The following is a 57,671-nucleotide window of genomic DNA, read 5'->3' on the forward strand; positions in this document are numbered from 1 at the left end:
CAAAATTCTCGACGATCCAGGCCGGTTTATTGGTTCATCACGGAGCTATGGCTCTGTTCTCTAATGGGAATTATGCCGTTACCGTAAAGGACAATTCCATCAGTGGCGTGCTTCCTGAGCGTGTTAAAATCATTAATTCGGCGGGGCAGACCATTCACGAGTCCACCTTGGCGGTGCAGGGCATTCATGGAAATGCCTCTGACGGTACTTACGCCGTGTTTGGATCGGCTAGCGGGGTATTCGTCGTAGAACAAGATGGAACACAGAGGTTAATTGAGTACCCATCCAGTTTTGAGACGGCCTGGTTTGGAACCATCCTAGAAACATCGATTGCGGGAAAATTTATCGGCTATACGGCTGCTAAAGGGGCTTACCTAATCGACGTCACCGCCAATACCCTTACCCCAATTATCGAGAACACCGATATTATGCAATGCAAAACCAGTTACGATCTATCGAAGCTTGGCGTGTTACTTCATTCGGGTGTTTTCAAATGGTATGACCTAGCCACCCTCAGCTTACAAAATGAGGGTTCCATCCTGGCGGCAACCGCTAAGGATGCCAGCCAAAAACCACAACTGGTCCTATCTCAACGATTTGCCTATATCACGCTTCCTACTTCCGGAGAGTTGCTTCAGGTGCGACTCCAAGATTTAGCCTCTCAGAGTAAGCATTCCATGGGGGGAACTCCTTATCAAATCACCCTATTAGGTTATGAAAGCAGTGTGGGGCATTGACCCACGCCTTTACCTATTAATAGGCCCCACTATACCTTCTATTCAAGGGTCTGTAGCCTTCCTGCTGCACCGATCCTATAACGCTTGCTAAATAGCGCCTATACCGTAAAACTGCTCTCATTATTAGAGCGGTTTTACGGTGTGGCTAATACCTTCTCTAATACTTGTAGGGGCCCATCCCAAGCACTTTCGGCAATTCGGGCATAACCACGGGGCTATAGACCTGAGCGAATTATTTTAGTTCAGCGATGTATTTCTGCCCCCCTAGGTAGCGCATTTGCCGTACAATCTGTTGTGTACGTTTGTTAACATAAGCTGATGGGTTCTTAATAGACAATCGAATCGGATTGGGCAATACTGCAGCGATACGGGCGGCTTCCGCACGGGTAAGCCCCTTGGCAGCTTTTTTATAGTAGCGTTGCGAGGCAGCTTCGGCACCAAATGTTAAGCGACCCATTTCGGCCACATTAAGGTATACTTCCAGGATCCTTTCCTTGCCCCATATCAGTTCGATCAGGACGGTAAAATAGGCCTCTAATGCCTTGCGCACATAACTTCGGCCGTGCCATAAAAAGACATTTTTAGCCACTTGTTGGGATATGGTACTGGCGCCCCTGACCCTTTTTTTCTCGGCCGTCATGGCATTATAAATCTCATCGAAATCGAACCCCCAATGTGTTGGGAAATTCTGATCCTCGGACGCTACCACGGCTAAGGCAAGCTCCTTAGATATATGCTCATAGGGCTCCCAATCTTTATATAACTTGGCATCGCCGTCTGAGGCCATGGCTTCCAGCTTGGTGCTGATCATATAAGGAGTAAACCATACCGGTACATATTTTAAAGTAATCACCCATACCAGGGAGATGATCACAGAATAAACCAAAAGTCTAAGTATTATAAATAAAAAGCGACTGAGCATATAAATATTTAGGGTATAACTACGAAACTTAGCGGGTCAAATCACCTACAAATAACCGAAACTATTCAGGTTTCGCCAACGTTTCTAGTTTAAATCGGTTTTTAATTTTCACGAAACACCGACCTTCATGAACGAAGAGATTCTAAGCTTTATTTGGCAATTTCAATACTTTGAAAAAAAAGAGCTCTTAACCGATGAAGGTCAGGCCATCACCGTTCATCAAATAGGCCAACGAAACAGGACTTCGGGTCCCGATTTTTCTGGAGCCCGCTTAGCCTTAGACCAACTCCTATGGGTCGGCGACGTAGAAATACACGTAAACGCCTCGGATTGGCACCGCCACCAACATGGTCCCGACCATGCCTATGAGTCGGTAATCCTGCATGTAGTATGGAATAATGACCAGCCTGTTGCCAGGAGGGACGGAACCCTGATCCCCACCCTAACACTCAACGGATTGGTACGGCAGTCGGTCATCACCCAATACCACCAGCTCGTGGACTCCCCCTTGCCCATCCCCTGCGCCGACCAGTTTGAGGCGGTGTCGAGCCTCGAAAAACTCGTCATGCTCGACCGGGTATTATTGGAGCGGCTTCAAAAAAAAGCGGACAAAATCCTGGAAATATGGACAGAAAATTTATCGGATTGGGAGGAAACGGTTTACCAGCTCCTCGGTCAACATTTCGGTTTCAAACTCAATGAAGCCCCATTTGCTCGGCTGTGTAGCCTTTTGCCTTGGAGGCTGATCCGACAACAAAAAGACAGAATACTTCCCCTAGAGGCCCTTCTGTTTGGCACGGCGGGGCTCATCCCCGAGCACCCATCCGACGACTATGGGCTATCTCTACAGACGGAGTATGCCTTTTTATCAAAGAAGTACCAGCTGCATACCCAAATGGTCCCTACCGAATGGAAACTTCTAAGGCTACGACCCGTCGGATTTCCCACCATTCGGATCGCCCAATTTGCCCAGTACCTAGCTCAAAGTGAATCCTTATTCACGCATTTTGTAAACACCCCCAGTCTTTCAAAAATACAACAGATGTTTCATTTAAAACAGTCGCCCTATTGGGTGACCCATCATCAATTTGAAAAAACGAGTACCCGCCCCATCTCCTTCATGGGCAAGGAATCCACAAACACCCTAATTATTAATGTAGTAGCTCCCTTGCTGGTAGCCTACGGCACTACCCGCAAGCTTCCCGAGCTCATAGACAGGGCCTTGCTTTTCTTAGTATCCTTACCAGCCGAAAATAATCGAATCACCCGACTCTGGAAAACCTTAGACATGAACGTTGGGACGGCCGCCGACTCCCAAGCCCTGTTGGAGTGGCATGCTCAATATTGCAGTCAAAAAAAATGCCTGCAGTGCACCGTAGGGGCCAAGCTGATAGAGCGAACTTAGCTCCTGCTAATCAGGTTAACGCCGGTCACCAAAAATACGGTCCCCAATAAAAATGGAACTACCGAATTCCATTTGCTGACCGTTAGCCCCAATACGGGCTTATCGGATAAGTATGCTACGCAGGCGAAGAGCAATACCGATATCCCTAAAATTGTCAATAATGCCCCAAAGAAGCGTTTAAAGCGTGTACTTTCCATGTTCAGGTACTATAAAATCATTTACATTATATAAAAAAATCCGTCAATCCAATCCGAATTAAAACATCCCCAATCAAAAGAATTCAGCGGGCTAAGCTATGGGTTTTATTCCCATTTCGGCCCCAATTTTGAGCATATAAGCATAAGCTGGCTCTAGCTCATTGGGAATAAGTCCCTCCAAAATCGCCTCTCTAACGGCCTCTTTGATCTCCCCAACTTCCCGTGTGGGCTTAAGACCAAAGGCTTCCATAATTTGAGCTCCAGTAATGACAGGCTGAAAATTACGCAGTTTGTCTCTTTCTTCAAGGTCCTTTAATTTCTGTTCTACCAAATCGAAATTCTGAACATATTTTTTAACCTTCAAAGGGTTTTTGGAGGTAATATCGGCCCTACAGAGTTTCATTAGGTCTTCGATATCCTCCCCCGCCTCTACCAAAAGCCGCCGCATAGCCGCATCAGTAATATTATCCTTGGTGAGCACGATCGGTCTTAAATGCAAACGGACGAGCTTCTTTACAAAACGCATCTTTTCATTTAATGGGAGCTTCATTCTCCTAAAGATGGTAGGCACCATTCTAGCCCCTACTTCTTCATGATTATGAAAAGTCCAGCCCACTTTTTTATCGAATTTCTTGGTAGCAGGCTTGGCGATATCGTGAAGGATGGCCGCCCAGCGTAGCCAAAGGTCGTCGGTAGTTTCCGAAACATTATCCAGCACCTGAAGGGTGTGGTAAAAATTATCTTTATGTCCTTTTCCCTCTATATTCTCTACACCTTGCAGCTCGATCATCTCCGGAAAAATGATGCCCAACAATCCCGAATGATACAAGAGTTTAAAACCGTAGGAAGGGGTTTTGGCCAAAATAATCTTATTGAGCTCATCGGAAATACGTTCCATAGAAACGATCGAGATCCGATCTTTCATGGCCATGATCGCCTCAAAGGTATCGGGTTCTATATCAAAATTGAGCTGGGTAGCGAACCTGATGGCCCGCATCATGCGCAATGGATCGTCCGAAAAAGTAATTCCGGGTTCTAGTGGAGTCCTTATAATCCTTTTGCGCAAGTCACGCAATCCATCAAAAGGATCTACTAGCTCTCCGAAGTCCTTTTTGTTAAGACTTATCCCCATGGCATTGATGGTAAAATCGCGACGGTTCTGATCGTCCTGCAGGCTTCCATCCTCCACGGCAGGTTTTCGGGAATCGGACTGATAGGACTCCCGGCGAGCTCCTACAAATTCGAGCTCCAAGTCGCCTTGCTTGATTTGAGCGGTGCCAAAATTCTTAAATATATGCACCTGCACCTGCGGGCCAAGCAGGGCTGCAACCCTTTCAGCTAGGGCTATACCACTACCCACCGTCACGATGTCGATGTCTTTACTGGGACGTTTGAGTATCAAATCTCTAACAAAACCACCTATCAAATATACCTGCTCCCCTAGCCCTTCCGAAGCTTCCAAAACACTGGAAAGAATAGGGTACTCTGTTAATTCTTCTTTAAAATTCATACTGCAAAGGTAATGTATCCTTATAATGAATGTACATGCGTTGATTCAATGGCCAGAAAATTATTTATTCTAAAACCCCGTGCCGACTCTAAAAGAAAGCCGCTATACGTCATGAATTTTTATTCACCATAAAAAATGCTGTCTTTGGAAAACGGCTAAAGAGCTCTTCCTTTAAGGGTTCCGATAGGGGGAGCTCACCGATGGCCTCAGCCATACAGCGAAGCCATGCTACTGCGTCCTCTTCAGTAATGGCATGAGGCATATGCCTGGCGCGCATCATAGGATGGCCATGAATATCGGAGTACAACTGGGGGCCGCCCAGAAACTGTGTTAAAAACAACCGCTGTTTTTCTTTGATTTCCTCTTTATTATTCTTAAATAGATGAGAAATCTGTTCATGCTCAAAAACCAGATCATAAAACCGATCGGTAAGGGCGCGAAGGGTGGTATCCCCTCCAATACGTTCATATAAGCTTATGTGGTCCATGACCAAAATTCGCATTATTTATGATCCGCTGCAAATTCCATAGCACGTCAACTCCATATCCACTGCTTTCCATACAAAATTACAGTGGCCATGCCCGCCTGTTTTACCCCTACCATAGGAGGGAATTAGCATCATCGGAGGATGTACCTACCAAGCCTGTCTACTTTTTTAGTGGTCATCCCTACTGTCTCGGATCGCTCCCGGCGGCCTGAGACCTAGAAAAACGAGGAATGAACCTATGGATTGTAACAGGTGCACTCGAGGAAATGCGCCATCAGTAACCATTTAACGGTCTATTTTAAAAATCAAATTTATGGAAAATCAAGAATCGAAAGACCAACCCAAACCCACCATCACCGTATCCATCCTGGTGGAAGCCCCCCTTAGTACCGTATGGGATTACTGGACCCAGCCCAAGCATATACAAGGGTGGAACTTCGCTTCACCCGACTGGCATTGCCCTAAGGCCAGCAACGAATTGCAGGAGGGCGGCCACTTTTCCTATACCATGGCGTCAAAAAATGGGCCCGAACAATTCGACTTTTCGGGCCGGTACACCGCTGTGGTCCCCTTAAAAAGCATAGCCTATACCATGGACGATGACAGAAACGCAACGGTGACTTTCACGGAGTTAGAAGCAGGCATAGAAGTCATAGAAACCTTTGAGGCCGAAAACCAAAACACGCTCGAACTTCAGGAAATGGGCTGGCAGAGTATCCTTAAGCATTTTAAGGCTTACGTAGAATCGCAAGCGACGGCAGTGTAACCTGCCGTATTCCAAGGCGCCTGCAGGCCCATAGTCACACAAAAAATTATGGCTAGCTATACTATTAAAGGCTTCTATTTAGTTTTCTAAGGGTAACATAAATACTATAATGGAAACCACAGACACCCCCCAAAAAGATTATAAAACGGTCGTTCAATTAACCTCTGACGAGCCTAGGGTATTTAAGAGCATGATCCGTCAAATCGGAAACCTCCTCGATTATTTGGATGGAAGAGTATCAGTAGAAATCATATGTCATGGTGCATCAGCGGCTTTTTGCAGGAAAGACGACAACCCCTTCCAGGCAGAGCTCCAGGCGCTTCAGGCACGAGGAGTCCTCATAATGGCCTGTATCAAGATGTTGGATTCCGCTTCTTTGAATCAGGATCAGCTCTTAGAGAAAACGATCATTATCCCTTCGGGGATAGGCCGGCTGGTGCTGCGGCAGCATGAGGGCTGGAGCTATATTAGAGCCGGGATATAATCTAAAAATAGAACCCGTACTAGCAAATAATAGGAAAAACAATTGTGTAAACGGTATTCTTTTGCAATATTATTTGATTATATTGTACTATCAAGACAGGACAACAAATCGTTTCACAACTAACACGATCTATCCTATGAAAGCGCAAGAATCCCCTAAAAAAAAGGATGGTACGACATCGTCGTACTGTAAGCTTATGTCCGTCCCTCCGAGGCCGTTAGCACCCGATGTGGTGGGCATGAGGGCTAGCATGATCTTAATGTCTCGAAACAAATGGGCGAATGGCACCAAATTGAAATACTATTTTTTCAATGGAAGCAACGATGGAAGTCCGTCCACTTGGAAAGGCACTAAGGCCCAGATGGATGTGGTTCGCGCCGCCTTTGCCGCCTGGAAAAATGTTGGGATAGGCCTAGAATTCACCGAAACTTCGGATAAAAACGAGGCAGAAATCCGGATCGGTTTTATGCGGGGAGATGGCTCCTGGTCGTACCTGGGTCGCGACATCATCGACTTTGTCCCATCGCCTGACGAACGTACGATGAATTTCGGATGGGATATCAGCAATGAGATTGACACCGCCATCCATGAGATAGGACATACCTTAGGTGCTCCACATGAACATCAAAATCCATTTGCTGGCATTGTCTGGGACGAAGAGGCCGTATATGCCGCCTTGGCCGCCCCACCCAATAACTGGTCAAGAGAGACTACCTTCCACAACATTATTAGGAAGCTGAACCCCCAGGAGGTAGAAGGATCCACCCATGACCCCAATTCGGTGATGCATTACCCTTTCGGACCTGGACTGATTTTGGAGCCAGAAGGATTCCGTAACGGTATATTTCCTGCCGGTGGACTATCGGCCAAGGACAAAGAATTTGTGGCTAAGTTTTACCCCCCCTTTCCTAAAAATGATGAAGTAGAAATGACACTGGGAAAATCGGAAATACTGAATATTGAGGCTGGGGGCCAAAAGAATTTTATTTTTAAACCCAAAATCTCAAAACGATACAAAATAGAGACATTTGGCCAAATGGATACGGTCATGGTACTACTGGAACGTACCGCTACCGACGACATCTATATGGCTGGCGATGATGACAGTGGCACCTGGTTTAACTCAAAACTACATATACGCCTCATTAAAGGACGTGAATATGTGATCCGACTCCGATTATACTATGCCGAAAGTCATGGATCTGGCTCCATTATGGTTTATTAATCGAGATCCAAGAGCGAAATGGAGCGTTTTATAAACAAAAAAACCTCTGAAAGGAACATTTTCAAAGCAAATATTAGAAAGAACTAATCTTTTTTCTAATATTTGCTCGAATTATTTTACACTATTTATCAATATTTATGCCATTTTTTTTATTTTGAACCTCCAAACACTTGACTAAAATTCAAGCCATGTTACAAAAGATCTTGAAGGTAGGTCCTTTATAGTTCTAAGCACTGCTGTAGGTTTTAAACAAACACATTATAATCCTTTATTCAGAGAGCAATTCATTGTAAAATGTCCCTTGAGTTGACAAATTGGTAGTTGCAACAAAAGATCTAGTTTAAAACGGATCGTCATGAATCGCCTCAAAAGTACAGAATCAAATGAAAACCATTGTCTTGCTGTCACTTACGATACTAGGGGCATGCTCCCAAAAGAAGGAGAACCGCCCGTTAAGCCAACTGCAAATGGCTGAAAACATTCCTGTAACCCAGCAATATACTTATAATAAAACGACCCAAGACGGAAAGAAAATCAAGATCGTTGAAACAAGAATCAAGGACATTCGATTCGCCGAATTAACCATCTACACCGAAGGATATCGTCGCAATATCCCCTTAGAAATTGGAGCCATCGACCCGGTCGATCGGGTGGAGCTGGCCGACATCGATCAAAATGGAGAGGAAGAGCTCATTATATTCACCAAAGAACTTGAAGGGAATCGTAAGGGCGATTTTATGATATTGGCCAATTCAACGGAAGGGGAGCTTACAAAAATTGAAACCGAACCGCTAGATCCCAAGGAATATTTAAGGGATGGAATGTTGGAAGGGTACTTGGGTTTCGACCGCTTTAGCATAGAAGAAGACCGGCTGGTAAGAACCTACCCGTATTTTGACGTTAATCAGTATAATAGCAAGAATAACGGAAAAACAAGGCAGGTAATCTATAAATTACATGATTTACAAATCCTGATGAAGGCTCCATAGCTACCGCAAAGATCAGAAGATCGACATCATAAATCCTAATCAACTCCTATCCCCAGGGCAGTACTACGATTTTTTGTAAACAATGTCCCCACTCGAACCTACTATACAAACTATCTATCGATAATCTACCTCGTACCGCGCGTGATGAACATAAAAATAGATACTTAATAGCACGCCTTATGGTATTGAGTTCACCGCCCTCATCCAGTTACTATAGATAGTTTTAAAAACCAGCGTTTCATCAGGCGATTCAACTTTTGACAAAGGGTAGTTTGTGTAAGAAATGCATGGATCGGTTTCTGGGTAGTTTAGTAATTTATATTGATTATAAATTAGGCAGGTTCTAAATTTAAAATTACCCTAATTATTCTTATTTTTCTTCTTTGACCCCATGTAACCGAATTAAAATAGATTGAACCTTGTACGGTTTCCAGCAAACAGGTATTTATAAGTTACCCTTATTAACATTAAGATTAGTAATTGAAATCCTATAGAAATATGACTATACGGATTGCCAATTCATTTTAAAACTTTGATATTTCGGCCCGAAATATAGGCTAAATATATTCTATATGCTTTCAATTAGGGCCATATTCAAATTTGACTCCAGTATCAAAGCAAGTGATTATTATATTACAATAGGTCACTTGGAATCCTTTGTAAAATATAGAAACTTCTATTAATCCATATTAAAACAATACCAACACCTACGTGTACAGGTAAACGTTATTCTATTTACCCCTGACAAAGAACTTGTACACGGTAAATAAGGCTGTTGGTCAACGGTATACCGACTGTTTAAGATACCTTAAGATATTTCTATAAGGTGGATTAGTACCTACCCAACAGACGACCCAGCTTCTCTAACAAACCTACTTCTCGAACTATTACGAAACAATCGATTTTAAACTACCCATAAAACATTCATAACAAGCAGGTTATAAAGACTTGCAACTATTCATTCGGTCACTATATTTGCATCAAAACAGAAAAAAAATTCGAGACTAACCCCTGGAATTAAAGGGAAGCAATTTCTATAAAAAACAAAATTTATTACGACTGCACAATCGGTAGTCACTCGCTTCATTAGCAGGTATATAACATACTATTGGCAGCATTTTCTAGGTACAAAGTTCAAATGGACTTTGATATTCCTATAGTGCTATTCTTATAGCCTTACTCTATTGAAAACCATAAAAATCTAGTCAACAACCGAGTTCAAATAGAATACTGCAGTATACTACCAAATTAACCTCGGCGACACCAATTACCAATTTACAAGTAAATATCTAAAACCTCTATCTCTCAAAATTTAATACCATCATGAAAAAAAAAACCAGTATACCTCAAAGGCCTCCCCTTATCCACTGGACAAACACCTTGTTTATTATGATCGGTCTAGGATGGTTTTCAATATCAATGGCCACTGCAGCGAACGAAACGTTTCCTGCCGGAGCCTTTATCGTCAATATGGGTGTAGTTCCACAAACTGAAGGTAACGGACTTAAACCATATGGTATGGTTTATGATCTTCTAAAAAACTATGGTGTAAATGTTAGGTGGGTGATCAATGAGTCGAAAGATAAGGACGGGACCGATTTTATTCATGAGGGAGTGACCTACCGGGGCGGGACCTTTATAATCCCGGCTAACCTTCGCACTACAGCGGTAAACTCGGCCATCAACTCCTGGAAAAGCCAAGGTGTGGTGGGCAACACGACTAACACTCCTTTGACTATCGACGTAGATTACGTCCTTAAAGTAGCACCCAAATGGGTTCTCGACCATAAAAATGGGAGTATCGCAGCAGGTTTTTTCGAATCTGCAGGTATACCAGCTACAGCTCACGGTGGGAGTAGCGATAAAAATTGGAAGGAACCTTCCGAACTAAATAGCTGCGACGACATATTTGTAATGCCGCACGCTGACCCAACTTGGACTACACATAGTAATCTTTATGATTGGAATAAGGACCATAAAGGGGCCATTTGGGCGGGATGTCATGCCGTAAGTGTATTGGAAAACCTAAAGAACCCTGCCAATACCATTCAAATGAACTTCCTCACTTCTGGTGCACCCAATGGTGCTACATCAGGACTAATTCCTTATGGAGACCACGATGACCCTGAATTGCCCTTTACACATGTTTTGCCTGGCGATCCTGCTTCACAATATATGGGCATTACCGATGAGGCTCACACCAATGGCTCTGAGCGCGTATTCCTACCGAAGGTAGGTGGTAGCTGGTTACCTTCCACCAAAATGATTACCTACGCCTCGATCGTCAAGAAAACTACCTATGCCCCAGGTACGGCCGCCATCAATGTGTATGGCCGCGCCTTTGGCGACAACACCCGTGGACAAGTCATGTACCAGGCTGGGCATGATATAGGAGGCAATAAAGCCGAAAACGTTGGTGCCCAAAGAATCTTCTTTAACTGGAGCTTTTTAGCCATTATTGACAAGGCTCCTCAACTGGCCCTGTCGCTGCCTCCAGGCTCTAGTGAGTTCGTTGGCGCCAGTGCTCAAATCCAGCTAGGGGCCGTCAGCGTTACACCAGGTGTTACTTACAAATGGACCAATAGTTGCGGCGGGACTTTTAGCAACGCCAACATTGCCAATCCGATATTTACCGCTCCCAATGCTATAACAAATACCCCTTGCTTAATTACCTGTACGGTCACCGATGCCTGTGGCCGCGAAACAGTAGAAAGTAAATCCATCACCGTCGTTGGACCAATTACCCTCTCAGGGTCGGTCTTCAATGATGCAAATGGCTTGAGCGATCTTACAGTTAATGGCACTAAGATAGGTCAACTCTCAAGCTCTCCTAGCATTCCTTTGTTCGTCAACATCAGTGATGCCGCCGGAACTACCGTAGCCTCCGTGGCTGTAGACCCAGCAGGCAACTACCAATGGACTACTGCCAATTATAATAATGAAGAATATACTTTTAGTCTGAACACGATTCAGGCTACCGTTGGGCAACCCAAGCTACCCACCCCTTCCAGTTTAACGGGAAAAGATGGGGCTGTATGGGCCAACATAGGCGAAAACATGGGTACTGGAACCGGAAGTGATGGGACTCCCAATGGAGAAGTGAAAGCAACGATTGCCAATGCAGGCATTGCCAATATTAATTTTGGTATTGAAATGGCCCCGATAGCAGGCAAAGGAAACTTTACGGCAACAAATGCAAAAGGAAGTGCATTCATAGACGTGCCGTTGGCTACCTTCACCAATTTGGCCCATAGCTCAGATGACACTCCTGGTAACGTAGCCAAAATTATCATTACCAGTATCCCAGCAAACGCCACGGCCATTAAAATAAATGGGGTAACCTACGACTCGGGTAATCCCATGCCTATTAACGGGGTAGAAATCAGTACCGATGCAAATGGTCTACCAGTTTCGGGAACTACCATTTCCATAAATCCAGATTCCGACGGGGCAACAACTGTTGTTATCCCTTTTATGGCAGTGGACAACGCAGGAGTAAAATCCGTAAATAAAGCTACTGAGGGCCAAGCAACCGTAGCACTCTCCGATCCATTACAAACTATATCAGGATCCGTATTCAATGACACCAACGGCCTAAGCGACCTTACAGTCAATGGAACCAAAATAGGCAATTTGGGCACCACTGGAACACCTATAGCACTTTTTGTAAACATTACTGATGCCACCGACATCATCGTGGCCACAATTCCTGTCGACCTCAATACCGGGGTATACGCTTGGACGTAGGCTCCTGATGGAAAACATGATTATATCCTTAGCCTCAGCATTGTTTCGGCCACTATCGGTCAACCCCGCCCTGCGAACCCTACTCTAATTGTAGGAAAATCGGGCGATTCCTGGAAAAATACCGGTGAAACTATCGGTTCCGGTGCAGGAAACGATGGCAATCCGAATGGAGAGCTCGCGATTTCGACTACTGGCTCCGGGATTACCAATGCCAATTTTGGTATCGAATTAGCTCCAACTGCCGGACAAGGAACCGCAAATGCAGCTAATGTTGCTGGAAATGCCTTTATTGATGTCCCACTAACCGCCTTTCACAATACTGCTAGCAGCACTGATCCTAGTCCTGGGACTGTCACCAAAATTGTCATTACGGCCATACCGTCTCACGCCAGTGCCATCAAAATAAATGGGGTAACCTATGATTCAGGTAATCCTATCCCGGCCGAAGGTATTGAAATAGTAACGGATGCCAATGGAGTACCCGTGGCAGGAACAACTGTGGCCATCGACCCTGCCGTAAATGGCGCCATCGCAGTTATCATTCCCTTCGTTGCCAAAGACAATGCCGATATAAAATCCGTAAACAAAGGCACTGAAGGCCAGGCCATACTAAATCTTACAGCGGCTCCAGTTACCGTAAACGGGCTCGTCTGGAGTGACAATAACGGTAACGGCGTACAAGATGAAGGAGAAACGGGTACCAACGCTGGAGGACTATTCGTAAATTTGCTCGATGGTACTGATAAAATTGTTACCTCTAGCCCAGTAGAAATCGACGGACTTTATAGCCTGCCCGATGTTCCTGCCCATGCCACGGGATATATGCTGGTATTGGCCGCCACCAATAGCGCCAAAGCACCTTCATTACCAAATAGGGATTGGGTCAATACCGGTGACCACATTGGAGTCGGTAACAAAGCCAACCAGGGTAGTACCTTAGGAATGATAGAATTGGCCACTTCGGCAGAAAATGTGGACAACCAGAATTTTGGCATTCAGAATATCAACCCTCTACCCGTTAAGCTGATTTCGTTTAAAGCTCACGCCTCAGAAAATAAAGTCGAGTTAGATTGGACTACTACCGAAGAAGAAAACTTCTCGCATTTTGAAGTACAACGAAGTGCCAACGGCCAATCATTCACCACCTTCCATCAGGAATCGAACACTGGACTGTATCGCTACCACACATCGGACTCTCAGCCCTTAGGTGGAGACAATTATTACCGTCTCAAAATGGTGGACTACGATGGTAGTTATGCATTTTCTAGAACAGAAGTGGTAAAATGGATGACTGCCACTACCTGGGCCATCTACCCCAACCCCGCCTTCGATGAATTAACCTTGACCCATACCGACAAGACGATAGAGTCGACCAAGGTATTGGACGTATCTGGACGTATTTTAAAGTATAGCCTAGGGCAGGCACCTATCCAGGTTACCGACCTCCCCGCAGGAACCTATATTTTACAAGCACTATTTAGCGATCGGACCGTTCAAACTAAGAAGTTCGTAGTTACCCGATAAATTCTAGATGACGTAAAACCCTAATTCTATTGTGAAAAGAGGCCGTTGCATTCAGTTGCAATGGCCTCTTCCTTATTTGGCCCATCCCCATTTGTATCGGAATGATAGCACCCTGAAACATCGTATTTTGAACCATAAAACCTTAAAATAGAAAGCGAACTCGACTACTTATTCGTAAATATCTCTGTCAATAGTTCCTTTCCCGACAAATTTTTTCTCAAATTGTAGTTTTTCTAAGCCTAGCCGCCTGACCATGATTCACAGGATCAATATTGTCGATTTGTTGGAACCCAGCTTTTCTGTCCCACTGGTAGACGTCCGGACTCCCGCCGAACATAGCCACGGACATATACCCGGTGCCTTCAATATCCCTCTATTTAGCAATGAAGAGCGGGTGCGGGTAGGAACCACCTACAAGCAGCAAAGCAGAGAAAAGGCTATTTTATTAGGATTTGACCTTACCGGCTCCAAATGGTCGGGCTTTATCAGAGAGGCCTTGGCCATCAGCCTTGACAAAAAAATTGCCCTGCATTGTTGGCGTGGTGGGATGCGCAGTGGAGCCATGGCCTGGGCCCTAGACCTCTATGGATTCGAGGTCTACCTGCTAGAGGGAGGTTATAAAAGCTACCGCAGATGGTGCCATAGCCAATTCGAATTGGACTATAACCTACGGGTAATCGGGGGAAAGACTGGCTCAGGTAAGACCCGTATTCTACAGCAAATGCGGGAGATGGGTCATCAAATGATCGACCTTGAAGACTTGGCACAGCACCAGGGATCCGCCTTTGGCAGCATGAACCGACTGGTGCAACCTAGCCAAGAGCAGTTCGAAAACAATATGGCATGGCAGTTAAAAGAGGTGGATAGACAGACAGTACTTTGGGTAGAAGATGAAAGTATTAATATCGGCAAACGCACCATTCCACGTAGCTTTTACAACCAAATGCAGCTTGCACCACTGATTGACCTGCAGGTAAGCACCCAACAGCGCGTCGAAGCATTAACGATCGAATACGGACTATTGGAGAAACCATTTTTGGTAGCAGGCACCGAACGAATTCGTAAGCGACTAGGCCCTTTAAGGACCAAACAAGCCCTGGAAGCCATCGTAGAGGACCATATGGAAGAATTTATCCGAATCGCACTGGGTTATTATGACAAAACCTATGAAAAGAGCCTTTCGAAGAAAAATAAAGACAATATCATCCCACTGACCATAGACCGGCAGAATCTTCACGAAGCAGTGGGTCTCATTCTGGATCTTGAACTTGGTCGGCATTTATAATCCTTTTATACCTTTCTATGAACTTAGAAGAACCCATAAAACTCACCCAATTTTCGCATGGGGCCGGCTGCGGCTGCAAAATTAGCCCTGCGATTCTAGATAAAATCCTTCATTCAGGAATTCATCACCCCGCCGACCCCCATTTGTTGGTGGGCAACGACAAGAGAGACGATGCAGCCGTCCTTGACTTGGGCAACGGCACCGCCCTGATAAGCACCACCGATTTCTTTATGCCAATCGTCGACGATCCCTATGACTTTGGCCGTATCGCCTCGGCCAATGCCATAAGCGACGTGTACGCCATGGGCGGAAAGCCAGTACTAGCCATAGCCATATTGGGATGGCCCATAGACAAGCTCGCCCCCGAAATAGCTCAAAAAGTACTGGAAGGTTCCCGGGCCATCTGTGCCGAAGCCGGTATTAGCTTGGCGGGTGGGCACAGCATCGACTGCCCCGAACCCGTCTTTGGCCTTTCTGTCAACGGAATGGTCACGATCGCTCAGCTAAAACAAAATGCCACGGCTACGGTAGGCTGTCGCCTATATCTTACCAAACCCTTGGGAGTAGGCATTCTTTCTACTGCTCAAAAACGAGGCCTATTAACACCCGACGATGCAGCCATCGCGCTAACGAGCATGGTGACTTTGAACAAGCTAGGGGAAACTTTCGCTCAGATGGACTATGTAACGGCCATGACCGACGTAACAGGCTTTGGCCTGCTAGGCCACCTTACTGAAATGTGCGAAGGCAGTGGCGTAGCCGCCGAAATTGATTTCAGCCAAGTGCCTGTCATTCCCTCCCTCCCTTATTACCTCGATCAACGATGCTTTCCCGGAGGCACACAACGCAATTGGGCTAGCTATGGTCATAAAATTGGCCCGCTAACCGACCGCCAAAAATATATCCTGGCCGACCCACAAACCAGTGGAGGATTACTGGTAGCCGTCAAGGAAGAGGCAGTAGGCCAATTTGAGCAAACCATGAAAGAAATGGGTAAGCCCTTAACTAGTTTTGGAAGACTGATACCCGTCCAAGATAAAAACACCATCCGCCTCATAAACCAGTAATATCGGATTTTGCTGAGACGCACACCTCTCCACTGATATAACCCTGTAGCAATATTGGAGCGTAGAACCCATTAAAGCCGAATCCCTGGGGACCATCCCTAGGGATCATTTCGTATATCCTTGAACATAAAGCGAGGCCTTCCATCAATAGGTCGCCCCGCCAGCACCCATTATTTCCACTGGTTTGATCGGCTTGGCATCATTTTTACGCAAAATGATGCCAAGCCGATCAATTAAATCCATGATCATAAGCCCACCTTCGTTCGTCCAAGAGGAAGTGGGCCCAACCCTAAAACGATATCTAAACAATGGCCAAATCTCCTATCGACCACATCGTACGCCCCGTAAGTAAGTTTATTCATCAAGAATTTACCGGAGGAATCATCCTGTTCATTCAGGTGGTTGTGGCCATTATTTGGGTAAATTCTGCATTTTCAGAAAGCTATCATCATCTATGGGCTAACGAATTAGGAGTTGAACTGGGTCCATATACGTTTAAACAGTCCCTGCATGTTTGGATCAACGACGGACTTATGGCGCTGTTCTTTTTCGTAATAGGCCTTGAACTTAAAAGGGAGTTCTCCTCCGGCGAACTTTCTACCCTACAAAAAGCCTCCCTGCCTATGATGGCCGCCCTGGGAGGCATGGTGGTACCCGCCGCTGTTTATATCCTGATCAATATCAATACCCCCTCCGTTCATGGATGGGGAATACCCATGGCCACCGATATCGCCTTCGCCTTGGCGATACTCTCCCTGGCGGGGAAAAACATCCCCAATGCTGTAAAAGTTTTCCTATCGGCCCTGGCCGTAGCCGACGACCTCGGTGCGGTTTTGGTTATCGCATTTTTCTATACCCCTCAAATCACCTTTTTCCCCCTAGCCCTGGCCGCTGGCTTTTTGCTTGTCCTAATGGCCGGTAACCTTCTAGGAATAAGAACCACTTTTTTCTATCTTATTGTTGGCATTGCGGTATGGGCTTGCTTCCTATTCTCGGGAGTTCATGCAACCATTGCTGGGGTGCTTGTGGCCTTTACGATTCCAGCCCGCACCAAAATTAATGAAGAGGAGTATCTTCTAAAGATCCGAAAAAACACCCAGGATTTCGAAACGGCTATCCCTCAGAATGGTAGCTTAACCACACCCGAGCAACACCAAATTATCGAAAATATTAAGGAAATAAGCTTAGATGCAGAGACTCCATTGCAAAAAATAGAGAATAACCTTCATCCATGGGTGGCGTTTGTGATCATGCCGCTCTTTGCCCTTTCCAATGCAGGTATCCTGATAGGAAGCAATTTTTTTAGTACTCTCATCAATCCAGTAAGCCTTGGGGTAACCACGGGGCTGGTGGTGGGGAAGCTTGTCGGGATCCTATTCTTTGCCTGGCTAATGGTCCGACTCGGGTTCTCCAAACTACCCCAAGGGGCCAATTGGGGACATATAACCGGGGTTGCCTTACTCGCTGGGGTCGGCTTCACCATGTCGCTATTCATTACCGAGCTCGCCTTTACCCACCCACTGATGGTTACCGAAGCCAAATATGGCATCTTACTAGCATCGCTGGTATCCGGTATATTGGGGTATATGATCTTAACCCGTCAAAAGCCAGAAAACACCCTTTAGCCTCCCTTTAAGGAAATAACAAATCCTATTTATGCCCAGAAAAGGACAATAAGAGAGCCATTAGTAGAATTCTGGTTGCTTCTTATTGTGCATATTTTGACCCGAACTCCTTCGTTCTCACCATCAAAAATAGGAATAAGTCAATAAATTAACCTTCAATTAATATTTATTTTAATTGTCGTATTGACATATTACATTTTTTCCCTAGCTTTGTTCCATTCAATGAATAATTTGATTTTTTAACGGAAAAATACCGTTAAAAATGACCCTATTCAGTCATTTCAGTTGGGTCTGTAGAATTTCAATAGTTTATCATTCATCAAATCAAGTTTACCATGAAGAGACAAGTACGTCAAATTTTTAAAGTGTCACTAATACAGTTAATGACACTTTCAACCCTGTCTGCTCCTTTATGGGCTGCTCCCGAGCCGGAGGTCTTAGAGACAGGTAAAAGCCTTAAAAGGGCTACCGAAAAGAAAATAACTGGAACCGTAAAGGATGAGCAAGGCAACTTACTTCCTGGGGTGAATGTTACCATTAAAGGGACTACTAGAGGGACCTCAACGGATGTAAATGGGGTATTCAATCTGGATGTAGAGAATGAAAATGCCACCATTGTATTCTCATTTGTGGGCTACATGCCCAAGGAGATGCCGGTGGGCAACGCCTCCAAAATAGACGTCCAGCTCGAGCCTGACACCAAAGCCCTTTCGGAGATCGTGGTAGTAGGGTATGGTACCCAGAAAAAAGCCACCGTTACGGGTTCGATTAGTGCCATTAAAGGAGATGCGATCGCCCAGGTTCCTGCCCCTAACATTTCACAATCTCTAGCGGGTAGAGTAGCTGGTGTAAGTATGCGGCCCAATGGGGGGCAACCCGGTAAGGACGATCCGGATATTCATATTCGAGGCATCGTAACCACCGGAAACAACAAGCCTTTGGTGGTAGTAGATGGGGTAAGACGGGACAATATTCGCCAGATAGACCCAGCGAGTATCGAAACCATCACCATTCTAAAAGATGCGGCAGCGGTAGCCCCCTATGGGATCGGAGGAGCCAACGGGGTAATACTGATTACCACTAAAAAAGGAAAATCGGGCAAGCCTCAATTGCGCGTGAGCAGTTCCTATGGATTTCAGAACCCTACCTATTTACCTAAAGTATTGGGAGCCAAGGACTATATGACCTTGCAGAACGAGGCGTATTTGAATCAGACTCCTGGCGGGACCGCCTTGCCCAACGATCCAGACCTAATTGCCAATTATGAGCAGCTACATCAAGAAGATCCCTGGAAATACCCCAATGCTAACTTCCTGGATGTATTCAATAAAAACGTTCCTGTACAGAACCACAATTTAGAGCTTAGCGGTGGAAATGAAAACGTCACCTACCATGCAGGAATAGGCTACTTTGGCCAACAGGGTATCTTTGACCCAGTAAGCTATGACCGTTATAATTATAACCTCAGCTTAGAAATGGCGGCTACCAAAACCACCAAAGTGGGGATGACCCTCTTTGGAAGTATTGAAAATACCAAGGACATCGATGCCGACGAATCTACTTCTGGGCACCTTTTCCGGAGTTTTTATAAATTCTTACCCACTCAGAGTCTCATATATCCCGAAGGCGATAAATGGGGAGAATCCTCGGCTAACACGCCGGTCGGTGTACTGAACTCGAATGGTTATAAAAGAACCAATGGTAACACCTTGCTTGGAAGCCTTTTTATTGAGCAACAAATAGCCAAGGGATTAAGCGTCAAAGGAGTATTTAGTTATGACCCTTCTCAAACCAACATTAAGTCATGGCATGAACCCTTTATCTACCATAAAATAGACCTATCGCAAAAACCATATACTTACACCGAAGCGGTTTCCTTACAAGAAGGAAATGGAAAGCCATACCGCTGGTTGGCATTGGAGAATAACCGTAGAACCAACTATACCTACCAAGGGTACTTGAACTACAACCGTACCTTTGGGCACCATGCCATTACCGGTTTGGCTGTAATGGAAGTGCGCCAAACCAAAGGCGATACGATGTGGACTCGCCGTAATAACTTTGCCATCGGAATCGATGAAATTAGTTTTGGTAGCTCAGATAAGCTAGACTATGATAACTCAGGAAGTTCTTACACGGGAAGTGAAATGGGCTATGTATACCGACTTGGCTACACCTATAAAGACAAGTATATCGTAGAAGCAGCAGGACGTTACGATGGCCACTATTACTTCGCTCCTGGTAAGCGTTGGGGGTATTTCCCCGCTTTCTCTGCCGCTTGGCGCCTGTCTGAAGAGGATTTCATGAAGAATATTCATGCTGTAGACGAACTAAAGCTACGTGGTTCCTGGGGAAAGGCCGGTATGCTAGCTGGGGGTGCCTTTCAATACCAATCGGGGTATAATCTCCGTGGAGGTGCCTATGCCTTTGGCAACGGAACCTTGGTTCAGGCCTCACGGGTTCCTCGCGAAGCCAACCCCAATATCACTTGGGAGATATCGACCAAAACCGATATCGGTTTCGACTTAAGTATGCTTAACTCATTGCTGACGGCCGAATTTGACTTCTTCTACGAAAATCGTACTGGAATGCTCTTGGCCCCACAAGTAACTTTACCTGTAGAATATGGCCTTTCCCTTTCTCAGGAAAACAAAGGAAGAATGACCAACCGTGGATTCGAGCTTAACCTGGGCACTCGGAAGCGAATTTCAAATGATTTCGATTTTTCTGTTAACGCCAATGTGAGTTATGCCAAAAACAGGATGTTAGAAGTGTTCCAAACCGATGCGGAAAAAAACAACCCTAATCGTACCAAGTTAAATCGCTCATTTGGAACGCCTTATGGCTTCCAATCCCTGGGACTGTTCCAGACCTCTGACGATGTAAACGGAGATGGAGTAATCGATACCAACGACGGCTATAACGTAACTCAGTTTGGGGTATTACACCCAGGTGATGTGAAGTATGCCGATTTGAGTGGTCCAGACGGGGTCCCCGATGGCATCATCAATAACGATGACCTTACCGTAATCGGCCACCCGGTATATCCTGCGCTTACTTATGGACTTACTCCTAGCGTAAACTGGAAAGGGTTCGATCTTACCGTATTTATGCAAGGTGCTGGCAAATCGAGCATCAACATACGTCAGTTTCAAACAGTTCCTTTCGAAAATAACGGCTCCAACACGGGATACGAGTACTTCAACAACAGGTGGACTCCCGAGAACCAAAATGCCAAATACCCTCGTGCTACTCCTGCACCCTATGCCAACAACACCAAGGATTCCGATTTTTGGTGGGCTAATTCGGGTTACCTACGTGTGAAGACCGTTAGCCTAGGCTATACCATCCCCAAGAACATCCTAAACAAGCTAAAAATGAGCTCTGCCCGGGTATATATGGTCACTCAAAACTTATTTACAATCAGCAGTTTAAAGCATGTTGATCCAGAAATGGGGTATTCTGATCGTGAGACGGCCTACCCTGTGATGAAAGCCACGACTTTTGGCATCGACCTTACTTTTTAAAAGCGAAAAATATTTAGATCATGAAATTAAAATTTAAGACCTATACAGCCACCGCGATGAGCCTGATGTTGCTCTTCGCCTCGGCCTCCTGCAATACCGACGACTTTTTAGAGAACATCAATAAGTCGAACTTGACGGATCAAACCCAATGGCAGTCAGAAACTAATGCCGATGTATTTCTGAATGATATATATAGTGAGATTCCTAATAAATTAAACCAGTCAGAAACCCTGGATTATTATACGGACGACTATAATATTAGCCACTACTATACGGCCTCCAACTGGCGGCAAGGGGTATGTATTGTACCAGGTTCCAGCAACGACAGTCCATGGGGAGGCACCTACGGCCCCACTTATGGGTATACCTGGGAAAAGTTGTTTGTAAAGGTGCGGAAGTGCAATACTTTCATTCAGAAGATTACTGAAAACAAAGCCAATTATTCGGAGGCTTATTTCAATAAACGCCTCGATGAAGCCCGTTTCCTTAGAGCGTTTTTCTATAGCGAATTTTTCGTTCATGTGGGTGGGCTACCGATCATTACCCAACCCCTCGACCGCTCCACCATGTCTGAAACGGAACTCCAAACGCCTCGGGCTACCTTTCAGCAGACCTTCGACTTCATCGTAGGCGAACTGGAGGAAATTGTTAATAACGCCGCCGTGCCAGTAAAGTACAACGCCTCCGACAAAGATGCTGGAAGAGCAACCCTTGGAGCTGCCTTGGCACTTAAGGGATCGATAGAGCTGTTTGGTGCAAGCCCATTATTCAATACCGCTACACCCTACCTACCAGATCCAGGCAAATTCGTTCATTTTGGAAATGAAGACGCCACCCGTTGGACCAAAGCGGCCGCTACCAATAAGAAGTTTATAGATCTTTACGGAAATGGTCAAGCTTATAGTCTTTTCGAGGACTTGGCCAATTTTTGGAGGGTCAGCAACGAATACAACTCGGAGGTAATCTGGGACAGACAAGTGGTAGCCAACGTATCGGGAATGGGCGGCAGCTATGAACGTCGCGGAGGCCCCACCTATGTTTTGGGCGAATACCAAACCTGGGGGAATTATAACCCTACGCAGGAGCTAGTCGATCAGTTTGCCATGGCCAATGGAAAACCCATCACCGACCCTACTTCGGGATACGATCCGCAGAATCCTTACAAAAACCGGGAACAGCGCTTTTATGATTTCATCGTGTACGATGGAGCACCCTACAAACTGGACTGGATGCCACGTGCCGACACCATTTATACCCGTATCGACCTAACCTACCCAAATCCTGACCGTACCAACCAGATAGACCTGGCCGGTAAGACGGATGTAGGTGACTCAGGATACTACCAGCGCAAAAGGTTAAATCCCGACGCGGCACCAGGCAACGACGCCAGCGGCCAGAACTATGTGTTTTATCGCTATGCAGAGATATTGCTCAATTATGCCGAAGCACAAAACGAAGCGTCAGGACCCGATGCTACCGTATATGAGGCGATTAACAAGATCCGTAAGCGTTCGAAATTGCCCGACCTTACTACCGGTCTGACCAAAGCTCAGATGCGGGAGGCCATCCGGCGTGAAAGAAGGGTAGAACTGTGCTTCGAGGACAAACGATTCCTCGACAGCAAGAGATGGGCTATTATGCCAGAAACCATGGGCAAGCCTCGTCATAATATGGTGATCCGCAATACAGTACCCGCCAACAATTCGGGCAAATGGGTGTATAGCGTTGAAGAGGAGGTAAAATACAACGTTAGCTTCCTTCCAAAACAATATATGAATCCAATTCCTCAGAACGTGATCGACCAAAATCCGAATATTACACAAAACCCTGGCTATTAATAAATAAACCCTGGTATGTTACAAAACACCCCGTCCGAATGATGGATGGGGTGTTTTTTTCTTTTGGAGTAAATCAGGCACTAAAACATACGACTAGCAGAGCTATTATGGCGGGCAAAGCCTGAACGAAGAATATTTTTTTACTGGCCGTCAACGATCCATATACACCCGCCACCACCACACAGGCCAAAAAGAATTGAGCGATATAAATGCGCCATTGTGGATCCTCAATTAGAAGTGACCAGAGTAGGCCCGCAGCCAAAAAACCATTGTATACGCCTTGGTTGGCCGCCATAGACTTAGTAGGACCAAAAAGTGCGTCCGGCAACGCCCCCTTAAAGGTCTTCTTCCCCAGGGTTTCCCAGGCAAACATTTCCATATACATGATATACAGATGTTCTAGGGCAATAAGCCCTACCAAAATCTTAGCAAGAATGATCATATTATTTTTTCGTAAATGAATATTAATAGGCCCTTACCTGCTGGTGCCAGGGTCTTTTATCTGAAAAGGTACCATTTCCTTTTTATCCAAACAACTTATCCTACTTCCGAGCACCTATCCGCCTGACGAATCGTATTATGGACCCTTCCGCTATCCTGGTTCAACACGTGATAGGGCCTATCCAAATGCATTTTAGGTACAGCCAGTGTCCGGTATTCAACCGACCGGAATACAGCCCAACGGTGCCCCATACTTTTTTGACGGCTCTAACCCATTCGCTCAATCACTTATTTTGGGATATACCTGCCTTTTATGGTTCTGGTAGTCGCTCATGACCACGGTCTTAATCCTGCTGGTATCCACCACAATTTTTCGAGTAGCTTGGGAGAGATACCCCGAGCCATATCCTAGTTCATGATAGGTAACCTTACCTGCTTTATCTACCTGGGTATAGGCCCTATCATCGGTACTAGGCATCAAAGTTATTGTTCGGCTGCCATCCGAAACCTTATAGGTCTTTAACCATTCTTTATTTTGAGCGACCAACAAAAGCCTATCGGATGTTCCAAGGGTCACCAAGGCCATTCCCTTCACATCGCCCGGAAGGTATAATCCACTTTTTGCCCTACTGACAATATCAAAATTACCCTTCCCGTCGCCCAGGAGCAGCATGCCGTTCAGAGCGTCCATATACCCCCCTATCGATTCGGTAGCACGGCTGTTGCCGGCTAACACGATATCCATATGACCATCCAGGTTCAGGTCGGCCACCGATAGGCCGTACACCGGGGCTATTTGGGCGTGGCGAGGAAGCGGAGTGATGTCGAACTTCCCACTCCCATCATTGATCAATAGTACGGAAGCCGAAACCTCATAACGATACTGATGCGTCCCTTTAAGTTCCTCGGCACTAAATACTTTGGAAATATCCGCATTCGCATAGTCGGCATAATAAACGAATCGCTTTTTTAAGAAATTCATTTGACTGATCATTTCATCACGTGGATGAATGGGGTAATGCTTCGCTCCTATCATGCTGGTAATCACCGGATCCATGGTGCCACTACCGTCAAAATCTTTGGCCCATAATGTCACTGGTCGCTTTAGGTTCGCCTTCAGATCGCTATTATAGCCTTGATTTCCCAGTACATAGTCCATATCGCCATCCTCATCGAAATCGGCCGCTGCCAAGCTGTTCCATAAGCCGCCGCTTTGAGAGAGCCCCAGCTTTTCGGTTCTATTTTCAAAGGTTCCCTTGTTGTTTCTATACACCGTAATGGGCATCCACTCTCCTGCAAGTAGCAAGTCCTCCCATCCATCTCCATCATAATCGGTCCATATGGCGGCCGATACCATGCCTATCCTTTTAAGGCCCAAGGCCTGGCTGTCGGTAATATCGGTAAACCGTCCACCATCGTTGCGCAACAAATAGCTCTCACCAGGATTTGGGTATTGTCCCGGAGCGAGTCGTCCACCCACGAAAAGGTCGAGATCTCCATCTTGGTCAAAATCGGTGGCCGATACCACGGAGCCACTCCCCAGCATTCTGGGTAAAGCCCCTTTCGACAAGGTAAAATTACCGGCCCCATCGTTTGTATAGAGTCGATCCTGATAGTACGGACTTCCCTCGGGGAACTCGCTGCTGCCGCTCACAATATACAGGTCTAGATCCCCGTCCCCATCGGCGTCGAATAGCAAGGAGCCCATATCCTCCTCAAACTTCGTTTGTTCAGTCAACAATCGTTTCGAGAAGGTTTGGTCGGCCTTTTGAAAGAATAATACACCCGATTGCCGAAAGCCCCCTCCAACAAAAAAATCGTCGAGGCCATCCCCATTCAAATCCCCTACCGAAAGTCCAGGACCATTTTGGCTGAGCAAATGGGGCAATAAGGGCTGCACTTTAAAATCGATATAGAGTGGGTCTTCATGCAGAAAATCTATCCCATGGCCAACAGTCTCCGTAAACAGGGGGGCTTCGGGATCTTTGTCCTCTATTAGCTCCACAGCGTCTTTTTGGTCCAGGTTCAATACCTGATTGGCCCCCACCTTTCCGATCCTTTGGACCTTTTGGTCGGCCCAGACAACCTTCACCGAATCCACTTCTTGAGCGCTCCCTAGGCCAAAATGAAGGACATGTTCGACCGTTGACTGAAAGCCTTTATAGGGATAATTTTCGGCGAAACGAACCTCCCCGTTCGAGTAAATCCATACCTTAGCACCCAGGCCCTGGGGGTTGGCTCCGTTACCGCGAAGACTAATTCTTAGATAGTGGGAAGCAGCCTGCTGGTCGTTGGTGTTTTGGTACAAGAACGCCTCTTGGTTAATATTATTGACTACCACATCCAAGTCCCCATCCAAATCCAGATCGCCATAAGCCACCCCATTGGAATAGGACGGGCGCTCAAATCCCCAGGCCTGGGTCTGATCGGTAAAGGTTAGATTTCCATTATTTTTGTAAAGGAAATTTGGAACGGAGGCTCCAGATACTTTTTGCAATTCTTTCCAAATATTAGCACGATTGGCAGAATGCATATTCGCCATTCGAAAAGTCACAAAATCGCGGTTGGTAATATCCCTCGGATAGCCATTGGTAATCAGCACGTCGCGAAGGCCATCGTTATCGAAGTCGGCCATAAGCGGAGCCCAGCTCCAGTCGGTAGCATCTAGCCCTGCGATGCGGCCGAGTTCCGCAAATACGGGCTCGTCGGACCCTGGCTTGGAACCTTCGTTATGTTGGAGCGTATTGCGCATAAACTGTGGCTGATACCCTACCTTTTGTTCGGAGAGGAATCGGTCGTAATTCATGAGTCCAAACATATTCTTCCAGCGCTCGTTATCGAAGGGTTTCATATCGACCGTCAGTAGGTCTACCAGCCCGTCGTTATCGATATCGGCGGCGTCGTTGCCCATGGCAGAGTAGCTTTGATGCTTCAAGTAACGATCGATCTGATTCTCAAAACTTCCGTTTTTCTGATTGATATAGAGCAGATCGTTGGTAACATAATCGTTAGAGACGTACAGGTCGGGCCAGCCGTCAGAATTGATGTCCACAACAGCGATACCCAAGCCATAGCCTTCAGATAGGACATTGGCTTCTTTGGAGACGTCTGTAAATGAATTATCCCCATTATTCTTAAAAAGCCGATCGGTTCCCGGAGCGGAACCATCAATTCGCTTGGGCCTGATGGTATTAGGCCCTTGGTAGTCCATCACATTATTGGTCAGGTACACGTCCAAATCCCCATCGCGGTCGTAGTCGAAAAATGCGGCTTGGGTCGTGTTACCTGCATAGGCCAGGCCCCATTGCTCGGCTTCTTCCTTAAAGGTAAGATCTCCTTGATTAATAAATAATAAGTTGGACAAAGCTCGACCAGTAAGCTTATCGGGACCAGAACGGCATACATATATATCCAAATAGCCATCGGCGTTGATGTCCACCATGGCAATTCCCCGTGCCCAGTCGCCGGGTAATTCTATATGAGCCGACTCAGTAATATCGGCAAACTGTAGATTCCCCTTATTGAGATAGAGCCGGCTTGCCGTCATATTTCCCCCTAGGAAAACGTCGGGCAGTCCATCGTTATTGATATCACCAATCCCGACCCCTCCCCCATTATAAAGATATTCGTAAGAAAGAATATTCAATTCCTCCGATTCTTCGAGTTGGTTACTGAAGGTGATTCCGCTATGGCTAGAAGGTACGATTTGGAATAAGGTATCCGGCTCCCTCGTGCAGGAAGCCAGAAGCGATACAATCGCAACAAATAGGCCCAGGTTGATTCGCGTCATTGAAATTACTCTTGTTTTTGCTTTGAAAAATAGCGGACTTCATATAACTCTTGGTTCGCCCCGGGCAAAAATGATTTTTGATTCTTTTTTAGTACCAATCGCTCCTCGTCAAGCTTCAGGATCTGATAGGTCCCAATGGTGGTACCGGTAGAATCTTGATATGCTAATGTATCTTGGCTTACGAAATGGTAGTTATAGGTCCTAAATTGTTGCTTTCTTCTTTCGAGAACGGTGCCATCGGCACGATATTCAAAAAGTGACCAGTGAGCGTCGAAGACGTTATTGGTCCGTGTGAGCCCGTTTACAAATGTGCTTATCGAGTCGGTCTGCCAAGTACCAGCGATGGCCGCATGGCGGTTGGGCCTGCAGCCGTTACAGGCTATAAAGAGCAGAACGGCGAGTCCAAAGGCCTTAAGCCTATCGCATATTGAGTTAAAGTTCATATGCTAATTTACGTTAAAATGCATAGAACCATTGAACAATGGTCCAATGGTTCTATGCCAAGCTAGGAAGGAAATTTAATAATTAGGGTTTTGAACCAAAACACCATTACTTAAGTCTACTTCCCGTTGTGGCAAGGGGAAATAATAATGCTTCGGCTTCACAAAGTTTCTGCCTGGCTTATATGGACCTCTGTCTATGCTGTAATGGGCCGATATATCCAGGATTCCACCTTTGTCCCAACGCATCAAGTCTTGGTGTCTTTCGTTTTCACCAGCAAGTTCCACCCTTCTTTCATGCATAATATCCTCGATGGTAGCCCCTGCAATTGGATCCAGTCCGGCTCTCGCGCGTACCATGTTCAATTCTACATCACCATTTTGACCCGAGCGTATCTTGGCTTCTGCCGCTAACAAATACACATCGGCCACTCTTAGGAAAGGAGCATTAAGACTCTGGCTCATATCACCCGCATCGGTATAGGCGGAGTATTTCCGGAAGGCATACCCTGTTACTCTGGTCATGTCCGCTTCAAAAGGCTCCGTTCCCTGGCTGCCTCTGGTAACGGGGTCGCCGGGTGCATAGATAGAATAAGCCCTACGGGGGTCGCCCTCTTCAAACTCTTCCACCAAATCCTCGATGGGCTCATGAAACCCCCAGCCGCCATAGGCCTGAGGCGTATGGTAGAATGCGGGTGAATTGTCGGCCGTCCATCCCGTTTCATACTGCAAGGCAAAAAGTACCTCGGGGTTATTCTCAGTTTCCAGTTCGAAATTCTCGTTGAAATTAGCAGCCAGGGTATAGGCTCCATTGCCAATTACCTTATCGGCATACTCAATAGCCTTAGCCCAATTTTCATTATATACGTACAATTTGGCCAGAAAGCCATTGGCCGATCCTTGGGTAACCCTGCCAGCCTCGGCTGCAGCATGCGACACGGGCAACAACTCAGCTGCCTTTAGGAAGTCCGCTTCGGCTTGTGCACGTACCTCTTCAAAGGACGATTTGGGCTTATTAAAATTCAGGTTTATGGCATCTTCTTCTAGGAGGATGGGTACTTCACCATAGATGAGCGATAAGCGCCAATATACAAAACCCCTCAAGAAATAGGCTTCCCCCATACTCCTGTTACGGAGCGTCTCGTCCATATCTACTTTAGGAGCGTTGATCAACACGGCATTGGCCCTAGAGATGACCTCATATTTGGTGGCCCAAGTCGCCAAAAGGTGGGAGTTGGAAGCATCGAAAGTAAAGAGTTCCAGGGCCGTTTCGTCGGAATGGTCCCCTGCCCTATGCATATCATCGGAGCAATTGTCGAAACAGTATTCGGTATGGGCAAAGCCATCTTCCTCCAATAAGGGGGCGTAAACCGCATTGGTGGCCGCCACAACGTCGTCGCCGTTACGCCAATATTGCTGTGAGGTAACCTGTCCATAAGGAGTGGTATCTAAAAGATCCACCTTACAGGCATTCATCACGAGTAATAGCGACATACTCGCTAATATTATTTTCTTTTTCATATCATCATTTCTTTTTGGTAAAAACCGAATTTCAATCAAAAGGAGATGGTAGCTCCTAAGGTCCAGGTTCTAGCCTGTGGATACTGAGCATAATCGACATTGAGCTGTCGGTAACTCCCCCCACCAGTGCTACCAATATACCCCAGCTCGGGATTCATACCTGAGTATTTTGTAAAGGTTATTAGGTTCTGGCCGGTGATGTAAAATCTTGCCTGAGCTATTTTCACCTTTTCAAGTACCGAATTCGGGATGGTGTATCCAAGGGTCAAGTTTTTCAATCTAAGGAAGTCGCCCTTTTCTACAAATAGGTCGGAAGGTCTAAAGTTTCTATTCGCATTTAAGGTAGACACCCTAGGAACGCTATTGCTAGTGCCCTCTCCATGCCAACGGTTTTCGGCCTCGGCATACAGGTTAAAAGGATAGCTAGCATCCAGGCCTTGCATACGATCGGCGTTATAGATAGACACTCCTCCAACTCCTACAAAAAACAAATTAAAATCGAAGCCTTTATAGGTCATGCCGGCATTTACCCCATAGTTAATTTTGGCCTGAGGGCTACCCAAAATAGTACGATCTTGATCGGTGATGGCCCCGTCTCCATTTAAATCGACAAACCGAACGTCTCCAGCAACAATTTGTCCGTCGGTACGTCGGGAGTCATTGGCCAAATTAGGATCGGAATCAATCTCTGTTTGATTTTGATAGATCCCATCGGTCTGGTATCCGTAGAAGGTCCCATATGGATTACCCTCATAGGAGCGTACGATCTCCTGCTGGCCGCGGCCATAGAGTTGTGAGGCGAGGAAGGCCCCCGGAGTGGCCAATTTTACGATACGGTTCTTGATAAATGCCGCATTAGCACCAATATTGAAAGAAAAGTCGCCTATCGACTTACGGTAGGACGCCTCCATTTCAAACCCTTGGTTACGCAGTTGGCCTATGTTTTGATCAGGGATATCAGCAGTCCCTATCGTTCCCAAAGAGGGGGGCGACAATAACATGTCCTTGGTATCCTTGATAAAATAGTTTAAGGTAAAATAAACTGCATTCTTCCATAACCCCGCTTCTAAGCCAATATTGGTCATCTCGGCCGTTTCCCATCCTATTTTGGTGTTAGGAAGCTTGCTTTGTGCGGCACCCGAGATTTCATTCTGTGGATTGCCGTCGCCAAAGGCATAGCGATACGACGAGTTGATCAGGGCCAGATACTGTAGGGAGGAAACATTCTGATTCCCTAACCGTCCCCAACCACCTGTAATTTTAAGATTGCTTACGAAAGGCAAGGCATTCTTAACGAAATTCTCTTCCGATAGTCGCCAACCCACCGAGAAAGCCGGAAAATAACCAAAGCGATTGCCTTCGGCAAACTTGGAGGAACCGTCACTTCTGAACGTGGCAGTGACCAAATAGCGATCCATAAAGGAATAATTAACCCTTCCAAAAAATGACTGCAGGGCGTCGTAGCTCTTACCGCCATTGTCATTACCTAAGGAGGCTATGGTTCCCGCATAATTCATATAGCGCAATGAGGGCTCTTCGCTGGCGAAGTCTCTTCCTCTTTGCTTTGCAAATTCGTAGTTAAAGGTTTGCGAGGTATATCCCCCTACCAAGTTCAGACTATGTTGGTCGAAATTGGTATCATAATTTAGGAAGTATTCTTGCAAGAAAGACCAGGTCTTACTGTTTGAAACATTAAGCTCATTATAAGAAGTCGATCGAAATTGGTCGGTAACCTTCACATCAAAACTGCGGCTATTGGCAAAGGTTGCATCGGTAGCAATATTCCCCTTCAATTTCAATCCCTTAGCCAACTCTACTTCCCCCGTAAAATTACCCAAAAATCGATTCCTTACATTGTCCAGGTCCTGTACATCCACCGTATAAATAGGGTTGTTGATATCGCCGAAGGCACCTATACCTTTATTGGAGCTGTAAGTGCCGTCGTCATTCTTAACGGGCAAGCCCGGATGAAACCGAATGGCCGACCACAATAGACCCGTTTGTGAGGAAGTCGTGTTGGGGGCGTTATTATGGCTATTGGTAAACTGAAAATTTTGTCCAATTTTAATCCGCTTCCCAATTTTATGATCCGTATTGATGCGCAAGTTATACCGCTTATAGTTGGACTTGCCTATGATTCCCTTTTCATTATAAAGGCCTCCCGATATGGCAAAAGAAGAATATTTTCCTCCTCCACGAATGGAAGCGTCATAGTTCTGGGTAGTACCTTGTTGCAAGAGTTCGTCCTGCCAGTTGGTCTTTTGAGTTTGATATTGGGTATCTTCCCAAATAGAAGGGATAGGCAACCCATCGTTGGAATAGGCCTCGCGCTTAATAGATGCATAAGTTGGCGCATCCAACACGTCTAAGATCTTCATGCGATTAGTCACCCCCACGTATCCATTTACCGTAAGCTTTACGGGGCTATCGAAGCCTCCTCTTTTGGTAGTAATCAGGATTACGCCATTGGCTGCTCTGGTACCATATATTGCCGAGGCAGAAGCATCTTTTAAAATCTCCATCGACGCTATATCATTGGGATTTATATCATTCATCGATCCACTAGGCACCCCGTCAATCACCACCAAGGGATCGGCATTATTGACGGTTCCAAAACCGCGGATCTGAATAGACCCCGCATCTCCTGGTGCTCCACCATTCCGTACTACGTTGACACCCGCGGCTCTACCTTGTAAAGCTTGTTGTGCTCCTCCAGTAGGTAAATTTTCAAAATCAGAACCCTTTACAGACGAAACTGCTCCAGTTACATCTTCTTTTTCCTGAGTTCCGTAACCCACCACTACCACTTCTTTAAGAGCGCTAATATCGGGCTTCATGCTAATACTAATAGTGCTGAGGCCAGAAAGTGGCACATCTTGACTTTGATAGCCAATAAAAGAAAATCGTAAAGTTGTCGCCGATTCAGGAACACTGATGCTAAACTTACCCGACGCATCCGTGCTCGTACCACGTTGTGTACCCACTACTAAAATGTTCACCCCAGGTAATGGATTGTTACTTTCATCAAGCACTTGCCCGGTAATGGTTTCCTCCGCGAGTTCTTCTTTTAAAATAGCTTCTGGGTAACCCAGCGCAGTCGCATTTACTGGGTCATTGGCCCAAGAGAATGGACTAATCATTAGATAGAAGAAAAGCAACTTAATCGTTTTAGCAAAACATCGATTCGTCACCTTTCGAGTTGGTCCCTTTATTGTCATGTTAAATTGTGGTTATTGTTCCAAAGTACTACTGCATATGCTCCAAAAAGGACTAGCCAATTTTGTATTATTTATTTTCTGCCCCCAATTAACTAAAATTTTAACTTGACCTAAAAAACAAGAAGTTATATAAATCGAGAAAGAGGAAAGCTATCGTTATACTTGAAAAATCGAAAAAAATTGATATTATTAAATCATTAAAAACTTGCGCACTCCCCTATTGGTCGGAGGCTGCAGGTAGGCTTCTGTGGGGCCATAGCCACTTTGAAAATAAAAAATTATAAGAATACTGTAACTTTAAATATTTAAAATACCATCGTCTATAAACGTACCATTATAATGCTCAAATTTTTTCTAAAAAATAGGCTTTTCTGGTTACCCATCTTAGTATGGCTTACCCTATTTCGGGTACATGGTCAAGGCCAACAGACTTCATTAAAAAGCGCGTTTGAGCCCGATTTTCTGATAGGAACGGCCTTGGGGACCGAGCATATTTTTGAAAGAAATGAGAAAGCGAATACGGTTATCAAGAGGGAGTTCAATGCCATTAGCCCAGAAAATGTCCTGAAATCGGGACCTATTCATCCGGAAATGGGGCGGTATAATTTTGAAGCAGCTGATCGATACGTAGCTTATGGTCAGAAAAACCAGCTGTATACCGTAGGGCACACCCTAGTATGGCACTCTCAATTGCCACGGTTTGTTCAGCGGATGAACCATGCCGATTCCTTACGAAAGTTTATGAAGGAGCATATCCAAACGGTAGCCGGGCGCTATGCTGGTAAAATAGACAGCTGGGACGTGCTCAATGAGGCACTCCATGAAGATGGTACGCTACGTAACAGTATTTTTCTGAAGCTGCTAGGCGAGGACTATATTCAACAGGCCTTTCAGTGGGCCGCCGAAGCCGATCCTCATGCAGCACTCTATTATAATGATTATGGCATAGAACGACCTGAAAAACGCCAAGGAGCAATAGCACTCATAAAAAAACTGAAAGACAATGGGGTGAAAATTGATGGTGTGGGCATACAGGGACACTGGGGACTCCACCAACAAAACCTGAAGGACATTGAAGAGTCTATCCTGGAATTTTCGAAATTGGGCGTGAAGGTAGCCTTTACAGAACTGGACATTTCGGTGCTCCCCTCACCTCAAAAACTAAATGGAGCCGATGTGAATCAAAATTTCAGTGAAGATCCCCATTTGAACCCCTATCAGAAATCCTTACCCGATTCGGTGCAGCAAGCTTTATCCCTACGTTATGAAGGACTTTTCCGCTTATTCCTGAAGCATAAGGATAAGATCAGCCGGGTTACCTTTTGGGGTGTCAACGACGGCCAATCCTGGCTCAATGAATGGCCTATCAAAAACCGTACGAATTACCCCCTCCTCTTCGACCGGGATTACAATCCCAAGCCCGCTTACTACTCGGTTTTGAAGATCAAAGAATAAGATATTAAAGTATTTAGGACCAAGAAGTAAAAAGAAACGGATCAACAAAGAGCTTGTTATCCGTTTCTTTTAATTCATCTATAAGGGCAGGTTCATTCGGCAGTGTATCGCAGTAAAACCAGGTTATCCAAAATGAGATTGGACGACCATATAAACTGAGCGCCTGCAAACTGATCTGCAAAACGAGTAAAAGCAACTTTTGGAGACACGGTAGCTTCGGAAAATACGTGAGCGGCCGGCCAGGTTGTATCGTCGAAGCTAGTGCCATACCAGGTGGAGGGGACCTCCCAATGCAAGGCATAGGCCTCGGCTGCGGTGGGCGGGCTATCAACACAGTCAGAGGAAAGTCGTTCATTCCCCGATTCTACCACACAGCCCGCATCCGCTAAGGGCGCTATATAAAAGGTTTGGGCCTTCCAATTGGGCCCCGTCACGGTGCCGTCACTAAAACTGGCAATAAAGCCCCCATCGCCCGGATAAATTGCATTGCCCAAGTTTGCCTCCGTACCAATCCCCAAGTTTTCTTCCCAATCCACCACTTTAAGTGCGTACTGAATGGGACGTTTCGCCTTAAACTTTACAAAACTGGAATTGAATGGGGTAAAAGGTACGGCATCGACCCCTACTAATGTACCGTTTACATACAGTTCATAATAATTGTCCCCATATATATAGCCGGTTATGATCTCCCCATCTTCATCAATTACTTTTAAGGGGACCGAAGCCGTATCTACCTGGGCCAGTGACGACGGCGTATTTCCATTACATTCATTATACAAATCAGCAAGCACAGCTGCCGACCCGAAATTGGTTTCAGCGGGCACCGTCCAGGTTTTGCCATCGGCCGAATGGATGGTACCTACGGAGGTTGCCCTTCCTCCAGCACAGCTATAGAGGGTTTTAATGGTCGTGGTCCCTATCCCCTTTGTCACCGACCCGGTGCCAGTATAAGCCAGAAGCTCCATCTCATCGTCCGCTGTGTTATTTTTACAATAGAATAAGGATAAGGTAGAAATAAGGATGATTGAAACGAGTATGCGCTGCATAATAGTAATTTTTATTGTGTTGTAATACGAGTATCCCTGTTCATGTAGGAGAAAGGGAAGGATCAGGCCCACCCACTTTCTTCTTTAACAGGAAGTAGTATGGTGAAGGGGGTTTACTCAAAAACATACCATCCACCGCGTTACTTCTCTGTACGTCCAGGCAACTCTTCTTGTGGCATTATACCCTGCATTTTAACCAAAACTTCAATGATAAAGGGGGCTCCTATGGACTCACAGCCCTTGAGTCAGAAAGAATCTTTCACCACAGTTTTTTACTATTGAAGCATTTATTTCAATCAGTGAATTGCAAAAAAAAACAAAACGATGGGTAGACCAACCCTCTCCCTTTCTTAAGCTATTTCAGCAAACTAGTAAAGCAGCTCCTATCCCTATAAAATATGAATAAATACGCCATCAAATTTAAAACCACCCACCCGGGGACCTTGATTAGGATGATAATCCTATTTATTGGCTGCATGCATAATCTGTATGCGTACGAAGTGCGCTCACCCAATGGAAACACATCGGTTCACATAGAGAATAAGGAGGGAATATTCTACTATTCGGTGCATTGGAAAGACAGTCTGGTGATAAGCCCGTCTGAGCTATCCATCCTCCCCAACACCAGGACCAAGGTCACCGAGGTCCGGCGCAATTCTGTAAAAGCCACCTGGAAACCGGTATGGGGGCAATTCAGCCAAATTACCGACCATCACCAGGAACTGATCCTCGACCTACAACTTGGAGGCGCTACCGCACAACTGATTGCCAGGGTATACGACCATGGGGTAGGATTTAGATTTATACTAGAGAACTACGAACCAGGGACTAAAGGAAATTTTTATTGCGAATATAACCTGGCAGAAACCGATGCCTTGTATTGTCCCAATGGAGAGAAGCCCCCTTTAGGTCCTCTGTCGCTGGCCGATTTAGCAACTACCCAAATCCCCCCCAAGCTAAGGATGCCTATCCTAATTGAAACCAAACGCCCCTACCTTTCCATACTGGAGTCCGACTTGGCTTCGGCTCCTGGCTTCGAAGTAATACAGTTGACCTATAGCGCCAGTAAAAGCTCTTTGGTTGCCTCCAATAAAATTGAACTCATCGATAAAAAGACCATTACTCCTTGGAGGGTGATCTTGATCAACGAAAAAATGGGAGATCTGGTCACCAACACCGTTCCGCTGAACCTGGCCTCTCCGCTGCAGCTAAAAGACCCATCCTGGATCAAACCCGGTAAGACCCTCTGGGACTGGAGGGTACATGGCTTTAGCACCGAGGGAGGGTTCACCTATGGCATAGACACGGAAAGTTACTTCCGTTTTATTGACTTCGCTGCCAAAAAGGGGATTGAGTATTTTTTGATCGACGACTCTTGGTACAAAAAGGCCAGTAAAGGACATTTCGAGTATTCGGATCAGCTAGACCTTCCTAAGGTCATTGAATACGCAGCAAAAAAAGGAGTTGAACTATTGCTCTATTATGACCGCAGACATGGAGAGTATGGAGATGAGCAACTTTATTCCTATTACCAATCCTTGGGCATGAAAGGCATTAAATACGGTTTTATGGGCGAAAACGTCCCCTTTACCAGGGAAGCGATAAAGGCGAGCGCAGAAAATCAACTGATGATCGACTTTCATGATAGCCCCGTCCCCATGACCGGCGTAGAAAGAACTTACCCCAATGCCATTACCCGAGAGTATTGCCATGCCCAGCAAGATTCCCGAAAGGCCTTCACGCCCGAAACCTTCCTAAGAATGGCCATGATTAACGCCATTCAGGGCCCATTGGATATGAATAATGGCAATTTTGATTTGACGGGAATCAATAAAGGACTCAGGCAAAAGGGTCCAAAAGAACTCAACTCCTACATTTCGACGGTGGTAGCAGAGGCGGCTCGAACCCTTATCATTCATAGTGGATTGGTATGTATTCCCGATGCCCCCGAGGCGTATGAACAAAAAGCCGATCTTTTTGAGTTTATTCAAAACCAACCCGTAGGAAAATGGGACGAAAGCCGGGTCCTTCATGCTAAAATGGACACGTATATCACCACCGCCCGTCGACAAGGGGAGAGCTGGTTTGTCGGGTCCGTTCATAATCAACAAGGGGGGACGCTAGAGATTAATCTCGACTTTCTACAACCGAACCAGGAATATCAGGTAACGTATTATGAAGACAGCCCCAAGACGCATGGCAAAACCAACCCGGAAGCCTACCAAGTACGCACGGGCAAAGTAAAAAATGGTGCGGTCGTCAAGGCAAAAATGGCCCCTGGGGGTGGGCATTGTATGTGGATAAGACCTATTTGATCGAGGAACCCAAATATGGATCTACATTCTTCTCTAGCATGACAAGTACCTAGCAGGGCTTTTACGATTAGCCATCTATTTGGTGGGCTCCAGCATACCGGGAGCCCACCAAATGGGACCTATATTTTAAGCGCTATTATGGTAGACCCGGCCTAGGACATGAGCTGTACTTAAAGCAAAGCCCTCCAGATTACCTCCTACTCTTGCCCTCCTAACCACCTATTTTCGGAACCATAGGTACTGGGCTTAGCAGAAGCTTCTATCACGAGCTTTCCACCCGATACCAATTCCTGGTGCGTCAACCAAAGACGATTCAAGTCTTTACCGTTTAGTACCACCTTGCTGATGTACCGATTTTGATCTGAGAAGTTCTTAACGGTAATTTCCAATTGGCGTGCGGACTTACCCATGGTAATCTTTTCGAATAAAGGAACATTCAGATAATATACGGGTTGGCCCACCAGAGGCTGCTGGATTCCCAGGGCCGTCATCACAAACCATCCTGACATCGCCCCGGCGTCATCGTCCATGGTACGGATGTACGCTTTGGGTTCATTCTTATAAATCCGATCGATATGTGCCTCTACGCCCCTACTATTATTGTTAAAATAATACTGAACCACCGTATCTACTGCTAGCTTATGCACCAGATGCTGGTATTTCCAAGGCGTTTGGCTGGCATAATAAAGGGTGGGCGACTGCAGGTCGGGCTCGTTGGCCCGATTGAAATAGTACCCATCAAAAAATTCATCTAACTGTTCGGTAAAGGCTTTTTCTCCGCCGCTAAGCTCCACAAGGCCCGCTACATCGAAGGGTACCGCCCATCGATACTGACGGATGGTTCCTTGATACATCTTCCGAGCCGACATACGGTCTACATCCGACCTACTCAGGTCTTTAAACTCATTTAACCAAAGTGGCTTGTAAGTCTGTGAGCGAGCCATGAAATGATTAGAAAGCTCCCTTTCGCCAAACTTAGAAAGCAGCCCAGCCATCGTCCACATATCGTAGGAAGCTTCGAGGTATTTGTCGGGGCTTGAAAAATCGAACCGTGCGGTGTCGGCCATTAACGAATCCCGGATACTCGGAAAGTCTATGTCTAAGCCCTTTTGAGCCGCATCCAGCAGTACCACCGAGGCATGTTCGGTCCGCACGGAATTGGCAGGTTCATGCGGACCGGCGAAGTCATATTTCCCATAGCGATAGAGGTTGGCTACAGAATGTGTGATATCTTGATAAAGCGCTGGATACAAAACGGAGAGCAATGGTAGTTGGGTTTTATAATTATCCCAGATAGCCCATCCATGATAACGCTGTCCATCGGCTGTATGGATGTTACCATCGGTTCCACGAAAACGGCCATCCTCTTCCGAAATTCGATAGGGAGATTGTAGGGTACGGTATAGCAAGGAATAAAATAAGGATTTGCGTTCCTGAGGCCCCTCCACCTGAATGGCACCAAGGTATTCATTCCATGCCGAGATACTTTTAGCTAAAAGGTCTGAATAGGAAATACCCGACCATTTTTGAAGCTTCTTGACGGCCGAGGCCCGGTCCAAGGCCGAAAAGGCCAACCTTACCTGCCCAGTACGAGCCGCCGCCGGCAGGTTGGCGATTAGCTTATGCTCGCCTTGCTGCTTCCACTTGGCCGAGGCTCCCAGGTCCATAGCGTAATACACCGTATAGACTCCCGCCTGACAGGTGGTTTTGGCCTGGATCCATCCAGAGAGTACGCTTCCTTCGATGGTATGTTCTTCAGCGACAAAAGCATTGAGAAAAACATGGGACAAATCGATGCTAAAACCTTTTGGCCCTGACGGAAAATGATACTCCGAAAGACTGTAATCCTGATAAACCGTAGCTTTCATTCCTATTTTATTGGCAAATTCGATGCCATATTCACCAGGCTTTGCACTTTCCGACAGCTTCTGCAAGGATTCGCCAGTATCCTGCCCTCCCAAAAACGGCCTGAGCAAAAGCAACCCGCCACTTCCCTGGCAGCCTACGCCTTCAAACCGGTTATGCGTAAACCCATGGACCTCTTTGGCCAACTTTTCGTATCCAGTATGCGTACTCGGGGTAGTTTTGGGCAATATACTCAGCTGACCAAAAGGAGAAGAGGCTGCAGGAGATACCTGCCCATGGTCCCCTGAGGATCCCATAAACACATTGACCTGCTCCCTTTGCGCATACAAAGCTTGCTGCCATACCTGACCTAGCCACAAGATCGTGGTCAGAAAAAAAAAAGTTAATCGTCTACTGTAGTGAAATAACATTCTAAATAGATTGAAAAATTAAACATTGTTAAGGCTGTTCTGGTAAAAGTATCAAAATTCCCCATCTTCTTTCTGCTGTAAGAATTATGATAATCTTAAAATAACCTTCGACCCACGGTTTTCTACCTCTATACCACCGCTCCGATCTCTCCCAATGGCACTCATAAGCCTAGGTTCCCCAGTAGGACTTCTGAAGCGAACCTATACGAATATCCCTATGAATGACTAAAATGTCCTTAAAGATTGGTGGGCTAGGCTATTAACCCTTTCGAGGCCTTAATATTGTCCGTATCAGCACAGACATAACGGCGGTAAGAACAGAAAACACCCTTTCGAAGGTGGACTTTGCAAGGAGATTCCCGATGGTATTGAGTATAAAAAGAAGAAAGAAAATCCATAGTACCACGTTTACAAACGTGCTGCTCCAAGTCCATGACAGATAGCGGCCTTTAACAGCCAAGGTAATTGGTAAAAATAGGTTGGCCAAAATCGAGATAGATTCGAAGACATACATCTCCTGATCCGTGGTGAGCCGCCCTCCCCAAGCAATATCATAAGGAACGTAATGAGTGATGATGGCAAAATGAAAAACAAGCAGCAGGGTAAGTATTAGCATCAAGATCCTAATGGCCGTAGTCGTTGTCATGAGCTGATGGAAGTTATTTTTAAAGGCTCAAAAATGCGCATTTAAATAAAAACGTCAAAATACCCCCTAATATCAGGGCATGCTCTTGATGGCAAGCAACACATAATTAACCAGCACCTGAAGCTTTGGTTCCCTTTGCCAATTGAATTTTTTTGAGCAGATCCGAACGATTAAGCATGGAAATATACAATGGCTCCGTGCTACCCTCAAAAACGATTCCGTTGTCTTCTATTTGACTAATCTGGTTGAGATTGACAATTAGCGAACGGGACAATCGGAAGAAATTCCAATCCGTAAAGTATTGTGCCACATGCCTCATAACCAGATTCACCACAAGAGGTTCCTTGTTGTGACTTTCATAAATTTCGACCTTATGATGGCCCTTCACCGTTATAATATACGAAACGGACGATTTAAGGACCTTCCTGATGGAATTGTTCACGGTAAAAAACAAATACTCCGAAAATGCTTGGCCAGAAAAACGATCCTTGTTAAAATTTTGCCAGGTCAAATCTACCAAGTGGGGAAGATTCCTAGTTATAAACGGCTTGATCAAAAACGCAGCCGGTAAAAACAGCTCCTTAACCTTTCGATATACTTCAGCCTCTTCCATTCCCGTCAATATGATTATAGGTACTTCTTTGGAGGACAAAATTTCCCTCGCCACGTCGATCCCCGTTTTGCTCCCCCCCAAATCGATATCTAAAATGATCAGATCGATGGCGTTATTTTCAAAGGCTGTCAGGGCTTCACCATATCTGGAAGCGATGATAACGTACTCGTAACCCGCCTTTTGGAGCGAATCGGATAAGGCAACGGAATGGCTTACATTATCTTCAACGATTAAAATCCGGGGCATACTTATGAGATCGTTCATAATAGGAAGCTGATTGATAAGGCCCAAAAATTAAGTAATTAAACGGATACTACCGGATCGGATATCGACTTCTTATTAAACGGTATTTTCAAGGTAAACCTAAAACCCTTCTCTGTGCTGATGCGATAGGTGCCCCCTAGCTGGGTGGTTTCCATACTAATAAGTCTTGTGCCAAAGCCTACTTTGGAGGATTCGCCCCCGCCCGGCCCATTATCAGAATATTGTAAGACGAGCTCCGTTTGGATACCCTCTGTTACCGATTTAATTGCAATAGTAATGCGGTGATCGCCCTCCTCAACAAAGGCATATTTACAGGAATTGGTAGCCAGTTCATTGACAATCAACCCTAAAGACAAAGCCAATTGGCTATCGATCATCATATCCGCCATATCGGCATCTAACTGCACCTCATGTTTTCCGAAAACAATGAGTACATGGTCTATAAGCTCTATAAGAAAGTCGTTCACGTCCACTTTACCCATACTTTTACTTCCATAAAGCTTACGATGCAGTAACCCCACCGACTCTATTCGTAACAGACTATCCTGCAAGATGGACATAGAGTCCGAATCCGAACTTTTTTCAGCATTCAGGCTTAAAAAACTGGTTATAGACTGAAGTTCATTCATCAACCTGTGGCTCTGTTCTTTTAATAAATATTCATTTTGCTGCCCCAGTTTTTGATTCTTCTTATACAAGCGATAGAACACCACCCCCATGATCGTAATAAAAGAAGCAACCACTCCAAGAATCACCATCATTTGTTTTTGTAGGTCCAGCTCCCGAGCCTGGGCTTGAAGCTGAACCTTGTCTTGCTCAGCTTCATAGTAAAAACTTTGCTTGGTCAAGGCCAGATTACGGTCCTCTATATACTGATTGATCTGTATCTGATGCAAGTCGACCGCATGCAAATAAGCCTGCTTCCATTTACCGGTCTTAGAATAATAGAGCGTCGCTAGACTATTAAGCTCAATTCTAATATGATAATCATTGGCTGGGCTACTATTATACAGGTTTTGTAATTCGGCCAACCATACCCCTACCTGATCGTATTGCCCCATTTCTAAATACTGATAAGTCAGAGCACAAGTGGTAAATAGTAAACCCGAAAGATTATTCAGTCGCTTATTGGCCTTATAGGCCCTATGACAAGCCTTTAGAAAATCGACCCGGTTACTATCTAGCTGATATTGGAATCTGGCAAGGTTAAACTCGCCAGTGATGACCAAAACCGAATCATGAAGGCTATGGCCAATCTTAATATTTTCCTTGGTGTAGTAGATGGCACTATCGAGTCGTTGCTTGTGAGTGGTATTGGCAAATAGCTTCGCTTTTCCATCCTCTGACAAATATTGCGCGAGAAGTCCCTGAACCAAAGCTAGATAAAAAGGACTCTTCGCTTTCTTTGCCATCTCTATTCCCTTTCGAATATAATACAGGCTGCGCTCGTCATTCCCCTTTCTTGCCTCAACTTCGGCAATACGATTGTACAGCCTACCCACCTTTGCCCAATCTTGGAGTTCTTCTTGGATTTTGAGGGATTTCAAATACCAACTCATCGCACTGACCAGGTCCCCCATACCAATATATACTTTACCGTACATATAATAGGCCTCAGCCAAAGTGGACCTGTCACCCGTTATTTTTGCGGCTTTGTGCAGACTGTCAGCATAAAAAAGCTTATCGGGATGGGGGGCTAAGAATACTTGCTTTTGCGCTAAGGCTTGGGAATAACACAGGCTCCCCACCATCATGACCAGCGCATATACCATCCGAGGCCATAAAGGCCTGTCATGACAAACGTATTCTTGATTCAATTTCCACTGGATCATATCTAAAGAAGGGTATAAATACTTTGAGGTCAAGCCTTAGAGTCGGTTACAAATTAATAATTTTTTGTAGGAAGGTCCCAATTCCCATGCTAGAAATATGCCGTTTGATGTAAAATTTTAGGGGATTGGTGTATCTGAAACCCGCAAAACCTTAAGGTTTTACTAAAATTACGATTATAAATCACTAGAAAATTTTTAGTCCAAAATCGATAAAACTCCTTTTTCAATACTAATAAACGGATAAGAAGTATCCTAAATACGGGCCCATTTGGGGTACATTCTTCAATCTATATCAGAAAAAAAACCAAGAAATATAATCACAAAACACCTTCCCCTATGAAACGATCCTTACTGCACTACATCTTTTTTTTCTTTTTTATGCTACCCGTGGCGTTGGCTCAGGGCCAAAATGAGTTCGAAAAACCAACTGTGGCGGTTATGCCTTTCAACGCCGACGCCCATGTAAATGCTACCGACGCCGGTGCCCTTTCTCAGCGTGTAGAAACGGTTTTTGCCAACTCAAAAAGATTCACCATGATTGAGCGTGCGAACTTCAAACAAGTTTTTGAGGAGATAGAAGCCCAAAAAGGCGAAATGTACTTGCACAGCGATCAACTCGCCGAACAAGGCAAGCTCATGGGCGCAAGCCTCATCGTTACCGGAAACATCCGATCGGCTGGAAGTGAAGGCACTACCTTCAACATTAAGTTGATCGACGTTAGTACTGGAGTTCAAATCGCCACCGAGAGTATATCGGACAAGGATAATGCCGAGTTGATCGATATTGGACTAAAAACGGCATCTCTTTTCACCAAGAGCGATGAAGTGAAGGATGCCAGTAGCTCGGGTGCGGCCGGGATAGCCGGAAGTGCACTTCTGAATATCGACAAAAGAATCCGCCAGTTCATAAACAAATGGTATCCACTCAGGTATGAAATTCTAGAGATCTCCGAATCTAAAGGAAAAACGGCAAAAAAGATAGTCGTAGCCGGTGGAACGGCCGAAGGACTCGACGCCAATATAAAAACGATGTACCTCATTGACGAATCGGCGCTGGGTGAAGGAGAAAAACGACGGGTTCGCAGGGTGAAACTGGGCGTATTGACAGTCGAGGAAATCCAAGGTGAAGTCACCATCTGTAAGGTAAAAAGCGGTGGCAGTGGATTGGCTGAACTGCTGCAGGGAGACCATAATATTTACGTATCTACCAACGACCAATAGCCCCTTTCAATGATGAAACACCTAATCGTAATACTCCTAATGACAGGATTGTTCGCCGCCTGCAAACGCACGACGACCAACGGCCCGCAATTGCAGTTTGAAGGTGAGGATACTAAGTCGGGGATTGTGACGGTCAATGTGGCGGCATCGGGCGAAGAAGACAAAACCTGGACCGCCGGAGTTAATATCTTGGAGCATATAGCCTCTCGCCGTGCCTTCGAACAACTCTTATTCCTAGGAGTCCCCAATAGTGTGAACTACCGGGTTCCGCTGACCCCCAGCATGGAGAGGTCGACAGACAAAAATGAATTTTTAAAAAACTTCTTCACCTCCAGAGAGTACCGAAGGTTTATCACCGATATCCATCAGACCAGCAGCCAGCGGGTGGCTAATAATTACAGACAAAACATCCGATTCAGCGTGTCCATCAATGCAGTGGCTTTTCGGAAGTACCTCGAACAGAATGGCGAGATAAGGGCCTTTGGCTACTAATTAACGATCATTATGAAAAAATACTACCTATTACTTTTATTACTACCCCTACTGGCCTTTAAGGCCTTCTCACAGAACGACACTTCCAAAAAGCTCGTTACCAAGCCCACCATCATGGTATTTCCTGGAGCCAAGGAAGGTGAGGATATTAGGGCCCTCCTAGAAGGCGACTTTAACCGGATGGTGATGGTATCGAAGGCCAGAGAGGCCTTCGACAACCGGGGCTACTCTACCATCGATTTCATTGCCAAGGCGCGAAACTTAATGACCAACCAAGCCTTGAATGACGGCATGACCGACCTAAAAACCCTGCTGATTCAATCGTCGGGTGCCGATATAGCGGTAGAGGTCCTGTACAATATCTACAAGTCGGGATCAGGAACGAGTGTCAAAATTATTCTTACCGCTTATGAGTCTTCCACGGCCAGTTCCCTTTCCAACAAAACGGGAGATAGTCCATTCTTTAAAACGGACGATATTGCCACCTTGGCCCAAAAAGCAACAGAGAGCGTCATTGAGGACTTTCTTAATACCATGCAAGAGAAGTTTAATGATATAGTCATCAATGGTAAATACATAACCGTTGAGATCGGCCTGACCGAGAATGCCGAGGTGAGTATGAACACCGAAGTCGGCAACCAGGGTTTGTTTCTCTCGGATGTGATAGAAGAATGGATGGCCACAAATGCGAACTCTTACCATATACAAGGAATAACGGACTATCGATTGATATTCGATGTCGTACGAATACCCCGAGAGGAAACCTCCAGCAGGTATTCCACCAAAATTGTCAAATTCTTCAATCAGCTGGGGGCCGAAAGTAATTCGCTCAGCAAATACAAGGTAGAACGAATTATCAAGGGTAACTCGATCATATTTAACCTCAAATAATCCCCCTATGAACCCACTTTTACGTCTATTGGGTGTCGTTTGGCTCATTGTCAGTCAATATGATGCCTTTTCTCAATCCGATTACGGTGATTTTGGACAACTGAATATTGGAGTGGTGATGCCTAAGGAGCTAGACGGATTTACGGCTACTCATATCCAAAAGTTGGAATCCAAAATTCAGACCCTCGTCAACCGCGTGAGTGTATCTGCCTCAGGAGTACAGTCGGGCATTGTACTGCTGCCAAAAATATACATCTTCAATGAGCAGCGCATTAATCCAGGATTGCAAACCCTAAACGTTATAGATGCGGAGCTATATCTGGTAGTAAAACAAGTAGATGATCAAATCGTATTTGCTACTTTCTCAAAACCTATCAAAGGGAGTGGCCGCACGCATGAGCAAGCCCTCAATAACCTTATTGCCACCCTTCCTACTAAGAATACGGAATACGAAACGTTTATTTCCGATGCCAGAGGCAAGATCTTAAAGTATTACGACGACCGGTGCGACATGTTGATTTCGAAGGCCGAACAGCTTTCTCATTCCAATCAACATGGTGAAGCGTTGTCATTACTGTTCAATATCCCCGAAGAAACGGCCTGCTTTGGCAAGGTTAAAGAGAAGTCCTTGGAGATATACCGCAATTATCAAAACTATATCTGCGCAAAACTGGTATCCGAAGGAAGGGCCAAGCTGGAAGCGAATCAATATGAAGCGGGGTTTGCCGCACTCAGTAAGGTAGACCCAACTTCCAAATGTGCCAAGGAGGTAAATCAGCTGTATACCCAACATGGAAAGGAAGTAGATGCCAATGTGGAGCGCTACTGGAACTTTTGGGACAAGATGTACACCAACGCCATCGAAGCACAAAAGTATAGATGGAAAGCCATGTCGGAAATGGCGGTCCTGTATATGACCTCCAATCAACGCTCTTTTGAGTACCATTCCATTATCCGCTAGCCAGACAGACCTACGCGCTTCTCACCTCAAACAATACCCAGCTTATGAAAGCATTAATTAGACTATTTTGCTTACTGCTACTCGGCCATGCACCCGCATATTCCCAATCGGCCGATCAAAACGCAAAAAGGGCCGATATAGGACTCAGCTATGTGAACCAGACGGTCTTCCTGAAAGGGGGAGTCGACTATGCCGTGATGGACCAGGTATTTTGTGGCATCGACCTGATGTTACACCCCAAGGACAAGGTCTATACGCTGAACCCGGCCATCAGGATATCCTATTACTTCAATAATTTACTCAATCTTAAAAAGGACAATATAGACCTATTTGGAGGAATAGGACTCTCTAAGAATTTCATTTTTAATGAGGGGCAAAATACTTCCACCAAAATTTACCTGCCCGTTCATTTTGGCCTTAGATACTTTTTTAATGAACGGATGGGAATAAAAACAGGCATTGTATTGCCTAACAGAGTGACCAAATACAATATTCTAGAGCTAGGATTGGGTATCAAAATATGACCCTGACAACTCGAAACAACCCACCACTCCCTATGCTTCACCCCTCCTATGGTGGATCTTGACAACACTAATAACCTTTTCAACTTTAAAACATATTCATGATGAAAAACTTACGTATTTCTGGAATTGCCCTAGTACTGGTTGTACTCTCCTTAAGCTGCAAAGAAAAAAAGACGGAATTGCCGGGAGTACCCGATTTCGTCCCTAAGGAAATCATCGACGACTTTCGAAGCAAGGGTCTCATTATTAATGAAGGAGTAACACCTCCTATGCTGGAGGGCTATTATCTGGCATCTCCCCTCACCCTGTTGGTTCCCTTCGGGCCCGACGACCCCTATCAGGCGGGTAAGTTGTTTTCTGACTATCGATACAGCTTTTACGATCAGACGGACGACAACCAGATCAAATATGATTTTAAATCGGCCAATGGATCAGCTACTGGAACCGGGACCGGCTCGTTTATTTCTGGCGAAGGCAATAAGTTCACGCTATACTCCGAGCAAATCGGTGAAACGTATGGGATTGAAAATAAACAGATAACGATTATTTCGGGGGAATTAGACTCCGATGGTATCAAAAATTGGCAAGAAGCCTTTGTCTTTACCTATAAGGGCGACGATCCTAACGGTCAACTCATACAGGTTGGCCAAGGCCGAATTATTTACGATAGTGACCATATTTCAGAACGTGTATCTAGTTTACGTCTAGACCTTAGTGCTGGCGATCCGTCCGAAAGTGATGCTCTAATCGGGTCGCAAAAATAAGCGAGCGCCCCCCTATCTTTTATTGGGTGCTATCCTCTACCTGGTATAGACAACTCGCCTACCCCAAAGGGTAGCCCCAGATATCGCCTTGCCCAGGCTTTTGTGAAAAAGCTATAATACTAATACCACCTCTAATTTTTAAAAACTATATCCATTATGAAACGACTCAAATTGTTTACCCTACCCATTTTGTTTGCCGCGTTTTCTGGGACAAGTCAGGCTCAGCAGCTCAATAATAACGTCAAGGTAGACATGACCTCCGCCATCCTGAAAAATGTTTCCGTTAAGTACGAAAGAGTACTCAACAAAACGATCTCCATCAATGTTGGACTTAAATACCGGCCTACCTCCGATATACCCTTCAGCAACACCTTAGTCAACATGGAAGTGATGGATGCTAGCGAAGAACCAGTAAAATTCAACAGCTTCGCCTTTACGCCTGAGGTCCGGTTTTATCTCAACAAAAACGGTTATGGAGAAGGCTTCTATTTGTCCCCTTTTTATCGATTTGCAACTTTCAATACCAATAATCTCCAAATCGACTACGATGGCACGTATCAGACCGTCAGGACTTCAGGAAAAGTAACCGGCCATACCGGGGGAGTAGCCCTAGGAGTGCAATGGCACTTTGGAGAGCACGTGGTATTAGACTGGACCATTATCGGCTTTCATTTAGGAAAGGCCAAGGGTACCTTGGATGGCCATCCTAACACACCATTCACAGCTTCGGAAATCTATAGCTTAGAAGGAGAGGTGACCGAAATTGAAGACTCCTCTATTTTCACCTACGACCGCACGGTAACATCCGACAGAATCCGAGACCAAATTACCGGCCCCTGGGGAGGAATCAGAGCGGGTATTGCCATAGGGTACAAATTTTAAAATATTCCCTTTGAAGTAAGGGATAAAACAGCATAAGGAGGTGGTCTATTTTCGACCGCCTCCTTATTTTTTTGGTATCATCGAATAACTTCACGAATGAAGGGTGGATCCGCCAAAAACTAAATACAAACGACGAAGTGCTATTATCCCATCAATAATTGATATTTGTCATTTTGTTGAAAATATTTAATATAATTGTGGACACAAGCTATTTACTGCAGTTTGGAGGACATTCAATTTTATATCAGAAAGAAGGTTACCCTTAAAATGAAAATTCAATGGTAGGGGCCTAAGGTCCAAAACCTAAGTAGACCTTTGGGCAGTAATACCGGTACGATTGATTGATAAGGAAAAGTGTTGCATTTTACTTCTGATCCATTTAAAAGAAGTAAATTTGAGTTTATGAAAAGGATTAAAATGACATATAAATTTATAGACTTATTTGCGGGAGCGGGAGGGCTTTCAGAAGGATTTATTCAAGCTGGTTTTGAACCTATTGCTCATGTAGAAATTGAAAATTCTGCTTGTAATACACTGAGAACAAGAGCAGCTTATCACTACTTAAAAGCCACCCAAAAATACGAAACTTATGTTTCTTACTTGAAAGGAGAACTAACACGAGACCACCTGCATAGCCAAGTACCGATGGAAATAATGAACTCAGTCATTAATCGTCCAATTGGAATAGATAATAATTATATCATCCAAGAACAAATAGATAAATGCTTAGGATCCGACAAGGTTGATTTGATCATTGGAGGTCCCCCATGTCAAGCATATTCCATTGCTGGTAGGTCTAGATCTAAAACCAAAATGGAGGGTGATCCTAGAAATTATTTATTCGTTCAATACGCTGAATATTTAGAGAGGTATCAACCCAAAATGTTTGTTTTCGAAAATGTTCTTGGTCTGAAATCTGCAAAGAAAGGACATTATCTTAAAGAAATGGAAGAACTCTTTAACAAAATAGGTTACCAAATTAAACTGTTCACACTTGAAGCCAAAAACTTTGGGGTATTACAAAACAGAAAACGAATTGTTATTCTGGGTTGGAAAGCCCAACTAAAAATAAACATTCCAAATTTAGAAGGAATTATAAATAATAGCAATTACCTAGTTAACGACTTATTAAATGATTTACCCGCAATTCAAGCAGGTGAAGGTACCGACAGATTTTTGGATTATAAAACCGAAACTACCGAGTACTTAAAATTCAATTCCATACGCAGCGAAAATGACATATTAACACAGCACATTGCAAGGCCGCATCGTGAGCAAGATAAAGAGATCTATAAAATTGCCGTTAAAAAATGGGAGAAGGAGCATGAACGCTTAAACTACAATGACTTACCGGAACGATTGAAGACTCATCAAAATCGCACTTCATTTAATGATAGATTTAAAGTTGTAGCTGCGGATTTACCATACTCGCAAACCGTGGTCGCTCATATTTCCAAGGATGGTCATTACTATATTCACCCGGATATCCATCAAAACAGGTCAATTAGCGTCAGAGAGGCTGCCCGACTCCAATCATTTCCCGATGATTATTATTTTGAAGGAAATCTTGAAGGTGGGAATAGGACGGCCGCCTTTAAACAAATTGGAAATGCGGTCCCCCCTTTGATGGCAAAAGAAATTGCGAAACAAATCAAAAGTCTGCTACATGAAAAATGATTTGACACATAAAATCAGACCATCTGCAAGATTAATTTATACAATTGGGAGTGATTTGATTGGAGATCCTTTTGCTGCAATTGTGGAACTTGTGAAGAACTCGTACGATGCAGATGCCAATAAGGTCGAAATCGCCTTTAAGTATACGGAGGTAGACAACGAAAATGCCTTGAAAATTACCATTAGAGATGATGGGCATGGTATGGATTTCGATACAGTTATAAATAAATGGTTGGTGCCAGCAACTGATGATAAATTAAAAAGAAAAGTAAGTAAAAAAGGCACAAGAGCTTTGCAGGGGAGAAAGGGTATTGGTCGATTTGCTGCTTCAATTCTAGGACAAGAAATGACACTTTCCACCGTCTGCGAAAAAGGTGAAAAATCTGTAGCAGTTATTGATTGGCGGATTTTCAAGACCGATGAATACCTTGATAAAATTGAACTATTAGTTGAAAAAAATGACACTGATGAACCTCCAGGAACAGAAATAGTAATTATTGCTAGAGACGAAGCGGTACAAGAAATCGTCAGCGGAACAGAAGGTAGTGTAGAATCTATTAAAAAGATAGATTCTAAGTTATCCTATTGGAATAAAGATACGATTAGCCAGCTTGTTAATGAGTTAAGAAAATTAATTTCACCATTCGATGAATCTATTGAGGAAAGGTTTATAATAAATCTTTCATTTGAAAATTCACCATTTAGCGATATTGACAATAATATAAAAATTGAAACATTTCCTATTATCAAATTTTACGACTATCGTATTTCTGGTTTAGTTTCAGATAAAGGTGAAGCAAATCTTTTATTCGAAAACAACCTAAACCCTAATGCGGTACAAGCAGAAAGAATTATTAAGAACTTTCATCTTTCAAAATCAAGTGAGTTTTGCGGCGAAATTAAAATGGATTTTAGAGTTTTTGACCGTGAACCCGAAGCAATTGATAATTTAATAAATAAAGGTCTCATCCACCCAGTTTCTAAGATTCTTATGGGTAAGAGAGAAGCAAGGAATCTTTTAAATGAAGTTTACGGCGTAAACATATACAAAAGTTCTTTTAGAATAAGACCTTATGGAAATAAAGGTGTTGATTGGTTAGGGCTGGATAAAAGTAGAGTTCAAAGTTTTGCCGATAGGATAAGTAATAATCAAATTGTTGGTTTTGTTACAATACAGCCAGAGGAACTTTCAGGCCTAGAAGAAAAAAGTGCACGAGATGGACTAAAAGAAAACGAATATTATTTCGGGTTAAAAGAACTAGCACTCAAAGTATTATCAGAATTAGAAGAAAGAAGGTTTGCCTATAGAGTTAAGAGTAAGAAAAGTCGAGGCGAATCCTCTAAACTTCAAGATTCAATAAATTCATTATTTAGCCTTACTGAAGTTAAATCCGCAATTGGTAAAAAATTATCTGAGTTTAATATAGACAAAAAAGCAATTGAGGAAATTGACAATATCTTAACCAAAGAGGAGATTAAGAAGGTAGAATTAAAAGAGGATATAGAAAAAACAATTGCAATTTATCAAGGGCAAGCAACCTTAGGAAAAATTGTCAACTTTATTCTTCATGAAGGCCGAAAGCCGTTACAATTTTTTAATTCAGAAACTAAATTAATGGAACGGTACTTAAACTTCTATCGTGAAACTAAGGATGAAGCACATTTTAATGAATTAACTAGAAGTATCAATGAATTTAAGATCAATAGTAAATTCATTTCTACTCTATTCAAGAGAATATCTCCATTGGCCAAGCTAAAAAGAGACAAGAAAACTGATTTCTCAGTTCTTAAAGTTGTCAATGAGAGCATAGAAGTTTTTAAGTCCAGTATGACCGAAAAATATATTCAAGTCAATATAGTTGGAAACGAAAAAGTTCAAATATTTGGATGGTCAGAAGACTTATATATAGCCTTAACAAATCTCATTGAGAATAGTATTTATTGGTTAGATTTATCTCATTCCAATGAAAAAGTAATAACAATCGAGTTAATTGAAAATATAGATACAGTTATTATCGACTATAGAGATACAGGACCTGGTCTCACTGATTTAGAAATCGAATCTGGGGCGATTTTTGAACCAGGATATTCTAAAAAAATTGATGGTACTGGGCTTGGTTTAGCTATTGCCGGCGAAGCCGCCGATAGATTAAATGGAGAACTATCGGCTAGAAAAAGCATGAATGGGGTAAACTTCCAAATAGAAATCTGCAAATAATTATGGAAGAATTAAAAATATTGATTGTTGAAGATGATGTTAAGATTTACAATGATGTCTACCGGAAAAACATCGATGTATTTAATATGGATAATCATGAGTTCAAGATTATTGAATCGTGGATAAAGGGAAAAGATGAAGCAATAGCCGCTTTAAAAAATCCCGAAAATATTTTCGATGGAGCCATTGTCGATTTAGACTTAATGGGCCTTGGAGGTTCAGATACTTCCGGAAACGAGATTGTCAAGGAAATTAAGAAAAATCAACGTTTTCCCATTTTTGTCATAACTGGAACACCTCATCATATTTCAGAAGAACTTAATGAGCCCAATGCCATATTCAATGTTTACAATAGAGATGAAGTAGATTTCTTAGACACCCTAGACAAATTTAAGTCTATAAAAGCAACTGGTATTCTTAACCTCTTGAATCGAAATGGAAAAATTGAGGAATTAATCCAAAATATCTTCTGGAAACACATTTCAACCTCTTTAGATAATTGGACTCAAGACCGCAAGAGAAATTCGACGGAGAAAGAGGCCTCACTCCTTCGATACACAATTCTGCATATGTTAGAGTATTTAGACGAAAGTAGTGCACACCCCAGTGAATTCTATATTACTAGACCAGTCAAGAATAATCTTTCAACCGGAGATTTAGTTTTAATGGATGGTGTTCGATACATAGTATTAACACCTGCATGTGATTTTGAAAAAAGGCCAAATGGAAAAAGAAATGTGAGAAACGCTTTTTTATTAAAAATCAGTGAGTTGAATGAACATTTTCATGATTATGAAGAATCAATCAAAGGGAGAGAGTTCAGCAACTCCCTAAAGAATAAACTCAAAGATATAATTGGCAATAAAAAAACCTATTTCCATTTTATTCCTAAACATAATTCAATCAAAGCCGGAATTATTGATTTTCAGGATAAGCTGTCAGTAGCTATTGAGGAAATGGAAGAAAGAATAGAAAAGGAAGAAATTGACCGATTTGCGACCATTTCTATGCCGTTTTTAAAAGATTTAATTGAACGATATTCCAGCTACTATGCCAGACAGGGGTCACCTGATTTTGATGCAGACGAAGTGATTAATTCCCTCTTAAATGATTGACTACACCAACATACTATCAACATCTGCTGAGCCAGAAGCAAGCTCAATGATTGAAACCTTTCGTGCTATTGGGTATTCAATTGAAACAGCTATTGCTGACATTATTGATAACTCAATTACTGCAGGAGCTAGGAATATTTGGCTTGATTATGATTGGATGGGCTCTAAAACTACACTATCAATTTTGGATGATGGAATAGGCATGAACAATAAGCAGCTCATTCAAGCTATGCGACCAGGCAGTAAGAGTCCTCTGAACGAAAGAAAACAAGACGATTTAGGTCGTTTCGGATTGGGGTTAAAAACAGCCTCATTTTCGCAAACCAGAAAATTTACCGTTTTTTCAAAATCAAAAGGTGGTGAGCTTGTTTTTTGGACTTGGGATCTAGACTACGTTAAACAAGAAGAAGCTTGGAAATTAATACAATATATTCCAGAGCATGAAGTCTGGAGTCAAAAAACAAAAACAGTCGATTCGGGCACTTGCGTTATTTGGTGGGATTTAGACAGATTAACAAAAGGTACTACTGCAGACGATGAAAAAGCCAAAAGTAAGTTTTTAGGAATTATGGACTCTGTAAAGTCTCATATCTCCATGGTTTTTCATAGATATATGGACGAAGGAATTAAAATATTGTTTCGTGGCCGTGAAATAAAGTCGTGGGATCCATTTATGATAGGTATTGATGGATTACAAACTAAACCGGAAACAAGATTAGCAGGTGGTTCGATCCGAATTAAGGGATTTATTTTACCACATCGTTCAAAACTTTCAGTGGAAGAGTACGATTATGGAAAAGGGCCAAAAGACAACTGGACAGCGCATCAAGGTTTCTACGTTTATCGAAACCGTAGACTTTTGGTAGGAGGAGATTGGCTAGGCCTATTTAAGCGTGAAGTACATTATGATCTTTGCCGAATACAAATAGATTTACCAAACAATCTTGATAACGATTGGCAAATCGACATCAAAAAATCCATTGCAAGACCCCCTTCTATTTACCGAGATTCCATTTTGTCACTTGCTAAAGAAGTTAGGAATCAAGCAGTAGAAGTTTATCGCCACAAAGGAAAAGTTCTAAAACGAAAGTTGGCTTCAGACGAATATTTTCTTTTTTGGGAAGAGAGGGCAAGACATGGCAAGCGTTTTTATAAAATCAATCGTAATCACCCTCTCATAACTGAATTATACTCGATCTCGGGCAATTTGAAATATGAAATAGAGAAGGTAATTCAATTCATAGAGGAAACGGTTCCAGTTCCACTAATCACACTCCAAGAAAGCGAAAATGAAAAACCGCATGGTCAACCCTTTGAAGGTGTAGACCCAATTGCCATAAAAGAAACGATGCAAAGGCTTTTCAGTGGTTTTGTTTCTAGTGGTCTGTCAATTGAAAAAGCAAAAGCTAGAATTCTCAACACAGAACCTTTTAATTTTTATCCAGAGTACATTGAATTTATGGCCCATGAGTAACATAGACCCAATTAAAATCATTCGTCAATTACTATTCGGGAAAACTTCCGTTACTGTTCAAGAAGTTGAAACGGCTGTTGATACCTTTATGAAAATGAACCTTCCAATCTCTGAATCGAGGCAGATGCTTATCAGAAAAGTTGAAGAACTATTTACTATTCGACAAGACGAATTCAGGTCTATCGAAAAAGCAGACGAAAATTTACCTTGGCTAAATGAAAAACGTTCGAAAATCGATTTTGAAAATGGTTTTTGGGGAAGTTATAGACAGTATCTAGAGGAGGAGAAAAACTTTGCTCCTGATGTTGTCAATAAGCTGGATAGATTGACTGATAGTATTCTTGACAATTTTTTCGACCCAACTGAAAAAATTAAAGTCAATAAAAAAGGTCTCGTTGTTGGTCAAGTTCAGTCAGGTAAAACTGCCAATTATACCGGTTTAATCTGCAAAGCTGCTGATGCAGGCTTTGGTTTAATTATCGTTATGGCTGGTATTCACAATAATCTAAGAAGCCAGACTCAAATTAGAATCGATGAAAGTTTTCTTGGTTTTGACACCCAACATACGCGAGCATTAAACCAAAAAAGTATAAAGATAGGTGTTGGCCGACCTGGTTTTGGAAAATTAAATGTTGCTCACTCATTGACTTCAAGTCAAGAAAAAGGTGATTTTACACAAGGGGCAGCAAATGCTTTAGGCCTAAATTTCGATACGCCAGATCCCATAATAGCTGTAATCAAAAAAAATCCTAACGTGCTCAAAAGAATTCATCAATGGCTTTCAGCCCAAGCAGATGAAGACACGGAACTAGGCCGAGTTATTCGTAATAAAGCATTATTGTTAATTGATGATGAAGCAGATAATGCTTCTATTAATATTTCCAACGACCCTGCCAAACAAAGCTCCATCAATGGGTGGATTACTCAAATACTTAATCTTTTTGGGAAGAACGCCTATGTTGGATATACAGCAACGCCTTTTGCTAATATTTTTATTCCTTTAGATGACCAAAACCTATTTCCCAGGAACTTCATTAAAAATATCCCAGCTCCGTCCAATTACATTGGCCCAGAGAAAGTTTTTGGTTTTAGTCCGTTGACAGATGATGAATCTTCAGATACAGTTCTGCCAATAGTAAACAGAATTAGTGATTATGAAGCCTTTATACCTGATAGACACAAAAAGAATGACCAACTCCCTTCATCACTTCCTGTGTCATTGAAAAATGCTATTCGTTGTTTTATTATTACTTGTGCAGTTCGAAGATTACGAGGTCAAACCACAGTACACAATTCAATGTTGGTTCACGTTTCTAGATTCATGCGATGGCAAGACCATTTTGCTGAATTAATTACTAATCAATTCATTTATTATCGAAGAGGAATTGACCAAAATGACTCTGAAATTCTAAATGAACTTAAAGCAACATTTGAACAGGACGAAATCGGATATAAGTCCTATGTTTCTGTTTCTCACCAAATAATTGATTCTAACCTGAGAGACTTAGATTCTCAAATTCAAGTTCATCAATGGTGTGACGTATTGCAGCATTTGAATGATGCTGCATCTCGAATCGTTGTCAAATCAATACACGGTGGTTCAGGTGAAGCATTGGACTATTTTGATCATAAAAATGGGCTTTCAGTTATTGCAGTAGGTGGCAATAAACTTTCTAGGGGATTGACTTTGGAGGGACTCTCGGTTAGTTATTATTTAAGAGCATCAAGAATGTACGACACCTTGATGCAAATGGGACGCTGGTTTGGCTATCGTGGTGGCTATGTTGATTTGTGTAGGCTTTTTACAAGTGAAGAGTTAAACCAGTGGTATTGCCAAATCACTGATGCATCTAATGAACTGCGCCAAGAATTCGAGTATATGTCAGAAGATGCTAAATCAACTCCAGAGAAATATGCTTTAAAAGTTAGAACCTTCCCAGGAACATTATTGGTTACCGCACTAAATAAGCTCAAAAATGTAGTATACTTCGATTTAAGTTACTCAGGAAGATTAGTCCAAACAACTATTTTACTTCCACGAAAGTTAGAAGCAGAAAGAAATTTAAATGTTCTAAAAACTTTTATTGGAAAATTGGACGCTCCAAGATTTGATAAAAATGCTTTTTTTGTTAAGGATGTTTGTTCTCGTATTTTAGTTGATGAATTCATTTCAAATTTTGAGTTTCATTCAGATTTAAAAACTATTAATGTCCCTCTATTAAAAAAATACATTGCAGATTGTAATTCAAAAAATGAATTA

At 44.0% G+C, this 57,671-nt stretch carries 41 protein-coding genes (2 of these 41 cut by a window edge); 27 read left to right on the plus strand and 14 right to left on the minus strand.

Annotation, left to right across the window (positions count from 1 at the left end; genetic code table 11):
- A protein-coding gene (locus CLV98_RS14110; RefSeq protein WP_109675004.1) for a hypothetical protein crosses the window boundary here: on the plus strand, nucleotides 1-737 show its 3' portion. The gene continues 475 nt to the left of window position 1, outside the view; 737 of the gene's 1,212 nt are visible here — the last part of the coding sequence; its start codon lies off the left edge, out of view; it ends in the stop codon at nucleotides 735-737.
- 232 nt (nucleotides 738-969) lie between these two features.
- Here CLV98_RS14110 and mtgA read toward each other — a convergent pair whose 3' ends face one another.
- Nucleotides 970-1,659, minus strand: coding sequence for a monofunctional biosynthetic peptidoglycan transglycosylase (gene mtgA / locus CLV98_RS14115; RefSeq protein WP_109675006.1), 690 nt, complete (start codon nucleotides 1,657-1,659; stop codon nucleotides 970-972).
- Nucleotides 1,660-1,786: 127 nt separating this feature from the next.
- On the opposite strand from mtgA, the gene CLV98_RS14120 reads away from it, so the two are divergent.
- Nucleotides 1,787-3,064, plus strand: coding sequence for a DUF2851 family protein (locus CLV98_RS14120; RefSeq protein WP_109675009.1), 1,278 nt, complete (start codon nucleotides 1,787-1,789; stop codon nucleotides 3,062-3,064).
- Here the strand turns inward: CLV98_RS14120 and CLV98_RS14125 are convergent.
- From CLV98_RS14125 to CLV98_RS14135, 3 genes are all read right to left on the minus strand, one after another.
- Entirely contained in the window at nucleotides 3,061-3,261 is a 201-nt protein-coding gene (locus CLV98_RS14125; RefSeq protein ID WP_025764576.1) for a hypothetical protein, read from the minus strand. The two genes, CLV98_RS14120 and CLV98_RS14125, sit on opposite strands and share 4 nt — an antisense overlap.
- 91 nt (nucleotides 3,262-3,352) lie before the next feature.
- The gene (locus tag CLV98_RS14130) at nucleotides 3,353-4,771 is read right to left on the minus strand and encodes a CCA tRNA nucleotidyltransferase (RefSeq protein WP_109675010.1); all 1,419 of its coding nucleotides are present in this window, start codon (nucleotides 4,769-4,771) and stop codon (nucleotides 3,353-3,355) included.
- Between the two features lie 109 nt (nucleotides 4,772-4,880).
- Nucleotides 4,881-5,258, minus strand: coding sequence for a globin domain-containing protein (locus CLV98_RS14135; protein WP_109675282.1), 378 nt, complete (start codon nucleotides 5,256-5,258; stop codon nucleotides 4,881-4,883).
- A gap of 313 nt (nucleotides 5,259-5,571) precedes the next feature.
- Between CLV98_RS14135 and CLV98_RS14140 the strand changes: the two genes are divergently transcribed.
- The 11 genes from CLV98_RS14140 (at nucleotide 5,572) to CLV98_RS14190 (ending at nucleotide 23,335) form a co-directional block, all read left to right on the plus strand.
- Complete coding sequence (locus tag CLV98_RS14140) at nucleotides 5,572-6,024, plus strand: SRPBCC domain-containing protein (RefSeq protein WP_109675012.1); 453 nt, start codon at nucleotides 5,572-5,574, stop codon at nucleotides 6,022-6,024.
- 109 nt (nucleotides 6,025-6,133) lie between these two features.
- On the plus strand, nucleotides 6,134-6,508 hold the full coding sequence (locus tag CLV98_RS14145) for a DsrE family protein (RefSeq protein WP_109675014.1): 375 nt from the start codon (nucleotides 6,134-6,136) through the stop codon (nucleotides 6,506-6,508).
- A gap of 136 nt (nucleotides 6,509-6,644) precedes the next feature.
- Nucleotides 6,645-7,733, plus strand: coding sequence for a M12 family metallopeptidase (locus CLV98_RS14150; protein ID WP_211320041.1), 1,089 nt, complete (start codon nucleotides 6,645-6,647; stop codon nucleotides 7,731-7,733).
- 383 nt (nucleotides 7,734-8,116) lie between these two features.
- Nucleotides 8,117-8,722 carry a hypothetical protein gene (locus CLV98_RS14155; RefSeq protein ID WP_146202284.1) on the plus strand — a complete coding sequence of 202 codons (606 nt, stop codon included), beginning with the start codon at nucleotides 8,117-8,119 and terminating at the stop codon, nucleotides 8,720-8,722.
- A 1,323-nt stretch (nucleotides 8,723-10,045) separates the two neighbouring features.
- A complete protein-coding gene (locus CLV98_RS14160; RefSeq protein ID WP_109675018.1) occupies nucleotides 10,046-12,469 on the plus strand; it encodes an autotransporter outer membrane beta-barrel domain-containing protein in 2,424 nt (807 codons plus the stop codon).
- Nucleotides 12,470-12,952: 483 nt separating this feature from the next.
- Complete coding sequence (locus tag CLV98_RS14165; protein ID WP_109675020.1) at nucleotides 12,953-13,993, plus strand: T9SS type A sorting domain-containing protein; 1,041 nt, start codon at nucleotides 12,953-12,955, stop codon at nucleotides 13,991-13,993.
- Nucleotides 13,994-14,246: 253 nt separating this feature from the next.
- Nucleotides 14,247-15,278, plus strand: a complete 1,032-nt coding sequence (gene mnmH, locus CLV98_RS14170; protein WP_109675022.1) for a tRNA 2-selenouridine(34) synthase MnmH — start codon at nucleotides 14,247-14,249, stop codon at nucleotides 15,276-15,278.
- Between the two features lie 17 nt (nucleotides 15,279-15,295).
- Entirely contained in the window at nucleotides 15,296-16,345 is a 1,050-nt protein-coding gene (gene selD / locus CLV98_RS14175; protein WP_109675024.1) for a selenide, water dikinase SelD, read from the plus strand.
- Nucleotides 16,346-16,653: 308 nt separating this feature from the next.
- Nucleotides 16,654-17,970 (plus strand): Na+/H+ antiporter NhaA, encoded by a 1,317-nt coding sequence (gene nhaA, locus CLV98_RS14180; protein ID WP_109675026.1) that lies wholly within the window; start codon nucleotides 16,654-16,656, stop codon nucleotides 17,968-17,970.
- A 335-nt stretch (nucleotides 17,971-18,305) separates the two neighbouring features.
- Nucleotides 18,306-21,497 carry a SusC/RagA family TonB-linked outer membrane protein gene (locus CLV98_RS14185; RefSeq protein WP_229203377.1) on the plus strand — a complete coding sequence of 1,064 codons (3,192 nt, stop codon included), beginning with the start codon at nucleotides 18,306-18,308 and terminating at the stop codon, nucleotides 21,495-21,497.
- Nucleotides 21,498-21,517: 20 nt separating this feature from the next.
- On the plus strand, nucleotides 21,518-23,335 hold the full coding sequence (locus tag CLV98_RS14190; RefSeq protein ID WP_109675030.1) for a RagB/SusD family nutrient uptake outer membrane protein: 1,818 nt from the start codon (nucleotides 21,518-21,520) through the stop codon (nucleotides 23,333-23,335).
- Nucleotides 23,336-23,408: 73 nt separating this feature from the next.
- On the opposite strand, the gene CLV98_RS14195 is transcribed toward CLV98_RS14190, so the two are convergent.
- The 5 genes from CLV98_RS14195 to CLV98_RS14215 all read right to left on the minus strand — a co-directional run bounded on the left by CLV98_RS14195 (nucleotide 23,409) and on the right by CLV98_RS14215 (nucleotide 32,667).
- Nucleotides 23,409-23,777: a DUF1304 domain-containing protein gene (locus tag CLV98_RS14195; protein ID WP_109675032.1), complete on the minus strand. Its 369-nt coding sequence runs from the start codon at nucleotides 23,775-23,777 to the stop codon at nucleotides 23,409-23,411.
- 279 nt (nucleotides 23,778-24,056) lie between these two features.
- Nucleotides 24,057-27,566: a VCBS repeat-containing protein gene (locus CLV98_RS14200; protein ID WP_109675034.1), complete on the minus strand. Its 3,510-nt coding sequence runs from the start codon at nucleotides 27,564-27,566 to the stop codon at nucleotides 24,057-24,059.
- Between the two features lie 5 nt (nucleotides 27,567-27,571).
- Nucleotides 27,572-28,009 carry a hypothetical protein gene (locus CLV98_RS14205; protein WP_109675036.1) on the minus strand — a complete coding sequence of 146 codons (438 nt, stop codon included), beginning with the start codon at nucleotides 28,007-28,009 and terminating at the stop codon, nucleotides 27,572-27,574.
- Between the two features lie 75 nt (nucleotides 28,010-28,084).
- A complete protein-coding gene (locus CLV98_RS14210) occupies nucleotides 28,085-29,527 on the minus strand; it encodes a RagB/SusD family nutrient uptake outer membrane protein (protein WP_109675286.1) in 1,443 nt (480 codons plus the stop codon).
- Between the two features lie 35 nt (nucleotides 29,528-29,562).
- Complete coding sequence (locus tag CLV98_RS14215; RefSeq protein ID WP_229203378.1) at nucleotides 29,563-32,667, minus strand: SusC/RagA family TonB-linked outer membrane protein; 3,105 nt, start codon at nucleotides 32,665-32,667, stop codon at nucleotides 29,563-29,565.
- A gap of 417 nt (nucleotides 32,668-33,084) precedes the next feature.
- On the opposite strand from CLV98_RS14215, the gene CLV98_RS14220 reads away from it, so the two are divergent.
- Complete coding sequence (locus CLV98_RS14220; RefSeq protein WP_109675040.1) at nucleotides 33,085-34,200, plus strand: endo-1,4-beta-xylanase; 1,116 nt, start codon at nucleotides 33,085-33,087, stop codon at nucleotides 34,198-34,200.
- Between the two features lie 92 nt (nucleotides 34,201-34,292).
- On the opposite strand, the gene CLV98_RS14225 is transcribed toward CLV98_RS14220, so the two are convergent.
- Nucleotides 34,293-35,246 (minus strand): hypothetical protein, encoded by a 954-nt coding sequence (locus CLV98_RS14225; RefSeq protein WP_109675042.1) that lies wholly within the window; start codon nucleotides 35,244-35,246, stop codon nucleotides 34,293-34,295.
- A gap of 398 nt (nucleotides 35,247-35,644) precedes the next feature.
- On the opposite strand from CLV98_RS14225, the gene CLV98_RS14230 reads away from it, so the two are divergent.
- Entirely contained in the window at nucleotides 35,645-37,561 is a 1,917-nt protein-coding gene (locus CLV98_RS14230) for a glycoside hydrolase family 97 protein (protein WP_229203379.1), read from the plus strand.
- Between the two features lie 197 nt (nucleotides 37,562-37,758).
- Here the strand turns inward: CLV98_RS14230 and CLV98_RS14235 are convergent, their stop codons facing one another.
- From CLV98_RS14235 to CLV98_RS14250, 4 genes are all read right to left on the minus strand, one after another.
- On the minus strand, nucleotides 37,759-39,786 hold the full coding sequence (locus CLV98_RS14235) for a glycoside hydrolase domain-containing protein (protein ID WP_211320042.1): 2,028 nt from the start codon (nucleotides 39,784-39,786) through the stop codon (nucleotides 37,759-37,761).
- A 310-nt stretch (nucleotides 39,787-40,096) separates the two neighbouring features.
- Complete coding sequence (locus CLV98_RS14240) at nucleotides 40,097-40,483, minus strand: hypothetical protein (protein WP_109675046.1); 387 nt, start codon at nucleotides 40,481-40,483, stop codon at nucleotides 40,097-40,099.
- A gap of 106 nt (nucleotides 40,484-40,589) precedes the next feature.
- On the minus strand, nucleotides 40,590-41,360 hold the full coding sequence (locus tag CLV98_RS14245) for a response regulator transcription factor (RefSeq protein WP_109675048.1): 771 nt from the start codon (nucleotides 41,358-41,360) through the stop codon (nucleotides 40,590-40,592).
- A gap of 38 nt (nucleotides 41,361-41,398) precedes the next feature.
- A complete protein-coding gene (locus tag CLV98_RS14250; RefSeq protein WP_109675050.1) occupies nucleotides 41,399-43,192 on the minus strand; it encodes a histidine kinase dimerization/phosphoacceptor domain -containing protein in 1,794 nt (597 codons plus the stop codon).
- Between the two features lie 336 nt (nucleotides 43,193-43,528).
- Between CLV98_RS14250 and CLV98_RS14255 the strand changes: the two genes are divergently transcribed.
- The 12 genes from CLV98_RS14255 to CLV98_RS14310 all read left to right on the plus strand — a co-directional run.
- Nucleotides 43,529-44,413 carry an LpoB-related protein gene (locus CLV98_RS14255; RefSeq protein WP_109675052.1) on the plus strand — a complete coding sequence of 295 codons (885 nt, stop codon included), beginning with the start codon at nucleotides 43,529-43,531 and terminating at the stop codon, nucleotides 44,411-44,413.
- A gap of 9 nt (nucleotides 44,414-44,422) precedes the next feature.
- On the plus strand, nucleotides 44,423-44,905 hold the full coding sequence (locus CLV98_RS14260) for a hypothetical protein (protein WP_146202285.1): 483 nt from the start codon (nucleotides 44,423-44,425) through the stop codon (nucleotides 44,903-44,905).
- A gap of 12 nt (nucleotides 44,906-44,917) precedes the next feature.
- Entirely contained in the window at nucleotides 44,918-45,796 is an 879-nt protein-coding gene (locus CLV98_RS14265; protein ID WP_109675057.1) for a DUF6175 family protein, read from the plus strand.
- Between the two features lie 7 nt (nucleotides 45,797-45,803).
- A complete protein-coding gene (locus CLV98_RS14270) occupies nucleotides 45,804-46,757 on the plus strand; it encodes a hypothetical protein (protein WP_109675058.1) in 954 nt (317 codons plus the stop codon).
- 44 nt (nucleotides 46,758-46,801) lie between these two features.
- Complete coding sequence (locus CLV98_RS14275; RefSeq protein ID WP_109675060.1) at nucleotides 46,802-47,281, plus strand: hypothetical protein; 480 nt, start codon at nucleotides 46,802-46,804, stop codon at nucleotides 47,279-47,281.
- 98 nt (nucleotides 47,282-47,379) lie between these two features.
- Nucleotides 47,380-48,045, plus strand: a complete 666-nt coding sequence (locus tag CLV98_RS14280) for a hypothetical protein (protein WP_109675062.1) — start codon at nucleotides 47,380-47,382, stop codon at nucleotides 48,043-48,045.
- Between the two features lie 156 nt (nucleotides 48,046-48,201).
- Entirely contained in the window at nucleotides 48,202-48,927 is a 726-nt protein-coding gene (locus CLV98_RS14285) for a DUF3575 domain-containing protein (protein ID WP_109675064.1), read from the plus strand.
- A 402-nt stretch (nucleotides 48,928-49,329) separates the two neighbouring features.
- A complete protein-coding gene (locus CLV98_RS14290; RefSeq protein WP_211320043.1) occupies nucleotides 49,330-50,604 on the plus strand; it encodes a DNA cytosine methyltransferase in 1,275 nt (424 codons plus the stop codon).
- Nucleotides 50,594-52,822 carry an ATP-binding protein gene (locus tag CLV98_RS14295; protein WP_109675066.1) on the plus strand — a complete coding sequence of 743 codons (2,229 nt, stop codon included), beginning with the start codon at nucleotides 50,594-50,596 and terminating at the stop codon, nucleotides 52,820-52,822. Before CLV98_RS14290 ends, CLV98_RS14295 begins: the two co-directional genes overlap by 11 nt.
- A 2-nt stretch (nucleotides 52,823-52,824) precedes the next feature.
- Complete coding sequence (locus CLV98_RS14300; RefSeq protein WP_109675068.1) at nucleotides 52,825-53,937, plus strand: response regulator; 1,113 nt, start codon at nucleotides 52,825-52,827, stop codon at nucleotides 53,935-53,937.
- A complete protein-coding gene (locus tag CLV98_RS14305) occupies nucleotides 53,930-55,411 on the plus strand; it encodes an ATP-binding protein (protein WP_109675070.1) in 1,482 nt (493 codons plus the stop codon). Before CLV98_RS14300 ends, CLV98_RS14305 begins: the two co-directional genes overlap by 8 nt.
- Nucleotides 55,404-57,671 carry the 5' portion of a Z1 domain-containing protein gene (locus CLV98_RS14310; RefSeq protein ID WP_109675072.1) on the plus strand. Its footprint extends 447 nt past the window's final position, so only the first 2,268 of its 2,715 coding nucleotides appear in the window; it begins with the start codon at nucleotides 55,404-55,406; its stop codon lies beyond the right edge, outside the window. The genes CLV98_RS14305 and CLV98_RS14310 overlap by 8 nt, the downstream gene beginning before the upstream one ends.

Source organism: Dyadobacter jejuensis, from assembly GCF_003149085.1.
GTDB lineage: Bacteria > Bacteroidota > Bacteroidia > Cytophagales > Spirosomataceae > Dyadobacter > Dyadobacter jejuensis.

Bases quoted from the DNA above. Each gene is read 5' to 3' on its own strand.
- mtgA (WP_109675006.1), bottom strand. From the start codon at position 1,659: ATGCTCAGTCGCTTTTTATTTATAATACTTAGACTTTTGGTTTATTCT.
- CLV98_RS14120 (WP_109675009.1), top strand. From the start codon at position 1,787: ATGAACGAAGAGATTCTAAGCTTTATTTGGCAATTTCAATACTTTGAA.
- CLV98_RS14125 (WP_025764576.1), bottom strand. From the start codon at position 3,261: ATGGAAAGTACACGCTTTAAACGCTTCTTTGGGGCATTATTGACAATT.
- CLV98_RS14130 (WP_109675010.1), bottom strand. From the start codon at position 4,771: ATGAATTTTAAAGAAGAATTAACAGAGTACCCTATTCTTTCCAGTGTT.
- CLV98_RS14135 (WP_109675282.1), bottom strand. From the start codon at position 5,258: ATGGACCACATAAGCTTATATGAACGTATTGGAGGGGATACCACCCTT.
- CLV98_RS14140 (WP_109675012.1), top strand. From the start codon at position 5,572: ATGGAAAATCAAGAATCGAAAGACCAACCCAAACCCACCATCACCGTA.
- CLV98_RS14145 (WP_109675014.1), top strand. From the start codon at position 6,134: ATGGAAACCACAGACACCCCCCAAAAAGATTATAAAACGGTCGTTCAA.
- CLV98_RS14150 (WP_211320041.1), top strand. From the start codon at position 6,645: ATGAAAGCGCAAGAATCCCCTAAAAAAAAGGATGGTACGACATCGTCG.
- CLV98_RS14155 (WP_146202284.1), top strand. From the start codon at position 8,117: ATGAAAACCATTGTCTTGCTGTCACTTACGATACTAGGGGCATGCTCC.
- CLV98_RS14160 (WP_109675018.1), top strand. From the start codon at position 10,046: ATGAAAAAAAAAACCAGTATACCTCAAAGGCCTCCCCTTATCCACTGG.
- mnmH (WP_109675022.1), top strand. From the start codon at position 14,247: ATGATTCACAGGATCAATATTGTCGATTTGTTGGAACCCAGCTTTTCT.
- selD (WP_109675024.1), top strand. From the start codon at position 15,296: ATGAACTTAGAAGAACCCATAAAACTCACCCAATTTTCGCATGGGGCC.
- nhaA (WP_109675026.1), top strand. From the start codon at position 16,654: ATGGCCAAATCTCCTATCGACCACATCGTACGCCCCGTAAGTAAGTTT.
- CLV98_RS14185 (WP_229203377.1), top strand. From the start codon at position 18,306: ATGAAGAGACAAGTACGTCAAATTTTTAAAGTGTCACTAATACAGTTA.
- CLV98_RS14190 (WP_109675030.1), top strand. From the start codon at position 21,518: ATGAAATTAAAATTTAAGACCTATACAGCCACCGCGATGAGCCTGATG.
- CLV98_RS14195 (WP_109675032.1), bottom strand. From the start codon at position 23,777: ATGATCATTCTTGCTAAGATTTTGGTAGGGCTTATTGCCCTAGAACAT.
- CLV98_RS14200 (WP_109675034.1), bottom strand. From the start codon at position 27,566: ATGACGCGAATCAACCTGGGCCTATTTGTTGCGATTGTATCGCTTCTG.
- CLV98_RS14205 (WP_109675036.1), bottom strand. From the start codon at position 28,009: ATGAACTTTAACTCAATATGCGATAGGCTTAAGGCCTTTGGACTCGCC.
- CLV98_RS14210 (WP_109675286.1), bottom strand. From the start codon at position 29,527: ATGAAAAAGAAAATAATATTAGCGAGTATGTCGCTATTACTCGTGATG.
- CLV98_RS14215 (WP_229203378.1), bottom strand. From the start codon at position 32,667: ATGATTAGTCCATTCTCTTGGGCCAATGACCCAGTAAATGCGACTGCG.
- CLV98_RS14220 (WP_109675040.1), top strand. From the start codon at position 33,085: ATGCTCAAATTTTTTCTAAAAAATAGGCTTTTCTGGTTACCCATCTTA.
- CLV98_RS14225 (WP_109675042.1), bottom strand. From the start codon at position 35,246: ATGCAGCGCATACTCGTTTCAATCATCCTTATTTCTACCTTATCCTTA.
- CLV98_RS14230 (WP_229203379.1), top strand. From the start codon at position 35,645: ATGAATAAATACGCCATCAAATTTAAAACCACCCACCCGGGGACCTTG.
- CLV98_RS14240 (WP_109675046.1), bottom strand. From the start codon at position 40,483: ATGACAACGACTACGGCCATTAGGATCTTGATGCTAATACTTACCCTG.
- CLV98_RS14245 (WP_109675048.1), bottom strand. From the start codon at position 41,360: ATGAACGATCTCATAAGTATGCCCCGGATTTTAATCGTTGAAGATAAT.
- CLV98_RS14250 (WP_109675050.1), bottom strand. From the start codon at position 43,192: ATGATCCAGTGGAAATTGAATCAAGAATACGTTTGTCATGACAGGCCT.
- CLV98_RS14255 (WP_109675052.1), top strand. From the start codon at position 43,529: ATGAAACGATCCTTACTGCACTACATCTTTTTTTTCTTTTTTATGCTA.
- CLV98_RS14260 (WP_146202285.1), top strand. From the start codon at position 44,423: ATGATGAAACACCTAATCGTAATACTCCTAATGACAGGATTGTTCGCC.
- CLV98_RS14265 (WP_109675057.1), top strand. From the start codon at position 44,918: ATGAAAAAATACTACCTATTACTTTTATTACTACCCCTACTGGCCTTT.
- CLV98_RS14270 (WP_109675058.1), top strand. From the start codon at position 45,804: ATGAACCCACTTTTACGTCTATTGGGTGTCGTTTGGCTCATTGTCAGT.
- CLV98_RS14275 (WP_109675060.1), top strand. From the start codon at position 46,802: ATGAAAGCATTAATTAGACTATTTTGCTTACTGCTACTCGGCCATGCA.
- CLV98_RS14280 (WP_109675062.1), top strand. From the start codon at position 47,380: ATGATGAAAAACTTACGTATTTCTGGAATTGCCCTAGTACTGGTTGTA.
- CLV98_RS14285 (WP_109675064.1), top strand. From the start codon at position 48,202: ATGAAACGACTCAAATTGTTTACCCTACCCATTTTGTTTGCCGCGTTT.
- CLV98_RS14290 (WP_211320043.1), top strand. From the start codon at position 49,330: ATGAAAAGGATTAAAATGACATATAAATTTATAGACTTATTTGCGGGA.
- CLV98_RS14295 (WP_109675066.1), top strand. From the start codon at position 50,594: ATGAAAAATGATTTGACACATAAAATCAGACCATCTGCAAGATTAATT.
- CLV98_RS14300 (WP_109675068.1), top strand. From the start codon at position 52,825: ATGGAAGAATTAAAAATATTGATTGTTGAAGATGATGTTAAGATTTAC.
- CLV98_RS14305 (WP_109675070.1), top strand. From the start codon at position 53,930: ATGATTGACTACACCAACATACTATCAACATCTGCTGAGCCAGAAGCA.